This window comes from Pseudomonas frederiksbergensis (genome assembly GCF_000802155.2).
GTDB lineage: Bacteria > Pseudomonadota > Gammaproteobacteria > Pseudomonadales > Pseudomonadaceae > Aquipseudomonas > Aquipseudomonas frederiksbergensis_A.
On record NZ_JQGJ02000015.1, the window covers coordinates 56290 to 110249 of the forward strand.

Here is a 53960-nt window from a genome sequence, read left to right on the forward strand (position 1 = left end):
CAGCCTGCACGACCGCCTCGCGCTGATCGGCCCGCCAGCGGTGATCCAGGCCATTGCCGGCCTCGCGGCTGGCACCCTGCAAGGCGAATCGCAGGACGACAGCCTCGCCACCTACGCACACAAACTGAACAAGGACGAAGCCCGCATCGACTGGAGCCGCCCAGCCGTCGAGCTGGAGCGCCTGGTGCGGGCCTTCAACCCTTGGCCGATCTGCCACAGCACCTTGAACGGCGAAGCCCTGAAAGTGCTGGCGGCCAGCTGCGCCGAAGGGAAGGGCGCACCGGGTGAAATCCTCAGCGCCAGCAAGGACGGCCTGGTCGTCGCCTGTGGCGATCAGGCGCTGTGCCTGACACGTCTGCAACTGCCTGGCGGCAAGGCGCTGAACTTCAGCGACCTGTTCAACAGCCGCCGTGAGAAGTTCGCCGTCGGCACCGTTCTCGGCCAAGCGGCGGACGCTTCATGAACCCGCGTCTGGCCGCCGCCAAGGCACTTGCCGCCGTCCTCAGCGGTAAAGCCTCGCTGAACAGTTCCCTGCCGACCCAACTGGACAAGGTCGAAGATCGCGATCGCGGTTTCACCCAGGACCTGGCGTTCGGCACCGCCCGTTGGCAACCGCGCCTCTCGGCCCTGGCGGCCAAGCTGTTGCAAAAGCCGTTCAAGGCTGCCGATGCCGACGTCGAAGCGTTGCTGCTGGTGGGGCTCTACCAACTGCTCTACACCCGCGTCCCGGCCCACGCCGCCATCGGCGAAACCGTGGGCTGCGCCGATAAACTGAAAAAACCTTGGGCCAAGGCCCTGCTCAACGCCGTGTTGCGCCGCGCCCAGCGGGAAAGCGAAACCCTGCTGGCCGAACTCGAACATGACCCGGTGGTGCGCACGGCGCATCCGCGCTGGTTGCAGAAATCCCTCAAGGCCTTCTGGCCCGAGCAATGGGAAGCCATCTGCGCGGCCAACAATGCTCATCCGCCGATGATCCTGCGGGTCAATCGTCGCCACCATACCCGCGACGCCTACCTGGCGTTGCTGGGCGAGGCGGGTATCCCGGCCATCCCATGCCAATACAGCCGCGACGGCATCGTCCTGGAAACCCCGGGCGATGTGCGCGCGCTGCCGGGCTTTGCCGAAGGCTGGATCAGCGTCCAGGACGAAGCCGCGCAGTTGGCCGCCGACCTGCTGGAGCTGGCGCCCGGCCAACGGGTGCTGGACGCCTGCTGCGCGCCGGGCGGCAAGACCTGTCACATCCTCGAGGCCGAGCCGAAACTGGCCGGCGTCGTAGCCGTGGACCTGGAAGCCAAGCGCCTGGTGCGAGTGAAAGAAAACCTCGAACGCCTGGGCCTGGACGCCCAGCTGATCGCCGCCGATGGCCGCGACACCGCGACCTGGTGGGACGGCAAGCCGTTCCAGCGCATCCTCCTCGACGCCCCGTGCTCGGCCACTGGCGTGATCCGCCGCCATCCGGACATCAAGCTCACCCGCCAGCCGGACGACATCGCCGCATTGGCCGTGTTGCAAGGCGAGCTGCTCGATGCCATGTGGTCGACCCTGGACGTAGGCGGCATGCTGCTCTACGCCACCTGCTCGACCTTGCCGACAGAAAACACCGAAGTGATCGAAGCGTTCCTCGCCCGCACCCCGGGCGCCCGGGAGCTGGACATCGCCACCCAGGCCGGCCTCAAGCAGCCCCATGGCCGGCAGTTGTTGGCCCAGGAAGGTGGGCACGATGGGTTCTATTACGCCAAGCTGATCAAAATCGCCGCCGCACGCGGTTAAAACCGATTCGATAGGAGTGAATGGATGAAAATCATCATCCTGGGTGCAGGGCAGGTTGGCGGTTCGCTGGCGGAACACTTGGCCAGCGAAGCCAACGACATCACCGTGGTCGACACCGACGGCGAACGCCTGCGCGACCTCGGCGACCGCCTCGACATTCGTACGGTACAAGGGCGCGGTTCCTTGCCGACGGTCTTGCGCCAGGCCGGCGCCGACGACGCCGACATGCTCGTGGCCGTGACCAACAGCGACGAAACCAACATGGTCGCCTGCCAGGTCGCCCACACGTTGTTCCACACCCCGACCAAGATCGCCCGGGTGCGCGAAGCGTCCTACCTGACCCGCGCCGACCTCTTCGACAACGAAGCGATCCCGGTGGACGTGCTGATCAGCCCCGAGCAGGTGGTGACCAACTACATCAAGCGCCTGATCGAGCACCCCGGTGCCCTGCAGGTGATCGACTTTGCCGAGAGCAAGGCGCAACTGGTGGCGGTCAAGGCCTACTACGGCGGCCCGCTGGTGGGCCAGCAATTGCGCCAATTGCGCGAGCACATGCCCAATGTCGAGACCCGCGTGGCGGCGATTTTCCGCCGTGACCGGCCGATCCTGCCCCAAGGCGACACGGTGATCGAAGCCGACGACGAAGTCTTCTTCATCGCCGCCAAGGCGAACATTCGCGCAGTCATGAGCGAAATGCGCCGCCTCGACGAAAACTACAAGCGCATCGTCATCGCTGGCGGCGGCCAGATCGGCGAACGCCTGGCCGAAGCCATCGAAAGCCGCTACCAGGTCAAGATCATCGAGATGAACCCGGCACGCTGCCGCTACCTCTCCGACACCCTCGACAGCACCGTGGTGCTGCAAGGCAGCGCGTCGGACCGCGACCTGCTGCTGGAAGAAAACATCGCCGACGCCGACATCTTCCTGGCCCTGACCAACGACGACGAAGCCAACATCATGTCCTCGCTGCTGGCCAAGCGCCTGGGCGCGAAAAAGGTCATGACCATCATCAACAACCCGGCCTACGTCGACCTGATCCAGGGCGGCGACATCGACATCGCCATCAGCCCGCAACTGGCCACCATCGGCACCTTGCTCGCCCACGTGCGCCGCGGCGACATCGTCAGCGTCCACTCCCTGCGCCGCGGCGCGGCCGAAGCCATCGAAGCCATCGCCCACGGCGACGCCAAATCCAGCAAAGTGATCGGCAAAGCCATCCGCGACATCGGCCTGCCACCCGGCACCACCATCGGCGCGATCATCCGCGACGAAGAAGTCCTCATCGCCCACGACGATACCGTGATCCAGACTGGCGACCATGTGATCTTGTTCCTGGTGGACAAGAAGCATATTCGCGATGTCGAGAAGCTGTTCCATGTGGGGTTGAGCTTTTTCTAAAAAAACCTCGGTGGATGAGCTCTTCCTGACAAAACAATCTCCGTGGCGAGGGAGCTTGCTCCCGCTGGCCTGCGCAGCAGGCCCAATCCTGCAACCGCCGCGCGGCCAAGCAGGAGCAAGGTCCCCGCCACGGATTCATAGGAGTCTTCAAATGCTCGATTCCCTGGAAAAAATGCTCGCCAAGGGTGTGGATAACTCTCTACTGCGCTTCGGCCTGGGCAAGGGCTACCTCGACCTAGGCGAATTCCCCCGCGCCGCCGAACACCTCCAACGCTGCGTCGAATTCGACCCCAAGTACTCGGCCGCCTGGAAACTGCTGGGCAAAGCCCACCAAGGCCAGGGCGATGCTGCTGCGGCTCGCCAAGCCTGGGAACAAGGCCTGGAAGCCGCCCGAGCCCATGGCGACAAACAGGCTGAAAAAGAAATGACCGTGTTTCTCAAAAAGCTGGATCGGTAGGAGCGGCCACCATCACTTTTCGTACATCCTTCGACTGGAGAACATCCCCGATCCTGCCGCTATTGCTGCGATCGCAAAGAGCCCGACATCAATGCTGCCAATGAATGGCGGCAACACAAATATCACCAAAAAACCCAAGCAAACCAGGGCTATCCCCAGTCGCACCCTGAGCACGTAGCGTCTCACGCAAACATGCAGCAGCAGGATTCCCAAGCCGGCCAGTACATACTGACTATTGAGACTCATAGCTTATGTTTCCTCGGGATTGAATGATGATGGACGAAGTTGAGCGCTGTGGCCCGATACCACCGCTGACTTGAGCACCCAGGCTGACGATTACATCGCCAGTGTGATAGGTCGGTAACAGGTCCTTGGCCCACCTTCGGCCTAAGTAGCCTGCTGCTGGTGCGACAACTTTGCCAATGCCTGGCACTTGACCAGCCACCCCGGTAAAAATCCCAGTGGTAGTGGTGAGAAGATCCATGCGTTGCTCATTGAGCAAATCCCCCTGGCTACGAGTCAGCGGATTGGAAATTCCGACGCTCATGACACAAGGCAGATCCCTGGCGAGCATCTTGTCGTAGAGCTCCACCAGCAATCGGGTGACTTCGAAGTTGGCCGCTTTCGCCTCGCGAAAATACAGCGTTCTGAGCCCGCCTCTGTCTGCGGGCATAACGGTGAAACGGCTTACGCAGAAAGTGATTCCGTGATGGGTGGTGAACTGATACTTATCGAACTCCATTCTTCAATCCTTGATGAATTCGCAAGGCCTTGAGTTTTATTCAGAAATGGAGATTTACATAATGGACAATTCCGATTTGGGCGGGTTGTTTGTCACGTAAAGTTTCCGCAAAGCGTTCGATCCGGTTGTCCTACAGATAATTCTCAAGAGCCTCGCCAGTGGCGGCGGCATAGAAATGATTTGAAACCAATACGCTCGGTGCGCGTATGCATGCAATGAAATCCTGCTCACCTACCATGCGGGCGACGTACTGGTCAGCATCGAGGCGCAGGGAGACGTACATGTCCGTTCATGAAGCGGCGGCGGTTTGAGGAGGTTGGCTGAGGGGGAAAAGCGGGCGGATTAGTATCCGGAATCCGCCCCCCTAACTGCGCAAAGGGGCTTGCGAACGAATACTGCTAGCGACTGACTCCTGATGCTTGTACCGCTGCTTTTGAGAGAAGGCCCAGGTTGCTTCTTGGGTGGGCATTTTCCCCTAGCCAATTAGGAATCAGTGCGCCTTGAGAAGCAAAATGCTCAACGTGCACCACTGTGATTTTTCCATCTGTATAGGCAACTGAGTTGATCATTTTCCAAGCACCAGGGCGAGCGCGGCGAAACAAGCCGTAAGCGGATGATACGTAGTTCAAGTCCGTGCCCAGACCAAACATGACAATGAGGCGAGTTTCTATTGGCAGGTCACGGAGAAAGGTAGTAGTGCAGTTAATTGCGACCGATGTGCCAAACGGGGTAGCAATGAACTTATCCAACATGCCGCCACCCGATCCTTTCCAGGACGAAGATTTACGGTCGTAGCGTTCCACAGTGCAACGAATGAGTGATGCGAAATGAAAGCGTCCGGACTTATCCGCAATAAGATGGTCCACGTTTTTCTTCATCCGATCAGGCTGGTCGGGGGGGATGAGTCCGATGTGAGCCAGAATCTTGCTCACATTGAGGCGACTGCCCTTGTACGCAATTTCGTCGTGAGGGGCGCAGGCGAGCGCCCCAGCCTGCGTCGGGCCCTTGGAGAATCCTAGTACTACGACTTCGGGCTTAGTGCTGCCCCAGGACAAAGGGTTAGCCGTTATTCGCCAATCTCCCTCCGTACGCTTGGATACATCGAATTGTGGCGCGGTATCACTATGGCAGCGCGAGCAGGTGACTCTGCCATGATCAGGTAAGCAACTCATCAATCCTCCGGTGCTGCGATAGATGCCCAAAGTCTGAAGTAACCGGGGCCTATTGGACGGACGCCGCAGCGCCTAACTAACGAGGCAGCTGCTAGCAGCGTAGTTGACGTTTCCCATTTACCATCAAAGTATTCACCGTTCGCATCTGCGGATAAAAACCAAAACCCGACGCAGTACGTCGGGTTTTTTCGTTGGGGGAATAAATATTATTGCCCCGGCTCCACGTTATCCAACACCCGATTCGCCAACAACGAACTCAGCTCAATCAACTGCTGAATCCCCTGCGCCACATGACGTCTCGATCCCTCCAAATCAAACGCCAAATCACTCACCATCGCATCAGCCGAAGCCAACGTCTCAGTGAGGTTGGCAAGCAAACATTCGTTATCGAGGCCTTTCACGACGGTGAATAGCTGGCCTGGTTTGGGCTCGTCTTTGGATTTGTCCGGTTTCGGTAGCAAGTAGTGATCGATCACCCGTTTGGTGGTTTCGTCTTGCTGCTTGGCTTTGGATTTTGCGGATTTGGAAGTGGAATCTGCTTCTGGCGGATTCGGGGTTATTTTGTACATAAGCTTCGGTTCCAGATGTGATGCCGACAACCCGAAGCTACTAAACAATGGGGTGGCAGCTGTACGCAGGTTAGTAGACCGGGGAACCGAAGAAGCCGGCGCGCCTAAGCGCCCTGCATACAGCCACCATCAGAAACAGGGTAGGGCCCTGTTTGAGACGCGCTTGTACAACTTCGATTACCTCGGGCTACTAAACCCGACCACTGATGGGCAGTGGCAGGAAGACAATAGAACCCCGGGACAAGGCGCACAAGCGGGCGGATTCTGGCGTAGTTGTAGGCAAAGGCGCAAGGATGCGTGGCTTGATGGACGTTGTAGGCGGGGGCTGTAGGAGATGAGCGTTTTGGCATGCAGGTGGGTTATTTTGCTCAGTTCAGCAGCACGAAATGAATTGAAATCCAGTCCACCCGTTGCGGAAAATTGCCACCTTTACCCCAAAAGGATACGGGCGATGAAGTTCGAAGGGACTTTCCAATACATGGGCAATCACGGGATCGTCTTCAACGTCTCGCAGATCACCCTCACCGACAGCGAACGTGGACGTTTGCGCGAGCTGCATTTGTAGGGTCGGTGTGCGCACATATACCAATCAAATTTTACCCACCTACCATGCGGGCGACGTACTAGTCAGCATAGCGGCGCAGGTCAACGGCGGCATCGGCCCGCAACGCACCCTCTCGACATTGATCATCAAGACCTGACTGGAGACGTATATGTCCGAAATTACTCAATTGGTCATTGCCTTGGTGGTGTCCTTTTTGCTCGATCGATTCCTCAGACCCTATCTGCTACGCAAGTGGTTAGGCGTCGCGTTGGTGGCTGCGGGTGTGGTTGGCTGCTTTGTGGCAGGTCAGACCCGCATGTTGGGGTTTGATCTGGGGTTGCTGTCGGTTTTTGCCGTGCCGATAGGGATGGGGTTGTTCTCGAAGCGACGGCGGTTTGAGGAGGTTGGCTGAGAGGGCGTTTTGCAAACGCCCACGCCACCACCCCTCAGCTCCCTTCATTGTTGCAACTGGCCGCGTGCTTGAGATACGTCAGGGCTTTCCGCTCACCCATCGAATCAACGTAGGTAATCTGCGCATTCACCAACCCGCAGGTCTGGCCACTGTCTTCAGTCAGCGAGATCACTTTGTCGATGTCCAGCTGCGTGCCGTAGGAATAGCTTTCGCTGGCTGCTTTGTCTTGGGCCAAGGCGGGTAATGCGGCTGCGCTCAGGGCAGTGATCAGGCAAGCGGTAGCGATGGTTTTAAGGTTCATGGTCGTTTCCCTTCAATGAGTTGGATGGCGCTCATTAAAGGCCCGCGAGGTATCTCGGCTGTGTCGAAAAATGCCGTGGTTGGATACGTACGTATCAGAGGTGAATTGCGATACAGAGCGATACAATCGCCACTGTTTTTGCTTGGCGCTGGCTTGATTCAGGGCCGGATAAGCTGAACGACGGTGCGCTGCCAACTGGCAACCGAGCATCCTCACACTGCGCAACTGATGCGCGCATTTCGGAGAGCTGGGCATGGAACATGTCGATCACGTTTTGATCGTGGATGATGATCGTGAAATCAGGGAGCTGGTCGGCAATTACCTGGTGAAGAATGGCCTGCGCACCACCGTGGTCGCCGATGGTCGTCAGATGCGGGCCTTTCTCGAAGCCAATCAGGTGGATCTGATCGTGCTCGACATCATGATGCCGGGGGATGACGGGCTGCTGTTGTGCCGCGAGCTGCGCGCCGGCAAGCACAAGGCGACACCGGTGCTGATGCTGACGGCTCGCAGCGACGAGACCGACCGCATCATTGGCCTGGAGATGGGCGCCGATGATTATCTGGCCAAGCCCTTCGCGGCCCGGGAGCTGCTGGCGCGCATCAACGCGGTGCTGCGGCGCACGCGCATGCTGCCGCCGAACTTTGTCGTCAGTGAAAGCGGCCGCATGCTCAAGTTCGGCCGCTGGCGCCTCGACACCACCGCCCGCCATCTGCTCGATGAAGACGACACGCTGGTCTCGCTGAGCGGCGCCGAGTACCGGCTGCTGCGGGTGTTTCTCGATCATCCTCAGCGGGTGCTGAGCCGCGACCAGTTGCTCAACCTGACGCAGGGCCGTGATGCCGACATCTTCGACCGTTCCATTGATCTGCTGGTCAGCCGCGTGCGCCAGCGTTTGCTGGATGACGCCCGCGAACCGCTTTACTTGAAGACGGTGCGCAATGAAGGCTACGTCTTTACCTTTGCGGTGGAAATGCTTGAGGAGCAGGCATGAAGCTCGCGTTGCAATGGCCCCGTACGCTGGCGTCGAGGCTGTGGTTGGTGTTCCTCGTCGGTCTGATACTCGCCCAGGCCCTGACGTTCGCCGCCCAGTACTACGAGCGCTACCAAAGCACCAAGACGGCGATGTTGGGCAACTTCGAGCACGACACGGCGACGTCCATCGCCATTCTCGACCGTCTGCCTGCCGACGAGCGCCTGGCATGGACCAAGCGCCTGCAGCGTCGCAACTATGATTATTTGCTGCGCGAACATGATCCCGGCATTCCACTCACGTCGAACGATCTCGCTGCGACGGCGGCGCAATCCCTGCAAGTCGCGCTGGGCCGCAACTATGACCTGACCATTGTCGAAATCCCAGGCCCACGCCAGCATTTCCAAGCCCAGGTGCGCCTGGCTGACGGCAGCCCGGTGACCATCGATGTGCGTCCCTCGGTCAAGCCGTTGTCGCCCTGGCTGCCCTTTGTCCTGTTCGGTCAGTTGCTGCTGATGATCGGCTGCACCTGGCTGGCCGTGCGCATCGCCATACGCCCCCTCAGTCGCCTGGCCGAGGCGGTGGAAAACCTCGACCCGAACGCCCATCCCGTGCCGTTGGATGAAACCGGTCCACGGGAAGTGGCCTATGCCGCCCGCGCCTTCAACAGCATGCAGGCGCGCATTGCCGCTTACCTGAAAGAGCGTATGCAGTTGTTGGCGGCGATTTCCCATGACTTGCAGACGCCCATCACCCGCATGAAGCTGCGCGCCGAGTTCATGGACGACTCGATAGAGAAAGACAAGCTGGGCAACGACCTGAATGAAATCGAGCACCTGGTGCGCGAGGGCGTCGCTTATGCGCGCAGTGTCCATGGCGCGACGGAGACCAGTTGCCGCATCAGCCTGGATTCTTTTCTCGACAGCCTGGTGTGCGATTACCAGGACACCGGTCGCGAGGTGAGTTTGCGCGGCCAGAACGGCGCGATCATCGAAACAAGGCCCCATGCGCTGCGGCGGATTCTGGTGAATCTGGTGGATAACGCGCTGAAGTACGCCGGCACCGCCGAGGTGGAAATCGGCGGCAATGCGAGCACCGGCGTATCCATCAGCGTGCTTGACCGAGGGCCAGGCATTCCTGAGGAGATCCTGGCCGAGGTGGTCAAGCCGTTCTATCGGGTGGAAAGCTCACGCAACCGCAGCTCTGGCGGCACCGGCCTGGGCCTTGCCATCGCTCAGCAGTTGACCGTCGCGATTGGTGGAACGCTGAGCCTGCGCAACCGCGACGGCGGCGGGCTTTGCGTGACCCTCGACTTCGGCGTCGATCAGTAGGCCGCGCTGTCTGCAGGTCAGGAACAGTGGCATGCATTTGTAAGCCACTGTATCCAGCGCATCTACGTACTCAAAAGAACGTATAACGGCCGGGTGTCGAACATTTCCGGTACACATGCCCTTGCAAGAATGCTCCCCATCAACTCGCCATCGGATCCCCCGAATGGCGAGCCATGACCTAAGGAGATCTTGCCATGAATACCCAGTCCTCCCGCGCTCAAGCCGCCAACCCAGCCCAGGCCGGCAGCTACATCACCACCCCGGACGGCGTACAGCTCTATTACAAGGACTGGGGTCCGAAAGATGGGCCAGTTGTCACCTTCAGTCATGGCTGGCCGCTGAATTCGGATAGCTGGGAATCACAGATGCTGTTCCTGGCTGAGCAAGGCTATCGGGTGATCGCCCACGACCGCCGCGGCCATGGCCGTTCCAGCCAGCCGTGGGAAGGCAACGACATGGATCACTATGCCGATGACTTGGCCACTGTGATCAACATCCTGGATCTTAACGACGTCACCCTGGTGGGTTTCTCGACCGGTGGCGGCGAAATCACCCGCTACATCGGCCGCCACGGCACCGATCGGGTGAAGAAGGCTGCACTGATCAGCGCCGTTCCGCCGATGATGCTCCAGACCGAAGACTACCCACGCGGCCTGCCGATCGAGGTGTTCGACGGCCTGCGCAAGGCCTCGCTGGACAACCGCTCGCAGCTGTATCGCGACATCGCGTCCGGCCCGTTCTTCGGCTTCAACCGCGACGGGGCGAACGTCTCCCAAGGGCTGATCGATTCGTTCTGGGTGCAGGGCATGCAGGCGGGTCATAAAAACACCTATGACTGCATCGCCGCGTTCTCGGCGACGGACTTCCGTGCCGACTTGGCCAAGTTCGACGTACCGACACTGATCGTGCATGGCGACGACGACCAGATCGTCCCGATTGACGCCTCCGCCCATGCCGCCGCCGAGCTGGTGCAGGACGCCGAGTTGATCGTTTATCCGGGCGCGCCGCACGGCCTGACCGACACCCACAAGGACCGCCTCAACCAGGATTTGTTGGATTTCCTGGCTAAGTAGGCCCATCGCACCCTCCAATAAATCAAAAGGAATGATCATGCTCAATCTCAAATCGCTCTTGGCCGTCACCATCACCGCTGCGCTGGCACTGACTTCCGTTAATAGCGCAACCGCCGCGCAACCCGACGCCACCAAGCCGACCATCGTGCTGGTGCATGGCGCATTCGCCGAGTCGTCCAGTTGGAATGGCGTTGCCGCCCAGTTGCTGAGCCAGGGTTACCCGGTCGTTGCCGCGGCCAACCCGCTGCGCGGCGTGAAGCAGGACGCCGATTACGTCTCGGACATTGTCGAGCAAACCGCCGGCCCGGTGATCCTGGTGGGGCACTCCTACGGCGGCGCCGTGATCACTAACGCCGTGCACGACAACCCCAAGGTCAAGGGACTTGTCTACGTCGCAGCCTTCGCGCCGGACAAAGGCGAAACCGCCATCGAACTGTCCGGTCGCTACCCTGGCGGGACCCTTGGGCCGACCTTGGCGGCCCCGGTGCAGTTGGACGATGGCAATAAGGACCTCTACATCCAGCAGGACAAGTTCGGCCAACAGTTTGCCGCCGACGTGCCTGCGGCGGACTCCGCCCTGATGGCCGCCACACAACGCCCCATCAGCGAGGCGGCATTGAAGGAAGCGTCTGGCGAACCGGCCTGGAAAAAACTGCCGTCCTGGTTCATCTACGGCTCGGCGGACAAGAACATCCCCGAGGCGGCCCTGAAGTTCATGGCCGAACGCGCGGGCTCGAAAAAAACTGTCACCGTCCCAGGGGCCTCCCATGTGGTGATGACGTCCAACCCGCAGAAAGTTGCAGAGCTGATCATTGAAGCGGCGCAGGCCAGCTCCAAGGGCTGATCAGGTGAAGCGGGGCGACTAAAAGCCTCATCCGCTTTTCTTCAAGAAGAACAAAAACCCGGCGCAGGAGGCCGGGTTTTTCGTTGCGCAAAACTAAACCGCTTGCCAAATCTTGTATGGCAACGAGCCATTAGTATGGATAATCCATCTGCGAATCATTAGCATTCACCTAATTGGCTTCCCGTTTCCCCGCAGGTACTCATTCCATGCTTCTTCCATCTCGCCTTACATTGCTTGCTGCATGCTGCTCAGTCAGCTTTCTTACCCAGGCGGCAGAGCCTATTGAATTGGGCGTGACCGACGTTACTGCCGGCGCGGTCAAACCCAACTCCAACACGCTACCAACGCCCTATGCGGGTGGTCAGGTGGCGAGGGGAGGCCAGATGGGGGTGCTGGGCAATCAGGACAACATGGATGTCCCGTTCGTGATGACCAGTTACACCTCGCAGCTGATTGAGGATCAACAAGCGGAAGACGTGGGCGATGTGTTGCTCAACGATCCGTCGGTGCGTCAATCCTATGGGTTTGGTAACCAGTCCCAAGTGTTCGTGATTCGCGGCCTGCCGCTTAACAGCGACGATATTTCCTACAACGGGCTGTATGGCGTCTTACCGCGTCAAATCCTGTCGACGGATGCGATCGAGCGTGTCGAGGTGTTCAAGGGGCCCAACGCGTTTATCAACGGTGTCAGCCCGACGGGCTCGGGCCTTGGCGGCGGCGTCAACTTGCAGCCCAAACGCGCGGAGGACGTCCCGACGCGTCGCTATACCCAGGACATCAGCACCGATGGCCGCATTGGCGAGCATTTGGATATCGGGCAGCGATTCGGCGAGGACAATCGGTTTGGTGCCAGGCTGAACCTGAGCCAGCGCGAAGGTGAAACAGCGATCGACAACCAGGATCAGCGCACCAAGTTGTTCGTGGCGGGCTTGGACTATCGAGGTGACGACTTCCGCATTTCCACCGATTTCGGCTACCAGAAACAGCGTGTCAATGGACTGCGTAACTCGGTGAATATCGGCAGCGCCACCCGCATCCCCACGGCTCCGCACGCGAGCCACAATTATGGACAGGACTGGACTTACTCCGAAACCGAAGACACCTTCGGCATGGTCCGTGGCGATTGGGAGCTGAATGAAAACTGGACCGCCTACCTGGCTGGCGGTGTAAAACACACCCGGGAAACCGGGGTGTACGCCACACCGACACTGGTCGGCAATAACGGCGTAGCGACGATCGGCGGCTCGGAAATTCCTCACAATGAAGACAACACATCGTTCAGTGGCGGGTTGAACGGGCGCTTCAACACGGGCCCTGTTTCCCACCAGGTTGCGATCGGCGGCTCAACGATCTGGACCGAGCAGGAAAACGCCTACACGTTCTATCGTTCCGTGACCGGCAACAGCAATATTTACGACACCCCGAAGCTTCCCAAGCCGACCGTGGTGTCCAGCACTGGCGGTGAAATGGGTGATCCCGGGGTAACCGGCAAAACCCGCAACCGCAGTCTGGCGATCTCCGACACGTTGGGCTTGTTCGATGACAAGTTGCTGGTTACTTATGGTGTCCGTCGTCAGCAGTTGCGTGTTGAAAACTACCGGTACGACGGCACCACTTCCAACGGTTTCCCCAACCCAGCAAACGATGGCAGCCGCAGCACGCTCTACGATGAAGCCGTTACCACGCCGGTCTATGGCATCGTCTACAAGCCCGTGGAGAGCGTGTCGCTCTACGCCAACCGAATCGAAGGCCTTGCAAAAGGGCCGGTGGCGTCTGGCACAGGCATCACCAACCTGGGCGAAGCCTTTCCCCCTGGCCGCACAAAACAGTTGGAAGCGGGCATCAAGCTGGACATGCAGACCTTCGGTGCCAACGTGGGTGTGTTCCGCATCGAGAAACCGTCCGATGGTTACGTCGACAACGTGCAGCGGCTTTATGTGCGTGACGGTGAGCAGGTCAACAAGGGCTTGGAGATCAGCGTCTTCGGCGAGCCCATCGAAGGCCTCCGGTTGATGGCCGGCGGCACCCGCATGACGTCCGAACTCAAAAAAACCGCTGGCGGCCTCAACGATGGCAATCACGCCATTGGCGTGCCGACGTTCCAGCTCAATGCCAGCGTGGATTGGGATGTCCCGGGCATCGAAGGCGCCGCGCTCAGCGCCAGGATGTTGCGCACGGGCGGGCAGTACGCGGATCAGGCTAACAACTTGAGCTTGCCGACGTGGAACCGTTTCGACGCGGGCGCACGTTATAAGATGAAATTCGTGGAGAAAGACCTGACGTTGCGCGTCAACGTGGAAAACATTACCGACAAAAACTACTGGGCCTCGGCAAACGGCGGCTACCTGTCGCAGGGGGATCCGCGCTTGGTGAAGTTTTCGGGGACTGTTGATTTCTGAGTGTTCGTGTGGACCTGAAACCAACCCTGCGTTGGGAAATATCCCCGCAGGGCTGGAATTAGAACTGCATTTTGAACGAAACGGGGCAATGGTCGGAGCCTTTCAGAGGCACAGGAAACTCTGATAACGAGTCTTCTACATAGTGCTTTCTTAATTCACTGGTCATTAATGCGTGGTCAATCAGCCATTTGGAGCCTCCGCCCCGGCATTCGGGTAGCGCCTGGAAATCTTCGGTTGGGCGAAACAAATTGGCAGCCGACGGCTCGCCATCCGAAAGCTCCGCATAGAGACTCACCTTGGGATCCGTTTCACGTTCAATCGGGGCGTCAAATCTACGATTGAAATCGCCAATGACGATTGCAGAAGAGCCCGATCGGATTGCGTTATCGAGCCATGCTTCAAGTGCAGGTGTTTGTTTGCTAAGCACCTCGCACGTTATGACACCGTTAGCTTTGTCGCGCTTGGTGGCGTATCCGCTGTTCAACGCATGATCAAAGCAACCGCTCTTGAGGTGTATCGATAGCAGCTTGATGGTCGTGCCGTTGATCGTCACGGGCAATTCGGCTCCATGTCGAGCATGATTCTTGAAGGCATCTCCAAGTGAATGGACATCACCGAGCGTTCCGACGTTAAGCCCGCTGGATTTTCGGACAACAAACCCAGTGCGCTGTATCCAAGGGCTCTGCATGTTCACGTAGAAATCGTATTCATCCTTCGGCCAGATTTGCTGAAGGGCTTCTGGACTTTCGACTTCCTGAACAGCAATCACGTCAGCGTTCAGCTTTTGCGCTACTGCCTGCAGGTCGCTTATCTGTTCAGGAGACTTGCATTCCCATCGGTAGGGGTGCGTTTCTTCAAGTTTCTCTCGTTCCGCGGCCTTGATTTTCCTGCACTCATCGAATTGGTTTTGGCTAAGAGGCTCTGACCGCTGCCACGCCAAATTCCATGTTGCGAAAGTGACAGTCTCAGCCAAAGCACCACCGGAAAGGCAGCACAGCAGGAGCGGTAAATATAATGTTTTCATGGGATAGGATTCCGAGCACGGCCACAGTAGAGGTCCAAAAGACGGCACTGCTATAGCCGTTTCCCAAGCTTAGCAGCCCAAGAAGAGGGGGGAGGGGAAAGAGCTACCGACGGAAAAAATACTGGAATGGCAGCTATGCGCGAGCTGACGCACAGAAGCTTGTGTGGCGAGGGGCAGGGCAGGCTGCAGTTTCAGTGGGAAGCGTTGTTCAGTTGCTGAAGCTCAAGTTGCCTGGCAGCGCTGGCTTCGAGGTTTGCGCGCTCTTCATCGAGATATCGATAGATGCTTTTCAAATTGGCGATCTTCTCTTTGATTTCCGCCATTTTCTTTTCAATCAACTTGGCGCCGTCAGCACAGTCGATCAGCTCGTTGCGCTGCGCATCCAGAATCTGACCTATTTCCCCCAGGGAAAACCCCATGCTTTGCGCGCGCTGGATAAAGTCCAAGTCCTGCAGCGTTTGCGCTGTGTAGACGCGGTAGTTATTCGTCCGCCGCAGCGGTGAGATCAGGCCGATCTGCTCGTAATAACGCAGCGTATGACGGCTGGCGCCGCTGCGGGCCTCGAGTTCGCCGATTCTCATGAAAAACACCGCTTGACTGTAGAGTTGGGTCGATAGATTACGCTCGATTTCTCACCTTAACCAGGAGCAGGGAAATGGGCGTGGAGTGCTTTGTCACAGGGGGGACCGGCTTCATCGGCCAGCATTTGGTGGCGCACCTGAGTGCGAAAGGTCACACCGTTCGGGTGTTGATGCGTCGCCCGGAGCGACTGGCAGCACTGCGCGAGCAAGTCGACAGTTTGGGAGGGAACGCAACCCAGGTATTTGCCGTGGCGGGCGACCTGGAACGGGACAACCTCGGGCTGAGTCTTGCTGACCGAGAAGTGCTGCGGCACGCCAGCGTCATATTCCACTTGGGCGCTCACTTCGCTTGGGGGCTTTCGGTGGAGCACTCTCGTGCGGTGAATGTTGAAGGGGCAAAGCGCGTGGCGCTGTTGGCGGCCGGGCAAAAAAGCCGCTTGGTGATGATCGGCGGCTACATGCTGAAAAACCATGAACATCTGCAACGCATCGGGATCGATCCTTGTTATCCGCAGCTGACCGATTGGCCTGCCGTCTACCGGCGTGTCGGGGGTTACGAGGGAAGCAAGCTGGAGGCGCATTTTGCGACCCTGGAGGTCATGTCCACCTTGGGCGGGGAGATCACCGTTGTCCATCCCGCGACGGTTTGTGGCCACAGCCGCACGGGGCATATCCTTGACGGCCAGCCTCTGGTGGCGCTGATACGCAATCTGGTACAGGGAAAGCTGACAGCTGTGCCCGGTACCGCCGAGCACTGGCTACCTCTCGTTACCGTGGATTACCTGGTTGAACTGGTGGCGGTTTGTGCGTTTGATCCAGCCATGGTGGGTCAGGAACTGCTGGCGCTTGATGACCAAAGTCCCAACTTGCGAGAACTCCTCGCAGAGGTCGCCGAACCGCTTGGCATAAAGTCGCCCAAGCATCACATTTCGCTGCGATTGTTGAAGTGGCTACTGAGCATTCCTCCCGTCGCGCGCTTCTTGAATACAAAAGCCGAAGCCTTGGACTTTATTCAGACCACCCGTTTTGATACAGCGGCGGTCGAGCAATTCGCCCACAGGCAGGGAATCGCCAAACCGGATATACGCCTGGCTTTGCAGCACACTGCAACGTTCGTCAATTCATATTGCATAGCGCAGGGCACGGCCCGCTGAGGATTCATCAACTCGGACATGCCGAACCATCATGCTTGAAATCGGCCTGTGCTTTTCCAAAGAGCTCATCCGCTCGGGTAGCAAAGCATCCATCGCTTCGGCCGAGTAAGCTGTTTCGGATCCTGATGAGTGACTGACGTGTCGGCGCTTTTGTGGCGAGGGAGTGCATTATTAGAGAGCAAGCTCCCTCGCCTTGGCCTCATTTACGCTTGAGCATCTCCGGCAACTGCGCCACCAGTTTCTGGTTATTCAACGGCGCACGAATAAACCCGCGTTGCTTGCCGTCCGGGCCAATGACGGCGAGGTTGCCGCTGTGATCAACCGTGTAGTTGGGTTTGCTGGTGTCCGCCGGGATGAACGGGATGCTCACTGCGTTGGCGAGTTTCTGCAGGTCTTCCACCGATGAAGCGGTGAGGCCTTTGAATTGCGGATCGAAGTAGCCCAAGTACTGCTTGAGTTGCTTGGGCGTGTCGCGGTTCGGGTCGACGCTCACCAGCACGATCTGCAACTTATCCACAGCCTCGGGCGGCAGTTCGCTCTTGATCTGGCGCAGTTGGGCCAGGGTGGTCGGGCAAATGTCGGGGCAGAAGGTGTAGCCGAAGAACAGCAGGCTCCATTTGTCTTTCAATCCGTCCATCGCAACGGGCTGGCCGTCCTGGTCGGTCATTTTCACGTCCGGCAGGTTGCGGCTCTGGGGCAGCAGGATGATGCCGGCATCGATCAATGCAGTCGGGTCGCCCTGGCCTTTGCTGGACAGCACCTTGTTGATGGTCAGGCCGAGGATCACTGCGATCACGGCCGCGAGGATGAAGACGGTTTTCTGGGTTCGAGTCATAGGCTCAACAGTAAGTAGTGGTCTACGAGCAGGGCGATGAACAGCAGGAACAAGTACCAGATAGAGTACTTGAATGTATTGATCGCCGCGTGCGTCCGGCTGCCACGGTACAACACCACGGCCCATTGCAGGAACCGGGCACCCAGCACCAGTGCGCAAACCAGATAGATCAAGCCACTCATCTGGATCACGAATGGCATCAGGCTCACCGCCAGCAGCACCAAGGTGTACAGCAAGATGTGGATCTTGGTGTAGTGCTCGCCGTGGGTCACCGGCAGCATCGGGATGTCGGCCTTGGCGTATTCCTCTTTGCGGTGGATCGCCAGGGCCCAGAAGTGTGGCGGCGTCCAGGCGAAGATGATCAGCACCAGCAGCAACGGTTCGGCGCTGACATGCCCGGTGGCCGCGACCCAGCCCAGCAGTGGCGGTGCGGCGCCGGCGAGGCCGCCGATGACGATGTTCTGGGGTGTGGCGCGCTTGAGGAAGCCGGTGTAGATGACGGCGTAACCGAGCAGTGAGGCCAGGGTCAGCCATGCGGTCAACGGATTGGTAAAGACCAGCAGCATCGCTTGGCCGGCCACCGCCAGCGCCAGGGCGAAGGTCAGTGCGGCGGCCGGCGAGACCCGGCCCTCCGCCAGAGGCCGTTTGTGGGTGCGGGCCATGACCGCGTCGATGCGTCGGTCCACCACATGGTTGACCGCCGCCGCGCCGCCAGCGCACAAAGCGATCCCCAGGTTGCCGAACACCAGGACCGTCCATGGCACGCCAGCACGGGTGGCGAGAAACATGCCGACCAGCGAGGTGATCAGCATCAGCACCACCACTTTCGGCTTGGTCAGCTCCAGGTAATCGCGCCAGATCGCCTGGCTGTGGCGTTCACCGGTCAAGGTTGCCATGGCATCTCTCCTTTAATCGTGATGGGGGCGACGCCGTGTTTAGGCGAATTGAAGCGCCAGCGCAGCGGGACGTGGTGCCGTACCCGGACCAGGCTGGTCCGGGCGTGATAATTGACCAGCACCAGGGTCAGCAGCAGCGCGGCGCCCCCGGCGTTATGGGCCACGGCCACCGGCAGCGGCAGATGAAACACGACGTTGCTGATACCTAAGGTAATTTGCGCGGCCAGGGCGGCGAGGACCAGCCCCGCCAGTCGGGTCATGCCCACCCGCTTCAATTGCCAGGCCAACCCCAACAGCACCACGGTCACCAGCAACGCGCCGATGCGGTGGGTGACATGGATGGCGGTACGAGCATCGCTGTCCAGTTGTCCACCCAGGTAGTTCGGGCCGATGTGCTGGGTCAGGTGAAAGCCATTGGCGAAATCGGCGGGCGGCATCCATTCGCCGTGGCAGGTAGGGAAATCGATGCAGGCCACTGCGGCATAGTTGGAACTGACCCAGCCGCCCAACGCGATCTGGCCGATCACCAGCAGCAGCCCAGCCGTGGCCCAGTGTTGCAGGCGCTTGGGCACGGTCAGCGCGGGTAAGACGCCAGACAATCTCAGCGTCAGCAGGAACAGCAGGCTCAACGTCGCGAACCCACCGAGCAAATGGCCGGTGACCACCTGCGGCCACAGCTTGAGCGTCACGGTCCACATGCCGAACGCTGCCTGGGCGAAGACCACGGCGAGCAGGAACAGCGGCAGTTTCAACGGCAGGCCGGGGTGGCGACGGTTCGTCCAGGCCCGGGCGGCCAGCGCGGCAATCATCAGCGCCAAGGCACCGGCGAAATAGCGATGGACCATTTCGTTCCAGCCTTTATGAGCCTCCACCGGGGCGTCGGGGAAATGCAACTCGGCATGGGCCAGTTGGGCTTCGCCCTTGGGCACGCTGATGAAACCGTAGCAACCGGGCCAGTCCGGGCAACCGAGGCCGGCGTGAGTCAGGCGGGTGTAGGCGCCCAACAGTACGACAATCAATGCCAGCAGCGTGGCAAACAGCGCGAGGCGAAATCCAGGCTTGGCCATGTCGATGCCCTCATCCGATGTTCGACAGTTTCAGCAGGTGGCGCAGGTCGTTGAGCAAGTCCTTACCCTTGACCCTGGCGTCGTAGCGCAGCACCAGGTTGCTGTGGGGGTCGATGATCCACAGCTGGGCGCCGCCGGAGCCCTGGGCGCCTTTTTGATAGGCCGGCAGGTCCAGCGGGTAGCGTTGCAACTGCGGGTATTCGCGCTGCAATTGGGCGTCGTACTCGCCGTCCAGCGGCTGCGCGATGGCCAGGGCATGGCTGGCGCGGCCGGCATCGCGACCCAGGCCGATCTGCACCTGCCGGGCCAGATAGACCAACTGGCGGCAGTCCACCGAGCATTCTTGAGGCGCGGTGACCAGGATCTGCCAGCGCTGCTCGTCGGCCTGCACGCCGATGTCGGCGCGGGACTGGCCGTTGCCGATCAACTCGCCGTGGTAGCTGCGGCTGTCCGGGACCCAGAACTGGAATTTGTACATGCCGGTGGCGAGGATCATCGGGCCGATCACGCCCAGCACGATCAACAGCAATTGCACGCGCCCCTTGCGACGGCTGCGGGCATCGGGCGCGTCAGACGTGTTGGTTGGATTCATGGTGCTTCCCATGGTGTCTCCCTGCGTTGTGCCATCCGAGATAGAGAAAAAGGCCGAACAGCGCCGCCGCCATGGCGAACCACTGCACGGCATAGCCGATGTGTTTTTCCGGCCCCATGGCCACCACCGGCCAATCGGTCCGGTATGCGCCGGGGCCGCTTTGTTGGCGTAATTCGTAGGCGAAGCCACCACGGTCCAGTTCGGCCCAGAGTTTCTGCGGCTCGATGGCGGTGACCAGCCGTGGCCACGGCGCGCTTGCCGGGTCGGCGTGAAGTTGGAACGTGGCGCCGGGTGCGACGTAGACCCAGGCTTGCAGGTCGACCGGCTGTTCCGGCGTGCTGAAAACTGGCGGGGTGCGGCGATCAGGCCACGGCAGCCAGCCGCGATTGACCAGCAGCCACAGTCCGCTGGCGTGGTCGAGAAACGGTTGCAGCAGCTCGACGCCCACCTTGCCATCGTGCTGGCGGTTGTCCAGGAGAAGGCTGTGCTCGGCGTCGAATTGCCCACGCAGGCTGACCGGTCGAAAGGCTGGATCCGCCGTTTGCGAAAGCTCCACGCTGTCCATCGGCTTGGCCACGCGGCGCTCGGCGTAAGTGTCCATGAGCACACGCTTCTGTTCGCCCCGGCTCAATTGCCAGAACCCCAGGCACACCATCACCGGCACCAGCACGGCTACCACCAATGACGGCACGAGGCCCGGCCGGAAGCCTTTCATGGCGTCGCCCGAAAGCTGTCGAACGGGATAGCTATACTCACGTGCATCGCGTCCCCCCGGAGTGTCCCTAATGCTCAAAGCAGCCATCGCCCTGATGCTGATCGCCACGATTGCCAGCCTGTTCAGCGGCCTGTTTTTTCTGGTCAAGGACGACAGCAGTTCCAATCGCCTGGTCATCGCCCTGGCGATTCGCGTGGCCTTGGCCGCTGTCACCGTCGGCTTGATCGCCTGGGGCTTTTTCAGCGGCCAGTTGGTGTCGCATGCTCCTTGGTAAAGAGCCGCCCTGGTAGCGGCTGCCTCAGAGGATGTAGACGAAGAAGAACAAGCCGATCCACACCACATCGACGAAGTGCCAATACCAGCTCGCTGCCTCGAAGCCGAACTGGTGCTCGTTGTCGAAATGCCCGCGCATGACGCGCATCAGCATCACGAACAAGATGATCGTGCCGATGGTGACGTGGGCGCCGTGAAAACCGGTGAGCATGAAGAACGTCGCGCCGTAGATCCCCGAGCCCAACGTCAGGCCCAGCTCTTTATAGGCGTGGATGTATTCCTCGGCCTGGAAGCCCAGGAAGGCGCAACCCAGCAGCACGGTGATCGCCAGCCATACCTTCAGTGCGCCGCGATGGCCTTTTTTCAGGGCATGGTGGGCGATGGTCACGGTGACGCTGGAGCTGACCAGCAGGATGGTGTTGAGCAGCGGCAAGCCCCACGGGCTGATCACGTCCTTGGGCGGTGGGAATAGCTTGGGATCGGGGTTGTTCAACAACGGCCAGACGTATTCGAAGTTCGGCCACAGCATCTCCGATAAGCCCTTGCTGCCTTCACCGGCCAGCCCTGGCGCCGACACCACCCGCACATAAAACAACGCGCCGAAGAACGCCACGAAGAACATCACTTCGGAAAAGATGAACCAGCTCATGCCCCAGCGGAACGAGCGGTCGAGCTGGGCGCTGTACAGCCCGGCGCGGCTTTCCTTGATGACCGCGCCGAACCAGCCGAACAGCATGTAGGCCACCAGCAGGCCGCCAATGAAAAAGATCAGCGGGCCATGGGATTCCGGGCGCGCCGCCTTCAGGTCGTTGAACCAGGTCGCCAGGCCGTACACCGTGACGAACATCCCGACCGTGGCGATGATCGGCCATTTGCTCTGGGCCGGAACGTAGTAGTGCTCATGAGTTGCCATTTATTGTTCTCCTTATCGGGCACGCTATCGGTCAGTGTTTACAGCCACCGGTGGATGACGAGCGGTGATATCGAACAGCGTGTAGGACAGCGTCAGGTGCTTCACTTCCTTGGGCATGTCCCGGTCGACGATGAAGCGCATGGGCATTTCGATGCGTTCGCCGGGTTGCAGCACTTGCTGGGTAAAACAAAAACATTCGGTCTTGTGGAAATACGCCGCCGCGTTGCTCGGCGAAATGCTCGGCACCGCCTGGGCGCTCATCGGCCGGTCGGTGGGGTTGTGGGCGACGAACACCATCTCGTTGACTGCCCCGGGCTTGACCACCAGCTCATCGCCCTTGGGAAAGAAGTCCCAGACCATGTCCACCGAATTGGTCGACAGGAACTGCACGCGCACCTGCCGGGATTCATCGACGACCTGCTCGCCTTCGTACTGCCCGCCGGTCTTGCCGTTGATGCCGAACGCCTTGCACATCACGTCGTAGATCGGCACCAGGGCAAACCCGAAGATGAACATGGCCACCACCACCAGCAGCAGGCGGGTGACCAGTTTCTTCAGCGAAATCGAATCAGCCATGGTTTTGAGCCCCTACCGCTCCGACATGGGTTCCGTGTGTCATCTATTTCACTTCCGGCGGCGTAGTAAACGTGTGATACGGCGCTGGCGACGGCACGCTCCACTCCAGCCCTTCGGCGCCATCCCACGGCTTGGCCGGTGCCGGCTCGCCGCCGCGGATGGTCTTGATCACGATGAACAGGAAGAAGATCTGCGTGGTGCCGAACATGAACGCGCCGATGGACGAGACCATGTTGAAGTCGGCGAACTGCAGGTTGTAGTCGGGAATCCGCCGGGGCATGCCCGCCAGGCCCACGAAGTGCATCGGGAAGAACGCCAGGTTCATGCCGATGAACGAGAGCCAGAAGTGCAGCTTGCCGAGGGTTTCGTCGTACATGTGGCCGGTCCATTTCGGCAGCCAGTAGTAGGCCGAGGCGAAAATCCCGAAGATCGCGCCAGGCACCAGCACGTAGTGGAAGTGCGCGACCACGAAGTAGGTGTCCTGGTACTGGAAGTCCGCCGGGGCGATGGCCAGCATCAGCCCGGAGAAACCGCCGATGGAAAACAGGATCACGAACGCCACGGCGAACAGCATCGGCGTCTCGAAGGTCAGCGAGCCCTGCCACATGGTGCTGGCCCAGTTGAACACCTTCACCCCGGTGGGCACGGCGATCAGCAGGGTCGCGTACATGAAGAACAGCTCGCCCACCAGCGGGATGCCGACCACGAACATGTGGTGCGCCCAGACGATGAACGACAGGAACGCAATCGCCGCCGTGGCGTAGACCATCGAGGTGTAGCCGAACAGCGGCTTGCGCGAGAACGCCGGGATGATCGAGCTGACGGCACCGAAGGCCGGCAGGATCATGATGTACACCTCGGGATGGCCGAAGAACCAGAACACATGCTGGAACAGCACCGGGTCACCACCGCCCGCGGCACTGAAGAAGCTGGTGCCGAAGTGGATGTCCATCAGCATCATCGTCACGCAGCCTGCCAGTACCGGCATCACCGCGATCAGCAGGAACGCGGTGATCAGCCAGGTCCAGACGAACAGCGGCATTTTCATCAGGGTCATGCCGGGGGCGCGCAGGTTGAGGATGGTGGCGACCACGTTGATCGCGCCCATGATCGAGCTGATGCCCATCAGGTGGATGGCAAAGATGAAGAACGTCACGCTTTCCGGCGCATAGGTGGTGGACAGCGGCGCGTAGAAGGTCCATCCGAAGTTCGGCCCGCCCCCCGGAGTGAACAGCGTCGAGACCAACATCAGGAACGCCGCCGGCAACAGCCAGAAGCTGAAGTTGTTCATGCGCGGCAGGGCCATGTCCGGCGCGCCGATCATCAGCGGGACCATCCAGTTGGCAAGGCCGACGAACGCCGGCATCACCGCGCCGAAGACCATCACCAGGCCATGCATGGTGGTCATCTGGTTGAAGAATTCCGGCTGGACGATCTGCAGGCCGGGCTGGAACAGCTCGGCGCGGATCACCATGGCGAACGAGCCGCCCAACAGGAACATCGAGAAGGCGAACCACAGGTACAGCGTGCCGATGTCCTTGTGGTTGGTGGTCAGCACCCAGCGCATCAGGCCCTTGGCGGGGCCGTGGGCGTGGTCGGCATGACCGTGGTCATCGATCACAGCACTCATGTCCTTTCTCCTTCGAACCAATGGGCTGGACGGCGCGGGGCAACGCGCCCCGACCGGTTGCGAGAACAAACGTCGGGCCGGCTCATTGGCTTTCCGCCTGTTTGAGTTCCAGCACTTCTTTGGGCGTCACCATGTCGCCCTTGTTGTTGCCCCAGGCGTTGCGTTCATAGGTCACGACCGCGGCGATATCGACTTCCGACAATTGTTTGCCGAACGCGGCCATGGAGGTGCCGGGCTTGCCGTGGAAGACGATGTTCAAGTGGTCCTTGATCGGTCCGGTGGCGATTTTCGAGCCCTTGAGCGCCGGGAACATGGGCGGCAGGCCTTGGCCTTCGGCCTGGTGACAGGCCACGCACGTGGTGTGATAGACCTTGTCGCCACGCTCGACGAGTTCTTCGCGCGTCCATTCCTTGCTGGTCAGCTCCTTGAGCTGCGCGGCTTCGGCCTTGCGTTCGCCCAGCCACTTCTCGTAGTCGGGCTTGCTCTTGACCTCCACCACGATCGGCATGAAGCCATGGTCCTTGCCACACAGCTCGGCGCATTGGCCGCGATAGATGCCGGGCTTGTCGACGCGGGTCCAGGCTTCGTTGACGAACCCCGGGATGGCGTCGCGCTTGACCGCGAAGGCCGGCACCCACCATGAGTGGATCACATCGGCCGAGGTCACCAGGAAACGCACCTTGGCATCGACCGGCAGCACCAGCGGCTTGTCGACCTCCAGCAGGTAATGCTCGCCCTTGGCGCTCTGGTTATTGATCTGTTCGGCGGGGGTCGCCAGGTTGCTGAAGAACTCGACGTCCTGGCCCAGGTACTTGTAGTGCCACTTCCACTGGTAGCCGGTGACCTGGATGTCGATCTCCGACTCGCTGGAGTCGTACATCTTGATCAGGGTGGCGGTGGCAGGAATCGCCATCAGCACCAGGATCAGGAAGGGCACGATGGTCCAGAGGATTTCGACGCGAGTGTTTTCGTGGAAGTGCGCGGCATTCTGGCCGGTTGAGCGGCGGTGCATCATCATCGACCAGAACATGGCGCCGAAGACGATGATGCCGATGACCACACAGATCCAGAAGATGGTCATGTGCAGGTCAAACACTGCGTTGCTGATCTGTGTCGCTCCAGGCGCCATATTCACAGTCCAGGCCGCTTGTGCCTGGCTGAAAATCGACCACAACAGGAGGCCCATCCATACGTGTGGATGTCGCGTCATTGCGGGTTCCCCTTATCGTTCTTGTTATCCCGTAGGCGTAAAGCCTGCGGCAAGGGATCGGCTCTTCAGACTGCTTAATTGACTCGCCGCGCCTTGCTGCACATGCAATCGGGTGTCATCAGCTAACTCCATTCCAACCCGAGTATAGACAGCACCTGCAACCTCGCAACGCGACGGCGTAAATCGTTTGAAACAGCCGGGGCTTGCGCTAGGGCCCAGGAATGGAGAAGGATGCGAACCTGAATGATGGCAAACCGATATAACGGCGACGTATCAAGGAAGGGCCGGTTATGAAAAATAGGTCTTAGGAGTTTTTTTGCGCCAGCTAAGTTATGTCATTCCTATTTCATTGCCTGTTGTTTACTGGAGTTGTCATGAACACCGCCGCATTGCGCGAGCAGATCCAAAAAGCCCAACAACACGAGGCCGAGACCGGCCTGTTGAGCCGTCAGCTGACGGCCCAGTTACCAACGCTGCACCCTGCCATCCAGCTGCCGGATGCGAATGCCAATGACGTCCTGGCGCGGTTTGTCGCTGCCTACATCAACGAAGTGCCGGACTTGCTGGATGCGGCCAATGACGTCGCCAAGGAGGCGGGTATCGAGTCGCAGATCAAACCCGTACTGAAGATTGCCGAGCAATACTTTCTCCAGCCTCCGACGATCATGGCCGGGCATGTCGGGCTCAACAGCCTGCTCGACGAAGCCTACCTGGCGCACCGGTTCGTCGAAGAGGTGAACGACCTCTACATCAAGCATTTCGGCCAGCCACTGATCCCCTTGGACATGACGGTCGCCAACCTGATCGCACACCAGTTGATCGGCGAGGAGTTTGCCAACCAGCTCGATGAGGTGGTGCATCACGCTTTCGATGAGATGCTGAACGACGAAACGTTTGCATTGGAATCGGTAGAAACCTACCGCGAGAAACTCAGCAGCCCAGCGACCGGCGCGGCCTGGAAGCGCTGGCCATGCATGTCCCGACGCCTGGGCGTGGGCTTGGAGCTGGATCAGCCGGCGGCTTGATCCTTCGAAAAAACAAAACCCCTGTGCAAGCGGGCTTGCTCGCGAAAGCGGAGCGTCAGGCTACATCCAACTGACTGATCTATCGCGTTCGCGAGCAAGCCCGCTCCCACGGGGCATACGCAGTTCATCGAGAGCCTCACAGAGGCATGGTTAGCTGGCCGCTGCGCCAACCCCAACTGTGGTCCGCAACCGCCCTTCCAACCGGCGCTTTAGCCCGCGGGATTCAATCAGCAGCTTCGAACCCTTGCTGGCATTCGCCCGGCCCCATTCTTCGAGCAATTCCAGGCACGAATGGTCGATGTAGCTCAGGTTATTGAGCGGCACGTGCACTGTCGCGCCTTCGGGTATGGTGCCCAACACTTTGGTCAGCGCCGGCACCTTGAGGAAGGTGGCCGCCCCCACAAGGCGCAGCTCCATCTCGCCTTCCTGCGGCAAGTCGATCAGGCTGATTTTCAGGCGCGAGGCTTTCCAGGCGAGTTTCACCAAGGTCAAGCCGAAGCCGATCAGCACGCCGGTCAGCAGGTCGGTGAAGATGATCGCCAGCGCTGTGGCGCCGTAGGTGAACATCGGCATCCGGCCATAACGGCCCAGGCTTCGAAACGCCTTGAGGTCCACCAATTTGAAACCGGTGTAGACCAGTACACCCGCCAAGCTCGCCACCGGAATGCTTTGCAGCACGCTGGACAGCAACAGCACGAACAGCAACAACCACAAGCCGTGGAAAATCGTCGACATCCGCGTGGTTGCGCCGGCCTGGACGTTGGCCGAGCTGCGCACGATCACGCCGGTCATCGGCAGCGCACCGAGCAGGCCGCAGAGCATGTTGCCGATACCTTGCGCCGACAGTTCCCGGTCGAAGTCCGCCCGTTCACCGCTGTGCATGCGGTCCACGGCGGCCGCCGACAGCAGGGTTTCGGCGCTGGCGATGAAGGCCACGGCGAAGGCGGCGATCAGCACGGTCGGATCCGCCAGGTTCAGCAGGTCCGCCGGGCGCAGCCAATCGATGGCTTCGGCGAGGTTTTCCGGGACTTCCACGCGCTTGACCTGCAAGGCCAGCAGCAGGCTGGCGACGGTCGCCAGGCCGACACCCAGCAGCGCGCCAGGAACGAAGCGCAGGCTGTGGGGGCGAAACTTTTCCCATAGCCACATCACCGCGATCGTCGACAGGCCCAACAGGCCGGCCTGCCAGCCGAAGGTCGGCAGGGCCTGGGCGACTGCCGCAGGGAAGGCCGCGAGGTTATCCAACCCCGAGGGTTTGGGCGCTGCGTCGAGCATCACATGGACCTGGGACAACACGATCAGCACGCCGATACCGGCCAGCATCCCGTAGACCACCGCAGGCGCGGTGACCCGGAACCAGCAACCGAGGCGAAAGCGCCCGGCCAGCAATTGCAGCAGGCCGGCCAGCAACAGGATCGGCCCGAGCATCGCCACGCCATGCTGGCGAACCAGTTCGAAGACCAACACCGCCAACCCGGCCGCCGGACCGCTGACTTGCAGCTTCGAGCCGGCCAGGAAACCCACCACCAGACCGCCGATGATCCCGGTAATCAGGCCTTTGGCCGGTGGCAGGCCAGATGCAATGGCAATCCCCATGCACAAGGGCAGCGCCACCAGAAACACAACCACCGAAGCCAATAGCTCCCGTGGCAGAACAGCTTTTAATTGAGCAGCACGCATGGCGACTCTCCCGAAGTTTTCTTCAGGCATGGCGAGGCCCGCCCGCGTGAAACGCGGGAAGGCTTGGAACCATGCAAGGATGATTAGGAGTGGTTAGAAGCGCGCTTTGGGCGTCGCCACCGGTATCGGATGGCTGCCATCGAGCGGCAGGAAACAGCCCCGGTCCGCGTCAAAGGCTTTGATCTCGCTGGTCTCGATGTTGTACACCCAGCCATGGATGAACAACTGGCCGCTGGCCATGCGAGAAGCCACCGAGGGGTGCGTTCGCAAATGCTGCAACTGCGCGATCACGTTCTCTTCGGTGAGGATAGGCATGGTCTGCTTTTCGTCACCGCACGGGCAGTTGTCATGGACCATGGTCTTGGCGACTTCGGCGTGGCGCAGCCAGGCCTTGACCGTCGGCATCTTTTCCAGGGTATCGGGGTTGAGCACGGCACGCATGGCGCCGCAATCGGAATGGCCGCAGACGATGATGTGCTGCACGCCGAGGGCCAGCACGGCGTATTCGATGGCGGTGGAAACGCCGCCATTCATCTGGCCGTAAGGCGGAACGACGTTGCCGACGTTACGGGTCACGAACAGGTCGCCAGGGGAACTATGGGTGATCAACTCGGGCACGATGCGCGAATCGGCGCAGGTGATGAACATTGCCCGGGGCTTCTGGGCGGTGGCGAGTTTTTTGAAGAGTTCTTCCTGCTGGGGAAAGATCTCGTGATGGAAATGCAAAAAGCCGTCAACAATGTGCTGCAGCGCTGCATCGGCGGTTTCCGCCTCGGGTTGGGCTGAAGCCGACGCAGCCAACGGCTGTTTATCCTTGTCACTCATGATTCATCCTCTTTGAGACGCCAGTGGCTGGTTAAAAAACATCCAGGCCGAAACGCTCGACCCGTCAGTCACTCGATGAACAAGGTAGCGGCCGAAACTTAACTCAAACTGAAATCGAAGGCTCTAGGACAACGATTACAGGGGTGGCGAAACGCTGGCGCGGATCATGCCCAGCGGCCCTTCCAAGCTCAACTTTAATCAAATCAACGACATCTGCCGGCCTGGCGGACAGAAGGCATTGCAGTCGAGATTGTAACCATCACGCCGTTCCAACCCTAAACGTTTCAACGCCTTGGCGAATCGCTGGGCCAGCAACTGCGCGAAAGGACCTTCACCGCGCATCCGCACGCCAAACCGGCTGTCATACAGCTCACCTCCACGGCTCTGGCGCACCAGGCTCAGCACATGGGCGGCGCGCTGCGGGTAGTGCACCTGTAGCCATTCTTCGAACAGCGGCGCCACTTCCAAGGGCAGGCGCAGCAAGACGTAGGCGGCATTCTGCGCACCGGCGGCGTGGGCTTCGGCCAGCAGGCTCTCGATTTCGCTGTCGTTGATCATCGGGATCATCGGCGCACAAAGCACGCCCACGTTGATGCCCGCCTCGCGCATCACTTTTATCGCCCGCAACCGCGCCTTGGGCGCCGCCGCGCGGGGTTCGAGAATGCGCTTGAGCTCATCGTCCAGGGTGGTGAGGCTGATCATCACGTGCACCAGGCGCTGTTGCGCCAGCTCGGTCAGCAGGTCCAGGTCCCGCAGGATCAACGACCCCTTGGTGACGATGGTCACGGGATGTCGATAGCGCAGCAACACCTCCAGGATCCGCCGGGTAATGCGCTGCTCGCGTTCGATCGGCTGGTAGGGGTCGGTGTTGGAGCCCAGGGCGATCGGCGCGCATTGATAGCCGCGCCGGGACAGTTGTTCCTCCAGCACATCGGCGGCGTTGGTCTTGGCGATCAGCTTGGTTTCGAAATCCAGCCCCGGCGACATGTCCCAGTAGGCATGGCTGGGCCGCGCATAGCAGTAGATGCAGCCGTGCTCACAGCCCCGGTAGGGGTTGATGGAGCGATCGAACGGGATGTCGGTGGAAGTGTTGCGGGTGATGATGGTCTTGGCCGTTTCGATGCGTACTTCGGTGCCCTGGGTCGGCGGGACCTCCTGGTACCAGCCGTCATCCTCGGCCACCGAGCGACTCGGGGCGAAGCGGTTGTGCGGGTTGGTCGCGGTGCCGCGGCCGCGGGGTGGAAGAGAGGCGGACATGGAGATACTCCGTTTGCTGTATGTGCATACAGTATTCGCTGCGTTCGATTAAGGCCAGTGCCATTCGGCAGCGCAAACGCTCGATTGCCCTTCACGACGCTTTGACGTCCCGGTCACAGGCTTTTAACCGGAGCGAGCCGACACTGCGCCTCTCCAATCCCCATTATTGGTCGCGCGTGCATGCTCAAGCTCTGTTCCCGTTCGCTGCTTTGCCTGGCCCTGCTCACCGCCCTGGCCGAGGCACCCGCCCAAGCGGCCGATTCCGTTGAAGCAAGGCCCGCTGAATGGGCGCAGCCAGTGGGTAAGCATTACAACCTCTACCAGATGTCACCGACGCTCTTTCGCAGCTCCCTGCCGGACGGCGCTGCGCTGCCCTTGCTGAGCGAACTCAGGATCGGCACGGTCATCAACTTCTTGCCGGAGTCGGACCAGCGCTGGCTGTCCACGCCCGGCATCGAGCAGGTTCAGTTGCCCTATCGCACCAATCACGTCGACGACAGCGACATCCTCAGTGCCTTGCGCGCCGTCCAGGCGGGCGAGGCCAAGGGGCCGGTGCTGATGCACTGCAAACACGGCTCGGACCGCACCGGGCTGGTGGCGGCCATGTACCGGGTGATTGTGCAGGGTTGGAGCAAAGAGGACGCGCTGAGCGAAATGACCGAAGGTGGCTTCGGTGACAGTCATCACTTCAAGGATGGGGTGCGCTACATGATGCAGGCCGATGTCGACAAACTCCGCGAGGCATTGGCGAACGGCGATTGCAGCACCAGCGTCTTTGCCCTTTGCTCCCTCGGGAGTTGGGTCAACTCGACCACCACGGCCCATCACATGGACGCTCAGGTACTTACGCCCGCACGGTGATCGGTCGCCTGCATGAAGGCGGCGATGGATTCGGACAACGGTCGTGAATCGCCCGCCTCGTATATTGCTTGGCGCAACGCCCTCCCAGTGCTCCTATCGAACAATCCGTTGCGCTTGAAACGCTTGAACACGCCATCGGCCAAGTCCTGCGACCAGAGGTAGGCATAGAGTCCGGCGCCATAACCGGTGACCATGTAATCCAACCCGTTTGGCCAGCGTTCGTTGGCGGACGTTGGCAGATGCCCGACCTGTGCGCTGATCTGGTCGAACACTTGCTGGGCTGTGCGCCCGTCGCCGTGGCTGCGGTGCAATTCCATGTCAAACAGCGTGTCGCGTAACGACTTGGCCCTCCCCCAGCTGGTTTGAGTGGTGAGGTACGTCAACAGCTGATCGACAATATGCTCCGGCAGGGAAGCCCCGGTCTGGTGGTGCCTGGCGATACGGAGCAGGCACTGCTTGGAGAAACTCCAGCGCTCCAGCAGGTTTCCGGCAAACTCGGCGGTGTCCCGGGACAGCTCGGATATGCCCGAGATGTCGCGGTAGTCCGCCTTGCTCAGGACATGGTGCAAGCAATGACCGAACTCATGAAACAGGACGCTCAGGTGTTGGTAGTCCAGCAACACCGGCTCGGTGCCGGAGCCGCGTGGCAACCAGGCATGCAACGTCGCGACGGGGTAGCGCGGTCGACCCTCGGCGGTGATGCGGCGGTTTCGCAGGGGGGAAGTGTGGGGGTAACCGTTCAGCCTTCCATTTTCAAAGGGATCGAAATAGATAAAACCGAGGGTATCGCCCCGCTCGTGGACCTCAAACACACGCACCTGCGCATGCCAGGTGGACAGATCCTGGCGCTCGGTGAACTCGATACCGAACAGATCGTGTGCGATCAGCTGCAATTGGTAAAAGGTTGATCTGAGCTCAAACCAGGCGCTGGCCGTCTGTTCTGAAACCCCTGTCGTCTGCCGGCGAATTTTTTCCGCCAAGTACTGGTAATCCCAAGGCTGGAGTTCGCCGAAGCCTTGCTGCGCAGCGAAGGCCGCCAACTGTTTAGCGTCCTGCTTGAACAGCTCTTGTTGTCGCCCGAGTTTTTCCATCAGGAACGCCATGACCTGCTCTGGCGACTGCGCTTGCTCCGGCTCGATCGCCAGTTGGGCATAATTCGAATAGCCCAGCAGCAGGGCGGTTTGATGACGGTCCCTGAGCAATTGCTGCAGTACCTCGCCATTATCGAAGAGGCCTGCATTCGGCCCTTGATCCGACGCCCGAATGCTATAGGCCGTGTAGATTTGCTCGCGCAGAACGCGGTCGTCAGCATAACGAGTGACAATGCGAAACGATTCGTCCGTCAGCCTCAACAACCACCCCGTGCGACCTTTTTCACGGGCGTGCTCGGCCATTTGCAGTTTGAAATACGCAGGTAAGCCCTGCAAACGAGCCTCATCGTCGAACGTTTGGCTCCAGGCATTGTTGGCCTCTTCCAAATGCTCCATGAACAATATTTCGGCGCCACGGATACGCAGTTTCAGGTCTAGCAAGGCCGCTTGTACGTCGGGTGCGAGTGAATGCTGGCGAAGCCGCCGCAGGATCTTCGCCAGCGTTCTTTTTCTCGCGGGTGAGAAATGCAGGGCTATCTGACTGTCAGCCAGGCGTTGGTAGAGCTGGAACAGCTCGGGGTTTTGCTCCAGGGAACGGCGAAAGTCACTCAGTCGTTCGCGGCACTCATGCGCAATCTGCTCCCAGGCGTCTCCCGTCCAGGTTGAGGCCAGGCATTGCAGCACATAGCCAAAGCTTTTCAGCCGTGCATGGATTTCATCCATGGCCAGCACCAGGTCATCCCAGGTCGGATAGGGCGCCTGAGTCTCGATGGTCTCGGCAACTTTGGCTTGGCATTCGACAATGATCTGGTCGAGGGCGGGGGAAAAGTGTTCGGCTTGAATCTCTGAGAACGGCGGCAGGACATAGGGCTGCAGCAGTGGGTTATCAGCGTGGCGCATGGAGACTTCCTGTCAGTCTGGACGTGTCACGACAGTCTGGAGAGGAAGGCGGTTGGCGCTGCGGTACATATTTATCGCTTCCGGGCCGGGCGGCCCGGAAGGTGATGCCGAAGATGTCAGTCGGTTTTTTCTTCAACTTGGGGTTGGGGAAAAACTGCACCGCCTGGACCTTCGCGTCTGGCGTCTTGAGTGCCGAAGTATTGACCCGGGTGCCCAATTCCTTGGGCACCGACAGGCCTTGCTCGTTGAGCGTGTCGGAATAACCGCAGGCCACGCACTCGCGATGGGGCACGCCGTCTTCGTTCCACATCATCAACTTGTCCGGCTCACTGCACGCCGGGCAGACCGCCCCGGCGATGAAGCGTCGTTTGGTAATCACTGGCCCCTCACTCATGCTGCCGCGTCCTCGCTCAGGCCGCTATGGCGCAAGAGTGCGTCAATCGACGGCTCGCGGCCACGGAAGTCGACGAACAGCACCATCGGCTCCTGGGAACCGCCACGGGCCAGGATCGCCTCACGGAAGGCGCGACCGGTGTCGGCGTTGAGCACACCGTCCTCTTCAAACTTGGAGAACGCATCGGCCGACAGCACTTCCGCCCACTTGTAGCTGTAGTAACCCGCTGCGTAGCCGCCGGCAAAGATGTGGGCAAAGCTGTTCGGGAAGCGGTTGTAGGCCGGCGGACGCATCACCGACACCTCGTCGCGCACGCCTTCGAGCACTTGCAAAACGCTGCGACCGTCGCCGTGGGTGGCGTGCAGCTCGAAGTCGAACAGCGAGAACTCCAACTGGCGGACCATCATCAGGCCGGACTGGAAATTCTTCGCCGCGAGCATTTTTTCCAGCAGGTCCTGGGGCAGCGGCTCGCCGGTTTCGTAGTGACCGGAAATCAGCGCCAGGCCTTCAGGCTCCCAGCACCAGTTCTCCATGAACTGGCTCGGCAGCTCGACGGCATCCCAAGCCACGCCGTTGATGCCCGACACGCCGGCATGCTCGACACGGGTCAACAGGTGATGCAGGCCATGGCCGAACTCATGGAACAGCGTGGTGACTTCATCGTGCGTCAGCAGCGCGGGTTTGCCGCTGTCGGCCGGAGTGAAGTTGCACACCAGGTTGGCGACCGGGCTTTGCAGTGCGCCTTCGAGGGTGCGACGACGATCCCGGGCGCCGTCCATCCACGCGCCGCCACGCTTGTTGGCGCGGGCGTAGAGGTCGAAGAAGAAGCGGCCGACGTGCTGGCCGTTTTCCTTGATCTCGAACAGGCGCACGTCCGGGTGCCAGCTGTCGAAGCCTTTCAGCTCTGCAATCTCGATACCGTACAGGCGCTGCACAATAGTGAAGAGGCCGCTCAGCACCTTGTCGATCGGGAAGTACGCACGCAGCGCTTCCTGGGCGACGCTGTAACGCTGCTGGCGGAGTTTTTCGCCGTAGAAGCCGCTGTCCCAGCTTTGCAGGTCGGGGCAGCCCTGTTCGGCGGCGTAGGCCTTGAGTTGTTCCAGGTCCTGGGCGGCGAACGGTTTGCTGCGCTTGGCCAGGTCACGCAGGAAGCTGAGCACCTGGTCGCTGGATTCGGCCATCTTGGTCGCCAGGCTCAACTCGGCGAAATTGGCGAAGCCCAGCAGGTGGGCCAGCTCCTGGCGCAGGTCGAGGATCTGCTCCATTACCGGGCCATTGTCGTTCTGGCCGGCGTTCGGGCCCTGGTCCGAGGCGCGGGTGCAATAGGCCGCGTAGACCTCTTCGCGCAGGGCGCGGTCTTCGGCGTAGGTCATCACCGCGTAGTAGCTGGGGAATTCCAGATTGATCAGCCAGCCGTCCAATTCCTTGGCCTGGGCCGCAGCGGCCATTTGCGCCTTGGCCGAATCGGTCAGCCCGGCGAGGGCGGCTTCATCGGTGACGTGCTTGGTCCAGGCCTGGGTCGCGTCGAGCAATTGGTTGGAAAAGCGGCTGCCTAATTCGGACAACTTGCTTTGCACTTCGGCGTAGCGCTTCTGCTGCTCGGGCGGCAGGTCGATGCCCGACAGGCGGAAATCGCGCAGGGAATGTTCCAGGATGGTTTTTTGCGCCACGTCGAAACCGGCCGCCTCGGGGCTGTTCGCCAGGGCTTCGAACGCCTGGAACAACTCACGGTTCTGGCCCAGTTCGGTGGAGTAGGCACTCAGCGCCGGCAGGCACGCCTCATAGGCTTCGCGCAGTTCCGGGCTGTTGCGCACGGCGTTCAAGTGGCTGACCGGGCTCCAGGCCGCACCGAGGCGATCGTTGAGCTCGTCCATCGCCAGCACCAGGCCGGCCCAGGTAGGCTGCTTGACTTGAGTCTTGAGGATTTCGGCGATGGCGGCACGGTTGTCAGCCAGGATCTGCTCGATGGCCGGTTGCACGTGCTCGGCACGGATCGCCGAGAATGGCGGCAGGTCGTAGGGCTGCAAAAGAGGGTTGTTCACGCTCACGGTTGACACCTTCGCTGGAAGAAACATGGGCCCATCTTAATTACAATCGACCTTCACCGCAGCTAGCAGCGCCTATCAGCCGATAAGAGAGAACCTATCGTGACCCTTCGCACGTACCAGAACCACAGCCCGAAGCTTGCCCGTGGGGCTTTTGTCGACAGCACCGCGGTGGTGATCGGCGACGTCGAAATCGGCGAAGACAGCTCCGTCTGGCCGCTGACGGTCATTCGCGGCGACATGCACCGCATCCGCATCGGCGCGCGCACCAGCATCCAGGACGGCTGCGTGCTGCACATCAACCACGCCGGCCCGTTCAACCCCGACGGCTTCGCGCTGCTGATTGGCGATGACGTGACCGTCGCCCACAAAGTCATGCTCCATGGCTGCTCGGTGGGCAGCCGGATCCTGATCGGCATGGGCAGCATCGTCATGGACGGCGCGGTGGTCGAAGACGACGTCATCATCGGCGCCGGCAGCCTCGTACCGCCGGGCAAGCGCCTGGAGAGCGGCTTTTTGTACGTGGGCAGCCCGGTGAAACAGGTCCGCCCGCTGACCGACAAGGAACGGGCGTTTTTCACCTACAGCGCGGCGAACTACGTGAAACTCAAGGATTTGCACTTGGCCGAAGGCTACGACCAACTCTGAATCCCCTCGCCACAGTTTCATTCATGCCTGTTGAGTGAACTGCACGATCACCTAGGACCCACCATGCACTACCAAACCGTACTCTTCGACCTCGACGGCACCCTCACCGACCCACGGGAAGGCATCACCCGTTCGATCCAGTTCGCCCTGGGCAAACTGGGCATCGACGAACCCGACCTCACCCGCCTCGAACACTTCATCGGCCCGCCGCTGTTGCAGGCCTTCATGCAGTTCTATGACTTCGACGAAGCGAAAGCCTGGGAAGCGGTGAACTTCTATCGCGAACGCTTCAAAGTCACCGGCCTCTACGAAAACCGCGTATTTGACGGCGTCATGCCCCTGCTGGAAACCCTCGGCAGCCAAGGCCGGCAGCTCTACATCGCCACCTCCAAACCCTGGGTTTTCGCCCGGGAAATCGCCCGCCACTTCGACTTCGCCCGGCACTTCAAAGTGATCTACGGCAGCGAACTGGACGGCACCCGCACCAACAAAGTCGAACTCATCGCCCACCTCCTGGCCGAAGAAAGCCTCGACCCGGCCAACACCCTGATGATCGGCGACCGCAAACACGACCTGATCGGCGCCCGCGACAACGGCCTCGACGCCGCAGCGGTGGGGTATGGGTTTGGCAGTTTCGAAGAACTGAACGCAGAAAACCCGGTGCACCACTTCCAGACACTGGATGAGTTGCACCGGGCTTTCCTGTGAAGCTCAAAAACTAAAGACAAGCGAAACGTGGCGAGGGGATTTATCCCCGTTGGGCTGCGCGACGTTTCGCTAAATGCCCTCGCCACAGAAGCTTGCGGTGCGGCGGCTAGCGGGGATCGACGTTATCCAACACGCGATTCGCCAACAACGAACTCAGCTCGATCAGTTGCTGAATGCCCAGTAGGACTTGGCGGTTGGAGCCTTCCATATCAAAAGCCAATTCATTGACCATCGCATCGGCCGAAGCCAGGGTTTCGCTGAGGTTTGCCAGCAGGCATTCATTGTCGAGGCCTTTTACGACGGTGAATAACTGCCCGGGTTGGATGGTTTCTTCAGGTCTTGTGGATTTGGGCTTTAGATAAAAGTCCAATGCGCGGGTGGCGGCTTCTTCGAGTTGCTTGGCATTTAAGCCGTCCAGATAAGGAGAGTTGGGATCTGCTTCTGGAGGGTTTGGCGTTATTTTGAACATGGGTACGTCCTAAAGTTAGGCTGCAACCATCTCGCTACTAAACGAAAGGGTGGCGGCTGTGCGCAGGTTAGTAGACCGGTGACATACCCAAACCGGCGCGCCCGGAGGCGCCAAGCGCACAGCCACCATCAAATGCAGGCGATGCCTGACTGATGAAGCTTGTGCAACCTGTATGTCATCTGGGCTACTAAACCCGACCACTGATGGGCAGTGGTAGGGAAACGATAGAGCCCAGAGGCAAGGCGCACAAGCCGGCGGATTCTGGCGTAGTTGTAGGCAAAGGCGCAAGGAAACGTAGCCCGGTACAGACGTGGCGGACAGAAATTAAACAAAGCCGAAAAGCCAGGCTCAATGAGCGGGTGAGCTTGGCTTTTCTTATGAACATGATGCCTTAGCGCAGAGCTGTGCCTAGGGCGTTTGCGCTTAAGTTTTTAGCAGGGTTGTGCAGTGCCGCTATGCCGTTCATGGCGCTGTGCATGGCTCCAATTGTCGTCAGGTCTGCTTTCGGCCATTAGCCGACGTTCAGTGCGGCCTACTTCCGATAGATTCGAGCATCAGCGCATATCCTCTGCTCTGTTTCGAATGGAATTTGTCACATGGAGGCGTGCTATACAGCAAGCATCACCAAGAACGGAGAATCAACGAAATGAAACCGCCAGCATTCACAGTCAATGCTTTGGGCGTAATGGTGGCCATTTCCGAACTTGGGGTGTCGGTTATCGCTCAGCAGAAAATTGGAACATTCGCAGTCGCATTCGGACTTTTCGAGGCCCACCTAGAGCCAGCGGTTTGGACACTAAAACGTGAAAGCGTGAAGGGGGTTAGGCCTTCCACTGATGGGCCAACTGCTTCTCAGTTAGTCACGATTGTAGGAAATGGCAGGGAGGATTTGAGCCCCGGTGCGAACGAAGTTCTGGCACGCGCTGCCGAAGCAGCTCACAAGTTGATGCACTATCGCCACTCTCTGCTCCACGGCTACTTAGTGCCTCTCGGGGAAACAGCATTTTTTATGCGGAATCCTCGGTGGAACGGTGAGGAGAGGAAGCGACCGTTCGGTGATGCTTCAATCGAGGATTACATTCTTGATATGGCAGCAGACGTCGCATGGGTACTGGTACGGATCATCGCCGTACTGCGAAAGATAAACGACGATGCAGAGACAGAGACGAAGCTCGAGTCCTTTGCTTCAGAACTCACTAGGATCAAACCATACCTAGGAGAGGTTGCACGGACTTATCGCACTACCTGAGCGCTATAGTTCTACGGTGTCGTATGAAAAAGCGACACTTTCGTAGACTCCTTCGATTGACCGATTTTGGCCGGTTGCAGCCCTTCACGAGAGACAGCAATCGGCCAGAAGCAGATATTTGCGATTTCTTTCATGGGCCCCAGCATCGTCATCGTGGCCAGCGACCATGCCGAACTGCATCGTCTCTGGTTCTTTCAACACAAAATTCAATTCCACCACGTTGGCGAGGCTTCCGCTGTATTTAACGGATAAAGGCACGCGGCCAGCTTAAGTTTTGTCAGTTCCATATCCGGCACTTCCGCATATCGCCTCGCTGGTATAGGTGTCGCAATGGGCGCGACGGCTCGGAGTAGGTGGTGTACTGAAAACTTCTAAACCACTGATTTTATTTGACAATATCCTTGCAGAAAATAAGGTGTTGCAGTCCATGCTGGCAAATGGCAATTTCTCATTCGGATCCGGCCATCTTCGAATGGAAACGACATGTCAAACACTTATAATATTTATAAAATTAAGCATCATAAGATTAAAGAACTAAAAGAAAAGCTTAAGTCCGTAGGGCTAGTTGAGCAAAAGACTCTTCAGGCTTTCAATTACTCTAATACTTTTTATTTCTCAGAAAACATTAAAGGGAACGATGTTTGGTGGTGGGAAACCTACAAAGAGTTTTTTAACGATAATATAAAGGAGCCAAAAAATATTTTTAATTTTGGCGTTCTGCTGTGCCAAAATCTAGAGAACGAAGAGAAAATTTATGCTGTGAGCTTAGGAAAGTCCCACTTTTATCTCTCCAAATTTATTCACCTCGATTTTGGGATCGATCTTGCGATTCATGTTGCAGATGAGAGCTCAATATTGCTGAAAAAAAGCCGCTACTTCACGGGCACAAAAAGACAAGACGTGTCCTCCTATCAACATTTTCAGAAAGATAGCTATGAGGCAGGCGAATCGGTCGACCACTTAAAGCTCAAGGCAGCTAACAAGGAAATATGGGGTGAGCGCAATATAATTTTTGCCGATTCCATTCAGATGGATATGGATAAACAACCTTTGGAGTTGTCCGCAATTTTCCAGCTGATTGATGAGAGTTTCTGCGGTGAAAAGATTATACATTTACCTAAGCTTGAATCAGTCGGAGCCGAGGCAACAAGTGAGCTTGACGAGCTATTGCTCGAACACCTCAACAATGCAAGCGGTGAAGTTCTAATTGAAGAATTTCAGGTGCATGGCATAGCCATTTGCTTTAGCTTTCATGATTACGATTATGAAATCAAGGCGAAGGGAGAAAATAGTAACTATCGCAAGGCTTTGGGTAATAGCATTGATGTTCAGTCTATCTCGGACTTCTTGGGAGAACATCCCGATATTACTGACATTAACAACGTTACTGTTCAATTCAAAAACGAAGATTCAAGACGTTTTACGCGATCCCTGAAGGAAATTCTTGACTGCCCAATCGAATACGAAGAGCAACAATATTTCCTAAAAAATGGAGAATGGTTTCTCTTTAATCAAACGTTCATGGAGTACCTGAGGCGATCTTTAGGCAGTATTGATATCAAGCTGGAAGAGCCATTGGTTGAATCCGCATTCATTGCTTGGCAAAAAGAGAAAAGGGAAAATGCGAAACCGGACGATGACAAAGTTGACTATCGAGAGGCGTATTTTAATCAGAAAATATGCGTCGAACGAGGTTGTCTGCTTTTAGATCGGGTTCTGACAGATATTAAATCACTCGAACAAAAAAGACGTAGCTATCAAGTGGAAGTTGCCGATATCTATAAAGATGGAGAAATTATATCGGTAAAAATCTCAAAGAAGAAACCAGAGCTGATTTACAATATCGAGCAGTCCAGAGATGCCATCACGCTTATAAAAAACAAAACAATAAAATTTGAAGAAAAACTACATAGCGCCGGGCTATGGTTTGTATTTGAAGATGATATTAAAAAAATCACCGACGTTAACTCCATTCAATTCCTTTTGGCTGTGGAGTCTTGGCACAAATTAGTCACGAATCATGGGCTCATCCCCAGAATCTATATATCCAAACACGAAAGAGATGTTGATAAAGAAGGAAAGAAGAAAACGTAGACCTCAACAATTAATTTGAATGTATTGCAGTTGAATCAAATTCTTAGACTCTAACCGTGAAGGCGTTTTTGTTTTGCACGGCACTTTGCTCGAGTCGTTCCACTGGCTTGGATGAGAGAAACATCGAGGAAAGAAAGCATGGAAACCGATGAGGTCTATGAGATCCTAAGAGACGCGAAGGTTCTAGCTAAGCGCTATTACCATCTTACTAAAAAGCCTCTAGGTGTTACTGGAGAGGTCGCAGAGTATGAGGCTGCTCGGATCCTCGATCTCAAATTGGAGTTTGCCAGGCAAGCCGGCTATGACGCTACGGAGGTTAAGGACGGATCGACTATCAAAATTCAAATCAAAGGTCGGTATTTTTCCAATTCTCGGATGCGAGGGGGGCGGGTTGGATCGATCGATTTGAAGCAGTCCTTTGATACCGTTCTCCTAGTGCTACTTGATGCTGATTACGACGCGTTCCAAATTTTTGAGGCGGCTAGGCCTGCGGTTGTGGCGTTACTGACTAGGCCTGGATCAAAAGCTAGGAACGAGCGTGGATCGGTAGGTATTAGCCAATTCAAAGCAATCAGCACACTACGCTGGGAGCGGACAGGAAAATAGGAAAACTTCTTATGGCACGAAACATATCATTGGCGCTACTCGGATCTATCGCTCTTGCTTTCACTGAGCCGTCATTGGCTGAGTCAGGCGTCGTAGTTTTCTATAAATCCGGTTGCGATTACTACATCGTCTCGACTAATCAAGGTTTTTCTCTTTTGGAATGGTACGGAGGGGATGACCCTATGGAGGGCGATACGCTTACCGGGAACATGATGGCGTACGGCATGCAGTCGCTTGTGAACCAAAGAACAGAAAATGAAACTCAGGCATGGGTAGACGATTTCTTGCTTAATCAATACACCGTGCTGCAGTCGTACCAAGAGCAATGTCGCTAGGTCCAGTCATGAGGGAAAAGATTGAAAGAGTGGGGATGGTTTTTTGAAATGAATCTGTCCCATTTTTTACTTTTTCAGCCAAGTGGATGCCAAGAAGCTATGCTTTTAGGCATCCGCGCTCAGGCGCTGTTTAATTAACTTTAGTGCATTAGGGAAGCTCATGGACATCATTACGACGATAAGCACATCGATAACGTTAGCCAAACGGCTACGGGAGATCTCCAAGAATATCGACGACGCCGAGTTCAAAAACTTGCTTGCAGACCTATCTAGTGAACTCGCCGACCTCAAACTAGAGGCCGCTGCTCTTAAGGAACGTATTGCAGCGCTACAGGAAGAGAACGCTCTGTTAAAGCAGACGTCTCCGCCTGCTGATGAAAAGCCTGTAGGAAGAAAATGGGGATGCTATCAATTCGAGGGGGATAGTGTCCTCTACTGTCCGGCATGTTGGGACTCCAAGCGTAAGAAGTCGTCAACCACTCGAGTGAGCACTCGGTTTCGCCACTGTCCTGTTTGCAACGCGCCTATTGGTGCAGGCTAAATACTCATCCACGGGTTAGGCTCTATGCAAGTCACCTGCACTAAATTCGAAGCAGCTTGTCGGCAGTTAAATGAAGCAATTAGCTTATTTTTTGCCGACCATGATCCATTGGCAGTGCGAACACTGGCAGCTGCCTCTCATGGCTTCAGCATTCCCTGGCATGGATAAGCTGGCACGAGAGGAACGTCTCAATGCCGGCCTGAATTTCTTGGCGTCAGCCATCACTAAAGACGGTGACAGTTCTATCAGAAAGAAAAAGCCTCTGGCCTAGAAACTTATCCTCCTGGCAAGAATGCCAAGCCTAATCGGTAGGGCAATCTAAGGCCCCAGCTTCGCTGTGGGGTATTTCGCCACCCTGCACCGGGTGTTTGTGTGGTCACTCACTGATTTTCGATGCTCACTTTGATGCCTGCTTGGCCGGAAGGTGCCGCTCTCAAGCGTCCGCTAATGGCCGATTGCAGCCGTCGCGGAAGATCAAATTAACAGACTCATAGGTATCTAATAGCAAGCGCCCAGCCTATTTCGTTCTCGCCCAGGGCGCCGCCGCATCAGTGCCCCGCAGTTGCGGGACGCATGGGCGGGTGGAGCTTTTTGGTGGTGAGGGACTGTTGGGCTTGTCGTTCAGTTGGATATGCGTCGCTCGATGGGCCGCTATCGCGAGCAAGCTCGCACACAGGGGGAGCTGCGGTGCTTGGAAGGTGGTGCGGGGGCTTGCTCGCGATGAGATCTGTTCAATCGTCAGCAATTTTGGGAGCCGCCAATGCCTCCAGAGCAGCCTTGCGCTCATCAGCCGCCAACCGGCCGAGCTTCTCAACCGCAGTAAAAAACGCAACCCAATCCCCGCCCTCACGCTTGAACAACGCCGCAAACGCCGGTACCCATTGGTCATACAGGCCGAACGGCAGTAATCGGGCATTGTTCATTGGCGCATAGACCCACGCGTCATATCGCTTGTCACCAGCCCATTGCGTGTCGCGCATTCGTTGGTAGTCGGCGCGCAGGCGTTCGAATTCCTCGGCCTTGCGCTGGCGCATCTGCTCGGCGGGCAGAGGTTGGGTGTAGAGGGTTTCCAGGCGTTGGCGGGTATCGAGGATCAGTTGGATGAACTGGTCGCGCTGGCGCAACCGGTTGCCGTTGTCTGGCGCCAGCCCGCGATGGGCGCGCCATTGGCGGGTGCCTTCCTGTTCTACGAAGGTGGCGAAGGATTCGTTGAATGCCGTGTCGTCCTTTACGTAGACGCGCTGGTGCGCCAGTTCATGAAAGATCAGCGTCGCCAGGCGCTCGTCACCCCAGTGCAGCATCGAGCTCAGGATCGGGTCGTTGAACCAGCCCAGCGTCGAGTAGGCCTCTACGCCGCCGATCGACACATCCATGCCCTGCAATTGCTGCAACGCGGCCTCGCCTCGGGCGGCACCCTGGCTGTAATAGCCGCGATAGGCCACGCAACCGGCGATGGGAAAGCAATGGGTTTGCGGGGCCAGGGAGAATTCCGGGGTGGCGAAGACGTTCCAGACGACGAAGGGGCGGCCGATGTCCGCATACAGGCGATAACTTTTGTTATCGGGCAGGTGCAGTTGTTCGCTGGCGAACGCGCGGGCCTTGCGGGCCTGGGCCAGATGAGCGCGCAGTTTCGGATCGCGGGTGGGGTCGGCAATGACGCGGTCGATTGGCTCGCGGGCTTGCAGCAGTCGCACTTGTCCACTGGCGAGTTGGCCGTAATAAGCAACGCTGGTGCAACCGTTGAGTAACAAAAGCAGGAGGGCTGGAAACAAAATCCGCAAAACACGGTCGAGTAACCGATGGCGTGAACGCTGCCTGATCAATTTGGAATCACCCTGGGAAGTCTGCCCACAGACTATCTCGCTTGCCCGGAGCTTCGCTATGCGCGTGTTGATGCTGACAAGTGGCCTGTTGCTGCTGACTGGCTGTGCCGGTTTGCCTGATCCTGATCCCTCCCAAGCGTGGATTGACCTGGGAAACCAACAGGACACCGCGTTGCAAGCGCTGGAAGTCGATGACAAACAGTCCATCGACCGACGTTATTTCGAGGTTCAACCAGGTAGCCATGAGCTGACGGTGCGTTATCAGTTTGCCGTGGAGCCGGGCAACATCGGCCCGGATGCCGAGCCGCTGTGGCGTGATTGTCGGTTGAACGTGAAATTCAAGGATTTCAACGCGGGCCAGCGCTACCAATTGCAGGCTGGCAGCATCGGGTTCCGCCCATGGGCCAAGCTTTACGACCAGCAGCGCAAGGTCGTGGGTCAAGGCACGCCAGCCGGCTGCCAGCAAAGCTGATAAACGCTATGCTCAAGACCTGACTCCAGGATATTCACCATGCGCAAATACATGTTGTTGCTGGGCCTTGTCGCCATGAGCGGTTGTGCTTCGAGCCCGCTACCGCAAGTCGATCCGAACATGGCGTGGATCGACTTGGCCACGCCGATGCCGGGCGGCAAGCTGCTGATGGCCGAAAGCCTGGATGGTCAAAAATCCTCTGACGGACGATTTTTCCAGGTTTCACCGGGCAGCCATGAACTGAAGGTGCGCTTCGACTTCGAGGTTTTTGCCGGCGGTGGGCTGGGCATGCAGGGCGCTCCTCAGGAACGACTGTGCTACATGCTCATGCGTTACGACCATTTCGAGGCCGGCCAGCGTTATCGTTTGGAAGGGCGCAATCTAGCGTTTTCCGCCAGCGCCCGGCTCTATAACGCCAAGCGTGAAATCGTCGCAGAAGATCGACAAGTCAATTGCGTTCCGTAGCGCTGCCTAGCGGTCGTTCTTCTGATAGATGATTTTCTTGGTGCCGTAGTCGCAACTGCCCACCACCATGTTCTGGTCATGGACTTCGTCATTGGTGACGATTTCCAAGGTATAGGACGCCACGTTATTAGCCTGGATCTTCGCTTCGATTTCGGCTTTCAGTTCTTCGCAGGGCTTGGGTGCTGCGAGGGCCGTTGTGGTCAATGCGCAACCGATGACTGCCAGGGCCAAACGTTTCATGCTCGAATTCCTCAATACAGCGCGCACGCCTGTGCGCTGAAACTGCAGACCTGCATTCGATCATATTTGCTTTCGGGTAAATAGCTCGCGGATCAAGAAGATCGCAGCCTATGCGGGGCTGCGATCTTCTCGGTTGGTCAACTCACCAGGGTCGCGTCCAGGGTTATCTTGGCGTTGAGCACCTTGGAAACCGGGCAACCTTCCTTGGCCTTGTTGCTCAGTTCTTCGAATTGCGCCTGGGTGGCGCCGGGAATCCTGGCCTTCAGGATCAGCTTGATTGCGGTGATTGCGAAGCCGCCATCGACCTGGTCCAGGGTCACTTCGGCGTTGGTGTCGATGCTGTCGGCCTTGAGCCCGGCGTCGCCGAGGATCATCGAAAACGCCATGGAGAAGCAGCCCGCATGGGCCGCGCCGATCAATTCTTCAGGGTTGGTGCCCTTGCCGCCTTCAAAACGTGCCTTGAAACCATAGGGCGCTTCGCGCAACACGCCGGTTTCCGTGGAGATGGAGCCGATGCCGGTCTTCAGGTCACCTTCCCAGTGAGCCGATGCTTTCTTGACGATAGCCATATGTGCCTCCTCATGATCCGGCGCGAGGGTTCGCGCCTGGGTATTTTTCAGTGCCAGGATTGTGAGGATAGACCGGTGGATAAAGTTCACCCGGTCGATTAGTCGACCAATTTAGTAGGAAAATTCTTCGCTGCTATTGAAACTCGGGTATATGCCCACATTCATAGGATACACCTAGAGAAACGGCAGGCTTTCGCCCACAGCAAAGCGCCTACGCCGTTGGAGATGCCGGCCCATGAAACAGCTGTCCGAAGTTAAATTTTCAACCCTCGACCTTGTCCCTGTCCGCGCTGACGGCAACGCCGCCCAATCCTTGCGCAACTCGTTGGATTTGGCGCAGCACGTGGAAAAGTACGGCTACACCCGTTTCTGGGTGGCGGAACACCACAACATGGACGGCATCGCCAGTTCGGCGACAGCGGTGTTGCTGGGCTACCTAGCGGGGGGCACGTCGAGCATCCGCGTCGGCTCCGGCGGGGTGATGCTGCCGAACCATGCGCCGTTGGTGATCGCCGAACAGTTCGGCACGCTGGAAAGTCTGTTTCCGGGTCGGATTGACCTGGGGTTGGGGCGAGCGCCTGGTTCCGACCAGATGACGGCCCGTGCATTGCGCCGTGAGCGCTCCGGCAGCGCCGATGATTTCCCCGATGACGTGGCCGAACTGATGCGCTATCTCGGGCCGCGTACGCCGGACCAACGCATCATCGCCATGCCAGGCACGGGCACCAACGTACCGGTGTGGCTGTTGGGTTCGAGCCTGTTCAGTGCGCAGTTGGCCGGGGAGCGCGGTTTGCCCTACGCGTTCGCCTCCCATTTCGCACCGCGGTTCATGCACGAGGCGATCCGTGTTTATCGCAACCACTTCCAGCCTTCAGCCGTACTCGACAAGCCCTACGTGATGCTCGGCGTCCCTTTGGTGGCGGCGGACACGGATGAGCAGGCCGATTACCTGGCGACTTCGGTGTACCAGCGTATCCTGGCGTTGATGCGCGGCCAGAGCCTGGTGCAGCGCCCGCCGGTCGACACCATGAATGGTCTATGGCTGCCCCATGAGAAGGAAGCGGTAGGTGATTTCCTTGGCTTGGCAATGATCGGTGGCCCGCAGAAAATCCGCGCCAAGCTCGAAGTGTTGATCGAGCAGACTCAGGCCGATGAGTTGATTTTCACCAGCGATTTGTACGAACACGCCGACCGCTTGCACTCTTATGAACTGCTGGCGCAGGTGATGAAAGGCTGAATCGCGGCCAATAAAAAAGCCGACGCAATGCGTCGGCTTTGATCTGAACGCGTTATCAGCCGCGGTTGTAGACGATTTCTTTCGAACCGCCCTCGCAGGTGCCGACAACTTCTCCGCCAGCCGCTGCGCCTTTATCGACAATCTCCAGCGAATAACCCGAAGCACCTTTTGCGTCGATCTTCGCTGCGATTTCGCTTTTCAGCTCCTCGCACGGCTTGCCGGCCGCAAACGCCGTACCCGCAAGGCTCAGCAAACCCAGGGCCACCATCAATTTCTTCATCGCTCGCACTCCTTGGTCGGATCAAATAGGGAGGTTTCGTATAGACGTGATGCGCCAGCCATAGCGCATCGCCATTCCCTATGGCACTCCGCCAGCGTGCAAGTTCAAAGCACTCAGCTATTGGCGATTCGGAATCCGACCTTGATGGTCACCTGAAAGTGCGCGGCCCGGCCATTTTCGATATGGCCGCGGGTTTCCGTGACTTCGAACCATTCCAGGTGCTTGAGGCTTTTGCTGGCCTCGGCCAGGGCGTTGTTGATGGCGTCTTCAATGCTGGTGGGAGACGAACCGACCAGCTCGACTTTCTTGTATGTGTGGTGATCACTCATGACGTTCTCCTTGGTGTCTTTAACAGCCTAGCAGCGATTTTTCGCCTTACATGTGGCGCCGTCTACGCTTGGAAAGTTCAGATTTACTGCACTTTCCCAAACGGCCGCAGTCCCAATCCACACACGCTACTCAACCACTGCAGGAGAGAGCCACCATGGCCAGCACTTCGTTACGCAAAGCCTCGTTGCAAAGCATGGAAGCGGAGATCGAGAGTCTGCTCAAGTCGTTGGAAAGCCTGAAGGACGACGCTTCGGACGAGTCGCGTAGGACCCTCAAGTCGCTCAAGGCAAATGCCGAAAATGCATTGAAGCATTCCCGGCATCTGCTCAGCGATGCGTATGAAGAGGTCAAGGTGAAAACCCGTGAAACCGGGATCGCCACGCGCGACTACGCTCAGGAACATCCTTGGACCACGGCCGGCGTCGCCGTCGGCGCGCTAGGTCTGCTGGCCGCTTACTTGCTGTGCAAGCGCGGCGACTAGTCCGATGGGTTCAGCTCATGCCTGAGCCATTGCGCCAATTGCCGGGCGCGCCCGTCCGCGGCGCGCTTGGGCAGCCATAACGCCAATCGTGCCGGGGTTTCACTGAAACCCCACGGCGCGACCAGGCGACCAGCACGCAGGTCCTCGGTCACCAAGGGCTCGGGGGCAATCGCCACGCCAAGCCCGGCCACAGCCGCCTCCAGTAAATAATACAAATGCTCGAAGCCTTGCCCGAACTTCAACGCCTGGGGCTCAAGGGCGTTTTGTTGCGCCCAGGTTGGCCAGGCCTGGGGGCGTGAGGTGGTGTGCAACAGCGGTTCGCCCAGCAGCGCGTTGGCGGGGGCATCGCGCAAACGGGTGAAGCCCCCAAAACGTGGGCTCATCACCGGCCCAATCCGCTCGCTGGCCAATTCGTACACTTGCATGTCGGCCGGCCACGGCGGCTCGGCGAATACCAGCAAGGCATCCAGCCCTGGACGCCTCGGGTCAAGATCGCCCTCACCGGCGGACAGGTGCAGGCGCAAGTCGGGCAGATCGGCATTGAGCCGGCCCAGGCGCGGAATGAACCAGCGCGCCAACAAGCTTCCCGAGCAGCCCAGCACGAACGGAGCGTCCGCTGTGCTTTGCGTCAGCTCCGCGCAAACGGTGCGCAGGCGCTCGAACGCGTCGGCGCTGGCGTCGCGCAATCGCAGTCCTGCATCTGTGAGTTTCAGGCCACGCCCGTCCTTGATGAACAGGCTGATCCCCAAGTGCTCCTCCAACACCTTGAGCTGGCGGCTGACGGCGCCATGGGTGACGTGCAGCTGTTCCGCCGCCTGGCTTACGCTGTTCAGGCGCGCGGTGGCCTCGAAGGCACGCAGGGCGTTTAGCGGAGGAAGGTCGTGGCGCATGGTATCTGTGAGTTTTCCTGACAGGTTGCGGCGATCTTATCGGTTTTCACGCAGGTATGTCAGGGGTAGAGTGACCTCATTGTCTTTCTACGCATTCGCCTGGAGCGCCCGATGACCCAGCCTACGACCCCCTTCAACCTGCGCAGCGGTCCCGATGCCAACGGCCTGTTTGGCGCGTTCGGCGGCCGTTATGTCGCGGAAACGCTGATGCCGCTGATCCTCGATCTGGCCCGTGAATACGAAGTGGCGAAGGAAGATCCTGCGTTCATCGAGGAATTGGCCTACTTCCAACGGGACTATGTCGGTCGTCCGAGCCCGCTTTATTTCGCCGAGCGCCTGACGGAATACTGCGGTGGCGCGAAGATCTACCTCAAGCGTGAAGAGCTGAATCACACCGGCGCGCACAAGATCAACAACTGCATCGGCCAGATCCTGCTGGCTCGGCGCATGGGCAAAAAACGCATCATCGCCGAGACCGGCGCCGGCATGCACGGCGTGGCCACTGCCACCGTGGCCGCTCGGTTCGGCCTGGACTGCGTGATCTACATGGGCACCACCGACATCGAGCGCCAGCAGGCCAACGTGTTTCGCATGAAACTGCTTGGCGCCGAAGTCATTCCGGTGGTGGCCGGGACCGGCACCCTCAAGGATGCGATGAACGAAGCGCTACGCGATTGGGTGACCAACGTCGATAGCACGTTCTACCTGATCGGCACCGTAGCTGGCCCGCACCCTTATCCAGCGATGGTCCGCGATTTCCAAGCCGTGATCGGCAAGGAAACCCGCGATCAGCTGCAAGCCCAGGAAGGCCGCCTGCCGGACAGCCTGGTGGCGTGCATCGGCGGTGGCTCCAATGCCATGGGCCTGTTCCATCCGTTCCTGGATGACAAGAGTGTCGAAATCATCGGCGTCGAAGCGGCGGGCTACGGCATCGAGACCGGCAAGCATGCGGCGAGCCTGAACGGCGGCGTCCCAGGCGTATTGCACGGTAACCGTACGTTCTTGTTGCAGGATGAAGACGGCCAGATCATTGACGCCCATTCGATCTCTGCCGGCCTCGATTACCCTGGCATCGGCCCGGAACACGCCTGGTTGCATGACATTGGCCGCGTCCAATACACCTCGGTTACCGATGCTGAGGCATTGGAAGCGTTCCATAAGTGCTGCCGCCTGGAAGGGATTATTCCTGCCTTGGAAAGTGCCCATGCCTTGGCCGAAGTGTTCAAGCGCGCGCCAAACCTGCCCAAGGATCACCTGATGGTGGTCAACCTGTCTGGTCGTGGCGATAAAGACATGCAAACCGTGATGCACCACATGGAACAGTCCCAGCAGGAGAAACACTGATGAGCCGCCTGCAAACCCGCTTTGCCGAACTCAAGCAACAGAACCGTGCCGCCTTGGTGACGTTTGTCACTGCCGGTGATCCGGATTACGACACGTCGCTGGCGATTCTCAAGGGCCTGCCTGCCGCCGGCGCCGATGTCATTGAGTTGGGCATGCCGTTTACTGATCCGATGGCCGACGGCCCGGCGATTCAGTTGGCGAACATCCGCGCCTTGGGCGCCCAGCAGAACCTGGCGAAAACCCTGCAGATGGTTCGTGAGTTCCGCAAGGAAAATACCGAGACGCCGCTGGTGCTGATGGGGTATTTCAATCCGATCCATCGTTATGGCGTGCAGCGTTTCATTGGCGAAGCGCTGGATAGCGGTGTTGATGGCCTGATCGTCGTGGACATGCCACCTGAGCACAACAGCGAACTGTGCGAGCCGGCCCAGGCTGCCGGACTGGATTTCATACGCCTGACAACGCCCACCACCGACGATGTGCGTTTGCCGACTGTGCTCAATGGCAGCTCAGGTTTTGTCTACTACGTATCGGTGGCGGGTGTGACCGGTGCCGGTGCCGCGACGCTGGAGCATGTGGAAGAAGCCGTGGCGCGCTTGCGTCGGCATACAGACCTGCCGATCAGCATTGGCTTCGGCATTCGTACGCCGGAGCAGGCTGCCGCCATCGCGCGGTTGGCCGACGGCGTGGTGGTCGGCTCGGCGTTGATCGACCATATCGCCAGCGCCGATACGGCGGAACAGGCGATCGATGGCGTGCTGAGCTTGTGCGCGGCCTTGGCCGATGGCGTACGTAAGGCGCGTCTTGGCTGATCGCTGATTCGACTCGCAGCAATGCAAAAGGGGGTTCGGAACCAGGTTCCGAACCCCTTTTTGTTGTTGCTTCAAAGTAACGGTCAGGGCAATTCCAGCCCGCCTCCGGCCTTGTGCAGTTTGCGCAGATGTTCGCCGATTTGCTTCACATTGGCTTCGCTCGCCGCAATTTCAGCTGCGCGGCTCGGCTCAAGTAATGCCCTGACTTCCTTATCCAAGTCGCCGGTCAGCGTTTGAAGCTGTTTCTGGCGCAGGCTGCTTTGCGACTCCAATCGCTGCCATTCGCTGGGTTGTGGCAATCCGTAGCCGCTGCTGCCCAGTAGTTCGGCCGGACGGCTCAAGAAGCCGCTGTTGACGAGGATCTGTTGTAACGTCGCGTTAGCTCGCTCCATGCCGCCGTTCTGAAGCTCACGGGCACCGAGATAACGCTGCTTCACTTCATCCTGGGCCAGCAGCAATTGCCGGCGGAAACTGGCTTGCTCCAATAACAGCAGTGCCGCACTGGTGCGCAGGTCGGCCTGTTCGAACCAGCCGCGGCGTTCGGCGGCGTCCGTCGCCAGCCAGTCTTCGACGGTTTGTTGTGGGATCGGCAGGCTTTTTCTCAGCACGTCGAACATGGCCTGGTAGCGTTCGCGGAATGAGTCGAAGCGGTACCCCAGGCGCAGGGCCTCCTTGGGGTCGTCCAGCACGCTGGTATCGGCCAGGCCACGGCCCTTTAGCACTTCCAGCAGGCCGTTGGGCATTATGCTGTCCAGGCCCTTGAGCTGTTCGTTGTTACTGCCGCTGCGCAACAGCTTCAAGCTTTCCACCGCGCAATTATTGGACAGGAAGTAATAGTTGCCGTCATAGCTCCAATGCATTTCGGCGGCATGTTCGACGGTTTCTTCGATCTCGGTGCGCGACAGGTTCAGCGGTACGGAGGCCAGGCTGCGCAATTCGGTCTTGGTGTATTCGTCGATGACCTGGGCGAGCGGCAGCACGAACAGGCGGGACGGATATTTGCCCACCAGACCGTCCCAACTCGATAGCTGTACGTCGCCGACGAAGGCGCGGTACGACAGCACCAGGTGCTGGTCCAGGTCCAGCCGACAGTCGGGTCCACGTGGCCGGCCCGGTGCGCAGATCACCAGGCGAAGCATGCTATGGCCCCAACGGCTTACCCAGTTCTGGTTGGCTTCGGCCAAAAGGTAATCGATGGCGTATACGCGTTCCGGATCGACCTTGCCCAGTGGCGTCTTGGCAAAGTCGTTGCCGGCATTGAGAAAGGCGAACGAGGTGGCGCAAGTGTCTTTGGCAGCGGGCGCCCAGCCGAATTGCTCACGGTAATAGCGATACAGCGCGGGCCGGCGACAGGCGTAGCTCGGGTCCAGGAGGAAATACTCCATGTTGACCGCGACGAACTCCTTGGGGCTGCTCGTCTCGTAGAGGTCCGGGCTGCGGGCAACCTGGCGGTTGTGCTGCTCTCGTTCACCGCGACGGCCGACATATTGCGGCCAGCCAGCGAGATCGAGCAGGCGCGGATCATCACTGAGCGTGAAACGACGGTCGTTCTGGCCCCGGCAATCATCTGGCAGGCCGATCAACCCGGCGCTGCTGTTACGTCGAGTACAGCGTTGGATCAGCGCACGTTCAGCATTTGGCCAGAGGCGTGAGCGGTCATAGATGTGGGTCAGTTCGTGTAGGACGGTCGCGAGCATTTCCCGGCGCACCGTACCGTGGGGGCGCAAGGTCTTTTGCTTGGCGGCGCTGCCATCGGTGAGGCTGTCCAGCAGGTTCCGGTTGAGGTCCAGCTGTGAGACCAGTGAGGCCTGGCCGTAGGCGTTGGCAGGCATCTGGTCGGTCCAGCCGACATCGATGCGCCGGTCGAGTCGCTCGATGAAACGTGGTGGCAATGCCTGCATGGCTTCATCGAGCAATGCCTGGCTGGCCTGCTGTTGTGCCGGGCTCAAGCCGTCGCTGTTGAGATGTAGCTGGAGGCCGGCCTGGGCGGTGCTGCTCAGGAGCAGCACGACCCCGGCTGTCAGCCAGGCAGCGAGCCGCCTCACAATGCGAGGATAGCTTCGGCGAGAACCTGGTCACTGGCGTCGCGGGCTTCCGGTACGCGGGTACGCAATGTTTCGAAAGCCGCTTCGAGATGCGCACCACGAATCTCGCCATTGCTGGCGACGAAGCTGGCTGCGTCATCGTGGGCTTCGCGGACAATTTTCGAGTCACGAATGGATGTTGTGGTATCAGACGTGAAATCGATCGAACGCTGGGAGGCGCGAACGATGATGTTACTGGTGGCTACCAGGGTATGTGCCTGGGCCACATCGGCCAATACCAGCAGGCCAAGGGCGGCAGCAATCAGCGGGCTACGCATGGAACGACTCCGGAAAATTAAAGATAGCTATTGGACGAGAATTGCCTGTGCCAGTTCAAGGTCGCTGGCGTGAAGTTTCGGCTGGTTCCGGCGCAGGTAGTCCAGCGCCGACTCCAGTTGTGCCCCTCGCAATTGCCCATCACTGGCAATGAATGCGGCAGCGTCATCACGAGCGGCCGCGACCCGTTTATTGTCAAAGGGCGCGGAGGTCACCAGGCTCGTGGCGTAGCCGCTGGCTACCACCTGCTGGGTGAACACATCGAAGGCATGGGCCGGAACAGACCAGCAAAAAGTTGCGAGGAAAAAGGCGCTGTAGAGTTTTGAGTAAAAACGCATGGGACTCGACGGTGGTTGGCGAGCTTGAAGGCTAGCGCAAACCTGCGGGCCAGAGCCAGTGCTGAAACATCGGTACACGCTTGTGTGCCCGATGTTTCATGTTGCATCAAATTACCAGGATGGCCTGGGCCAGCTGCGCA

General features: G+C 58.9%; 60 protein-coding genes and 1 pseudogene (2 of these 61 only partly in view). 27 read left to right on the plus strand and 34 right to left on the minus strand.

Translation table 11 applies throughout. From position 1 onward, the window contains the following. From fmt to JZ00_RS22530, 4 genes are all read left to right on the plus strand, one after another. Positions 1-463, plus strand: partial view of a methionyl-tRNA formyltransferase gene (gene fmt, locus JZ00_RS22515; protein WP_039593429.1) — the 3' end only. 497 nt of this gene lie to the left of the window's left edge; 463 of the gene's 960 nt are visible here — the last part of the coding sequence; its start codon lies off the left edge, out of view; the stop codon is at positions 461-463. Next, positions 460-1770: a 16S rRNA (cytosine(967)-C(5))-methyltransferase RsmB gene (rsmB, locus tag JZ00_RS22520; protein WP_039593428.1), complete on the plus strand. Its 1311-nt coding sequence runs from the start codon at positions 460-462 to the stop codon at positions 1768-1770. The genes fmt and rsmB overlap by 4 nt, the downstream gene beginning before the upstream one ends. Positions 1771-1794: 24 nt before the next feature. Then, positions 1795-3168, plus strand: coding sequence for a Trk system potassium transporter TrkA (gene trkA, locus JZ00_RS22525; protein ID WP_039593427.1), 1374 nt, complete (start codon positions 1795-1797; stop codon positions 3166-3168). Positions 3169-3319: 151 nt separating this feature from the next. After that, the gene (locus JZ00_RS22530) at positions 3320-3625 is read left to right on the plus strand and encodes a tetratricopeptide repeat protein (RefSeq protein WP_039593426.1); all 306 of its coding nucleotides are present in this window, start codon (positions 3320-3322) and stop codon (positions 3623-3625) included. A 12-nt stretch (positions 3626-3637) separates the two neighbouring features. Here the strand turns inward: JZ00_RS22530 and JZ00_RS22535 are convergent, their stop codons facing one another. The 5 genes from JZ00_RS22535 to JZ00_RS22550 form a co-directional block, all read right to left on the minus strand. Beyond that, positions 3638-3871 (minus strand): hypothetical protein, encoded by a 234-nt coding sequence (locus tag JZ00_RS22535; protein WP_039593425.1) that lies wholly within the window; start codon positions 3869-3871, stop codon positions 3638-3640. Next, positions 3858-4367: a hypothetical protein gene (locus JZ00_RS22540; protein ID WP_039593424.1), complete on the minus strand. Its 510-nt coding sequence runs from the start codon at positions 4365-4367 to the stop codon at positions 3858-3860. The genes JZ00_RS22535 and JZ00_RS22540 overlap by 14 nt, the downstream gene beginning before the upstream one ends. A gap of 130 nt (positions 4368-4497) precedes the next feature. After that, on the minus strand, positions 4498-4650 hold the full coding sequence (locus JZ00_RS31080; RefSeq protein WP_160300876.1) for a hypothetical protein: 153 nt from the start codon (positions 4648-4650) through the stop codon (positions 4498-4500). 115 nt (positions 4651-4765) lie between these two features. Continuing rightward, entirely contained in the window at positions 4766-5299 is a 534-nt protein-coding gene (locus tag JZ00_RS30495; RefSeq protein ID WP_200900497.1) for a hypothetical protein, read from the minus strand. 446 nt (positions 5300-5745) lie between these two features. After that, positions 5746-6108: a DUF6124 family protein gene (locus JZ00_RS22550; RefSeq protein WP_039593422.1), complete on the minus strand. Its 363-nt coding sequence runs from the start codon at positions 6106-6108 to the stop codon at positions 5746-5748. 713 nt (positions 6109-6821) lie between these two features. Here JZ00_RS22550 and JZ00_RS22560 point away from each other — a divergent pair. Next, a complete protein-coding gene (locus JZ00_RS22560) occupies positions 6822-7064 on the plus strand; it encodes a hypothetical protein (protein WP_039593421.1) in 243 nt (80 codons plus the stop codon). Positions 7065-7098: 34 nt separating this feature from the next. Here the strand turns inward: JZ00_RS22560 and JZ00_RS22565 are convergent, their stop codons facing one another. Beyond that, entirely contained in the window at positions 7099-7365 is a 267-nt protein-coding gene (locus tag JZ00_RS22565; RefSeq protein WP_039593420.1) for a DUF2790 domain-containing protein, read from the minus strand. 253 nt (positions 7366-7618) lie between these two features. Between JZ00_RS22565 and JZ00_RS22570 the strand changes: the two genes are divergently transcribed. The 5 genes from JZ00_RS22570 (at position 7619) to JZ00_RS22590 (ending at position 13985) form a co-directional block, all read left to right on the plus strand. Further along, positions 7619-8359 (plus strand): response regulator, encoded by a 741-nt coding sequence (locus JZ00_RS22570; RefSeq protein WP_018600898.1) that lies wholly within the window; start codon positions 7619-7621, stop codon positions 8357-8359. Next, on the plus strand, positions 8356-9669 hold the full coding sequence (locus JZ00_RS22575) for an ATP-binding protein (protein WP_039593419.1): 1314 nt from the start codon (positions 8356-8358) through the stop codon (positions 9667-9669). The genes JZ00_RS22570 and JZ00_RS22575 overlap by 4 nt, the downstream gene beginning before the upstream one ends. Before the next feature lie 194 nt (positions 9670-9863). Continuing rightward, a complete protein-coding gene (locus JZ00_RS22580) occupies positions 9864-10742 on the plus strand; it encodes an alpha/beta fold hydrolase (RefSeq protein ID WP_039593418.1) in 879 nt (292 codons plus the stop codon). A 31-nt stretch (positions 10743-10773) separates the two neighbouring features. Further along, positions 10774-11586 (plus strand): alpha/beta fold hydrolase, encoded by an 813-nt coding sequence (locus tag JZ00_RS22585; protein WP_039593417.1) that lies wholly within the window; start codon positions 10774-10776, stop codon positions 11584-11586. 206 nt (positions 11587-11792) lie between these two features. Next, positions 11793-13985, plus strand: a complete 2193-nt coding sequence (locus JZ00_RS22590; RefSeq protein WP_039593416.1) for a TonB-dependent receptor — start codon at positions 11793-11795, stop codon at positions 13983-13985. A 58-nt stretch (positions 13986-14043) separates the two neighbouring features. On the opposite strand, the gene JZ00_RS22595 is transcribed toward JZ00_RS22590, so the two are convergent. Together JZ00_RS22595 and JZ00_RS22600 are read right to left on the minus strand one after the other, a co-directional pair. Next, complete coding sequence (locus tag JZ00_RS22595) at positions 14044-15009, minus strand: endonuclease/exonuclease/phosphatase family protein (protein ID WP_039593415.1); 966 nt, start codon at positions 15007-15009, stop codon at positions 14044-14046. A 191-nt stretch (positions 15010-15200) separates the two neighbouring features. Further along, entirely contained in the window at positions 15201-15590 is a 390-nt protein-coding gene (locus tag JZ00_RS22600; protein ID WP_039593414.1) for a MerR family transcriptional regulator, read from the minus strand. A 74-nt stretch (positions 15591-15664) separates the two neighbouring features. Between JZ00_RS22600 and JZ00_RS22605 the strand changes: the two genes are divergently transcribed. Continuing rightward, the gene (locus JZ00_RS22605; RefSeq protein ID WP_039593413.1) at positions 15665-16744 is read left to right on the plus strand and encodes an SDR family oxidoreductase; all 1080 of its coding nucleotides are present in this window, start codon (positions 15665-15667) and stop codon (positions 16742-16744) included. 199 nt (positions 16745-16943) lie between these two features. On the opposite strand, the gene JZ00_RS22610 is transcribed toward JZ00_RS22605, so the two are convergent. The 5 genes from JZ00_RS22610 to JZ00_RS22630 are packed head-to-tail and all read right to left on the minus strand — an operon-like array spanning position 16944 to position 20849. Next, positions 16944-17579 (minus strand): SCO family protein, encoded by a 636-nt coding sequence (locus tag JZ00_RS22610; protein WP_039593412.1) that lies wholly within the window; start codon positions 17577-17579, stop codon positions 16944-16946. Further along, entirely contained in the window at positions 17576-18475 is a 900-nt protein-coding gene (gene cyoE, locus JZ00_RS22615; RefSeq protein WP_039593411.1) for a heme o synthase, read from the minus strand. Before cyoE ends, JZ00_RS22610 begins: the two co-directional genes overlap by 4 nt. Then, positions 18463-19542, minus strand: coding sequence for a COX15/CtaA family protein (locus tag JZ00_RS22620; RefSeq protein ID WP_039593410.1), 1080 nt, complete (start codon positions 19540-19542; stop codon positions 18463-18465). Before JZ00_RS22620 ends, cyoE begins: the two co-directional genes overlap by 13 nt. A gap of 10 nt (positions 19543-19552) precedes the next feature. Next, entirely contained in the window at positions 19553-20146 is a 594-nt protein-coding gene (locus JZ00_RS22625) for a hypothetical protein (protein ID WP_039593474.1), read from the minus strand. Next, entirely contained in the window at positions 20112-20849 is a 738-nt protein-coding gene (locus tag JZ00_RS22630) for an SURF1 family protein (protein WP_039593409.1), read from the minus strand. The genes JZ00_RS22625 and JZ00_RS22630 overlap by 35 nt, the downstream gene beginning before the upstream one ends. A 70-nt stretch (positions 20850-20919) precedes the next feature. Between JZ00_RS22630 and JZ00_RS22635 the strand changes: the two genes are divergently transcribed. Continuing rightward, the gene (locus JZ00_RS22635; RefSeq protein ID WP_039593408.1) at positions 20920-21123 is read left to right on the plus strand and encodes a twin transmembrane helix small protein; all 204 of its coding nucleotides are present in this window, start codon (positions 20920-20922) and stop codon (positions 21121-21123) included. 24 nt (positions 21124-21147) lie between these two features. On the opposite strand, the gene JZ00_RS22640 is transcribed toward JZ00_RS22635, so the two are convergent. The 4 genes from JZ00_RS22640 to coxB all read right to left on the minus strand — a co-directional run bounded on the left by JZ00_RS22640 (position 21148) and on the right by coxB (position 25451). Further along, on the minus strand, positions 21148-22035 hold the full coding sequence (locus tag JZ00_RS22640) for a cytochrome c oxidase subunit 3 (RefSeq protein WP_039593407.1): 888 nt from the start codon (positions 22033-22035) through the stop codon (positions 21148-21150). Positions 22036-22059: 24 nt separating this feature from the next. Then, entirely contained in the window at positions 22060-22611 is a 552-nt protein-coding gene (locus JZ00_RS22645; protein WP_039593406.1) for a cytochrome c oxidase assembly protein, read from the minus strand. A gap of 43 nt (positions 22612-22654) precedes the next feature. Then, the gene (gene ctaD / locus JZ00_RS22650; RefSeq protein ID WP_039593405.1) at positions 22655-24241 is read right to left on the minus strand and encodes a cytochrome c oxidase subunit I; all 1587 of its coding nucleotides are present in this window, start codon (positions 24239-24241) and stop codon (positions 22655-22657) included. Positions 24242-24323: 82 nt separating this feature from the next. Beyond that, complete coding sequence (gene coxB, locus JZ00_RS22655) at positions 24324-25451, minus strand: cytochrome c oxidase subunit II (protein WP_039593404.1); 1128 nt, start codon at positions 25449-25451, stop codon at positions 24324-24326. A 374-nt stretch (positions 25452-25825) separates the two neighbouring features. On the opposite strand from coxB, the gene JZ00_RS22660 reads away from it, so the two are divergent. Then, positions 25826-26476 carry a hypothetical protein gene (locus JZ00_RS22660; protein WP_039593403.1) on the plus strand — a complete coding sequence of 217 codons (651 nt, stop codon included), beginning with the start codon at positions 25826-25828 and terminating at the stop codon, positions 26474-26476. Between the two features lie 150 nt (positions 26477-26626). Here the strand turns inward: JZ00_RS22660 and JZ00_RS22665 are convergent, their stop codons facing one another. The 3 genes from JZ00_RS22665 to JZ00_RS22675 form a co-directional block, all read right to left on the minus strand. Further along, positions 26627-28156 (minus strand): SulP family inorganic anion transporter, encoded by a 1530-nt coding sequence (locus tag JZ00_RS22665; protein ID WP_039593402.1) that lies wholly within the window; start codon positions 28154-28156, stop codon positions 26627-26629. A 93-nt stretch (positions 28157-28249) separates the two neighbouring features. Beyond that, positions 28250-28981: a carbonic anhydrase gene (locus JZ00_RS22670; RefSeq protein WP_039593401.1), complete on the minus strand. Its 732-nt coding sequence runs from the start codon at positions 28979-28981 to the stop codon at positions 28250-28252. Positions 28982-29179: 198 nt separating this feature from the next. Further along, positions 29180-30238, minus strand: a complete 1059-nt coding sequence (locus JZ00_RS22675; protein ID WP_039593400.1) for a PA0069 family radical SAM protein — start codon at positions 30236-30238, stop codon at positions 29180-29182. 180 nt (positions 30239-30418) lie between these two features. On the opposite strand from JZ00_RS22675, the gene JZ00_RS22680 reads away from it, so the two are divergent. Further along, a complete protein-coding gene (locus tag JZ00_RS22680; protein WP_039593399.1) occupies positions 30419-31099 on the plus strand; it encodes a phosphatase domain-containing protein in 681 nt (226 codons plus the stop codon). Here JZ00_RS22680 and JZ00_RS22685 read toward each other — a convergent pair. The 3 genes and pseudogenes from JZ00_RS22685 to prlC form a co-directional block, all read right to left on the minus strand. Next, positions 31075-33090, minus strand: coding sequence for a M3 family metallopeptidase (locus JZ00_RS22685; RefSeq protein ID WP_039593398.1), 2016 nt, complete (start codon positions 33088-33090; stop codon positions 31075-31077). The genes JZ00_RS22680 and JZ00_RS22685 overlap by 25 nt on opposite strands. Positions 33091-33211: 121 nt before the next feature. Further along, a pseudogene (locus tag JZ00_RS22690) lies at positions 33212-33484 on the minus strand (YheV family putative zinc ribbon protein); the annotation flags it as partial. Then, positions 33481-35532, minus strand: a complete 2052-nt coding sequence (prlC, locus tag JZ00_RS22695; RefSeq protein WP_039593396.1) for an oligopeptidase A — start codon at positions 35530-35532, stop codon at positions 33481-33483. The pseudogene JZ00_RS22690 and the gene prlC, both read right to left, overlap by 4 nt. Before the next feature lie 99 nt (positions 35533-35631). Between prlC and JZ00_RS22700 the strand changes: the two genes are divergently transcribed. Together JZ00_RS22700 and JZ00_RS22705 are read left to right on the plus strand one after the other, a co-directional pair. Further along, positions 35632-36177, plus strand: coding sequence for a gamma carbonic anhydrase family protein (locus tag JZ00_RS22700; RefSeq protein ID WP_039593395.1), 546 nt, complete (start codon positions 35632-35634; stop codon positions 36175-36177). 63 nt (positions 36178-36240) lie between these two features. After that, positions 36241-36885, plus strand: coding sequence for an HAD family hydrolase (locus tag JZ00_RS22705; protein ID WP_039593394.1), 645 nt, complete (start codon positions 36241-36243; stop codon positions 36883-36885). A 106-nt stretch (positions 36886-36991) separates the two neighbouring features. Here the strand turns inward: JZ00_RS22705 and JZ00_RS22710 are convergent, their stop codons facing one another. After that, on the minus strand, positions 36992-37354 hold the full coding sequence (locus JZ00_RS22710; RefSeq protein ID WP_039593393.1) for a DUF6124 family protein: 363 nt from the start codon (positions 37352-37354) through the stop codon (positions 36992-36994). Between the two features lie 646 nt (positions 37355-38000). On the opposite strand from JZ00_RS22710, the gene JZ00_RS22715 reads away from it, so the two are divergent. The 5 genes from JZ00_RS22715 to JZ00_RS30965 all read left to right on the plus strand — a co-directional run bounded on the left by JZ00_RS22715 (position 38001) and on the right by JZ00_RS30965 (position 42450). Further along, positions 38001-38603, plus strand: a complete 603-nt coding sequence (locus JZ00_RS22715) for a hypothetical protein (protein WP_039593392.1) — start codon at positions 38001-38003, stop codon at positions 38601-38603. Positions 38604-39086: 483 nt separating this feature from the next. Next, positions 39087-40697, plus strand: coding sequence for a DUF6119 family protein (locus JZ00_RS22720; RefSeq protein ID WP_039593391.1), 1611 nt, complete (start codon positions 39087-39089; stop codon positions 40695-40697). Positions 40698-40835: 138 nt separating this feature from the next. Next, positions 40836-41303 (plus strand): hypothetical protein, encoded by a 468-nt coding sequence (locus JZ00_RS22725; protein ID WP_039593390.1) that lies wholly within the window; start codon positions 40836-40838, stop codon positions 41301-41303. Between the two features lie 11 nt (positions 41304-41314). Next, complete coding sequence (locus JZ00_RS22730) at positions 41315-41638, plus strand: hypothetical protein (RefSeq protein ID WP_039593389.1); 324 nt, start codon at positions 41315-41317, stop codon at positions 41636-41638. 611 nt (positions 41639-42249) lie between these two features. Beyond that, the gene (locus tag JZ00_RS30965; RefSeq protein ID WP_152668463.1) at positions 42250-42450 is read left to right on the plus strand and encodes a hypothetical protein; all 201 of its coding nucleotides are present in this window, start codon (positions 42250-42252) and stop codon (positions 42448-42450) included. A gap of 460 nt (positions 42451-42910) precedes the next feature. Here the strand turns inward: JZ00_RS30965 and JZ00_RS22740 are convergent, their stop codons facing one another. After that, positions 42911-44002 carry an aminopeptidase gene (locus JZ00_RS22740; RefSeq protein WP_039593387.1) on the minus strand — a complete coding sequence of 364 codons (1092 nt, stop codon included), beginning with the start codon at positions 44000-44002 and terminating at the stop codon, positions 42911-42913. 58 nt (positions 44003-44060) lie between these two features. On the opposite strand from JZ00_RS22740, the gene JZ00_RS22745 reads away from it, so the two are divergent. Beyond that, positions 44061-44474: a PA0061/PA0062 family lipoprotein gene (locus JZ00_RS22745; protein ID WP_039593386.1), complete on the plus strand. Its 414-nt coding sequence runs from the start codon at positions 44061-44063 to the stop codon at positions 44472-44474. 39 nt (positions 44475-44513) lie between these two features. Beyond that, entirely contained in the window at positions 44514-44939 is a 426-nt protein-coding gene (locus JZ00_RS22750) for a PA0061/PA0062 family lipoprotein (protein WP_039593385.1), read from the plus strand. 6 nt (positions 44940-44945) lie between these two features. Here JZ00_RS22750 and JZ00_RS22755 read toward each other — a convergent pair whose 3' ends face one another. Both JZ00_RS22755 and JZ00_RS22760 read right to left on the minus strand, forming a co-directional pair. Further along, entirely contained in the window at positions 44946-45179 is a 234-nt protein-coding gene (locus JZ00_RS22755) for a DUF1161 domain-containing protein (protein WP_039593384.1), read from the minus strand. Between the two features lie 137 nt (positions 45180-45316). Further along, a complete protein-coding gene (locus JZ00_RS22760) occupies positions 45317-45748 on the minus strand; it encodes an OsmC family protein (protein WP_039593383.1) in 432 nt (143 codons plus the stop codon). Between the two features lie 235 nt (positions 45749-45983). Here JZ00_RS22760 and JZ00_RS22765 point away from each other — a divergent pair, with 235 nt between their 5' ends. Continuing rightward, positions 45984-46985 carry an LLM class flavin-dependent oxidoreductase gene (locus tag JZ00_RS22765; protein ID WP_039593382.1) on the plus strand — a complete coding sequence of 334 codons (1002 nt, stop codon included), beginning with the start codon at positions 45984-45986 and terminating at the stop codon, positions 46983-46985. 55 nt (positions 46986-47040) lie between these two features. Here the strand turns inward: JZ00_RS22765 and JZ00_RS22770 are convergent, their stop codons facing one another. After that, positions 47041-47265, minus strand: a complete 225-nt coding sequence (locus tag JZ00_RS22770; protein ID WP_039593381.1) for a DUF1161 domain-containing protein — start codon at positions 47263-47265, stop codon at positions 47041-47043. 113 nt (positions 47266-47378) lie between these two features. Next, complete coding sequence (locus JZ00_RS22775; protein ID WP_003177209.1) at positions 47379-47594, minus strand: dodecin; 216 nt, start codon at positions 47592-47594, stop codon at positions 47379-47381. A gap of 155 nt (positions 47595-47749) precedes the next feature. Between JZ00_RS22775 and JZ00_RS22780 the strand changes: the two genes are divergently transcribed. Further along, a complete protein-coding gene (locus JZ00_RS22780; protein WP_030139182.1) occupies positions 47750-48076 on the plus strand; it encodes an ElaB/YgaM/YqjD family protein in 327 nt (108 codons plus the stop codon). On the opposite strand, the gene JZ00_RS22785 is transcribed toward JZ00_RS22780, so the two are convergent. Then, positions 48073-48966, minus strand: a complete 894-nt coding sequence (locus JZ00_RS22785) for a LysR family transcriptional regulator (RefSeq protein WP_039593380.1) — start codon at positions 48964-48966, stop codon at positions 48073-48075. The two genes, JZ00_RS22780 and JZ00_RS22785, sit on opposite strands and share 4 nt — an antisense overlap. A gap of 111 nt (positions 48967-49077) precedes the next feature. Here JZ00_RS22785 and trpB point away from each other — a divergent pair, with 111 nt between their 5' ends. Continuing rightward, positions 49078-50310, plus strand: coding sequence for a tryptophan synthase subunit beta (trpB, locus tag JZ00_RS22790; RefSeq protein ID WP_039593379.1), 1233 nt, complete (start codon positions 49078-49080; stop codon positions 50308-50310). Next, entirely contained in the window at positions 50310-51122 is an 813-nt protein-coding gene (gene trpA / locus JZ00_RS22795; protein ID WP_039593378.1) for a tryptophan synthase subunit alpha, read from the plus strand. Before trpB ends, trpA begins: the two co-directional genes overlap by 1 nt. A gap of 83 nt (positions 51123-51205) precedes the next feature. Here the strand turns inward: trpA and JZ00_RS22800 are convergent, their stop codons facing one another. The 4 genes from JZ00_RS22800 to JZ00_RS22815 all read right to left on the minus strand — a co-directional run. Further along, on the minus strand, positions 51206-53167 hold the full coding sequence (locus tag JZ00_RS22800; protein ID WP_039593377.1) for a DUF7844 domain-containing protein: 1962 nt from the start codon (positions 53165-53167) through the stop codon (positions 51206-51208). Continuing rightward, positions 53164-53484 carry a DUF2388 domain-containing protein gene (locus JZ00_RS22805; protein WP_039593376.1) on the minus strand — a complete coding sequence of 107 codons (321 nt, stop codon included), beginning with the start codon at positions 53482-53484 and terminating at the stop codon, positions 53164-53166. The genes JZ00_RS22800 and JZ00_RS22805 overlap by 4 nt, the downstream gene beginning before the upstream one ends. A 27-nt stretch (positions 53485-53511) precedes the next feature. Then, a complete protein-coding gene (locus JZ00_RS22810; RefSeq protein ID WP_039593375.1) occupies positions 53512-53820 on the minus strand; it encodes a DUF2388 domain-containing protein in 309 nt (102 codons plus the stop codon). A gap of 106 nt (positions 53821-53926) precedes the next feature. Continuing rightward, positions 53927-53960, minus strand: the 3' portion of a protein-coding gene (locus JZ00_RS22815) for a DUF2388 domain-containing protein (protein WP_039593374.1). Its footprint extends 284 nt past the window's final position; 34 of the gene's 318 nt are visible here — the last part of the coding sequence; the start codon falls outside the window, past its right edge — the gene reads right to left on this strand; its stop codon occupies positions 53927-53929.

What these genes read in the sequence shown, in the direction of transcription:
- trpA (WP_039593378.1), top strand. Translation starts at nt 50,310, where the DNA reads ATGAGCCGCCTGCAAACCCGCTTTGCCGAACTCAAGCAACAGAACCGT.
- JZ00_RS22720 (WP_039593391.1), top strand. Translation starts at nt 39,087, where the DNA reads ATGTCAAACACTTATAATATTTATAAAATTAAGCATCATAAGATTAAA.
- JZ00_RS22760 (WP_039593383.1), bottom strand. Translation starts at nt 45,748, where the DNA reads ATGGCTATCGTCAAGAAAGCATCGGCTCACTGGGAAGGTGACCTGAAG.
- JZ00_RS22725 (WP_039593390.1), top strand. Translation starts at nt 40,836, where the DNA reads ATGGAAACCGATGAGGTCTATGAGATCCTAAGAGACGCGAAGGTTCTA.
- JZ00_RS22535 (WP_039593425.1), bottom strand. Translation starts at nt 3,871, where the DNA reads ATGAGTCTCAATAGTCAGTATGTACTGGCCGGCTTGGGAATCCTGCTG.
- JZ00_RS22530 (WP_039593426.1), top strand. Translation starts at nt 3,320, where the DNA reads ATGCTCGATTCCCTGGAAAAAATGCTCGCCAAGGGTGTGGATAACTCT.
- JZ00_RS22745 (WP_039593386.1), top strand. Translation starts at nt 44,061, where the DNA reads ATGCGCGTGTTGATGCTGACAAGTGGCCTGTTGCTGCTGACTGGCTGT.
- JZ00_RS22580 (WP_039593418.1), top strand. Translation starts at nt 9,864, where the DNA reads ATGAATACCCAGTCCTCCCGCGCTCAAGCCGCCAACCCAGCCCAGGCC.
- JZ00_RS22610 (WP_039593412.1), bottom strand. Translation starts at nt 17,579, where the DNA reads ATGACTCGAACCCAGAAAACCGTCTTCATCCTCGCGGCCGTGATCGCA.
- JZ00_RS22620 (WP_039593410.1), bottom strand. Translation starts at nt 19,542, where the DNA reads ATGGCCAAGCCTGGATTTCGCCTCGCGCTGTTTGCCACGCTGCTGGCA.
- JZ00_RS22680 (WP_039593399.1), top strand. Translation starts at nt 30,419, where the DNA reads ATGCTCAAGCTCTGTTCCCGTTCGCTGCTTTGCCTGGCCCTGCTCACC.
- JZ00_RS22785 (WP_039593380.1), bottom strand. Translation starts at nt 48,966, where the DNA reads ATGCGCCACGACCTTCCTCCGCTAAACGCCCTGCGTGCCTTCGAGGCC.
- JZ00_RS22685 (WP_039593398.1), bottom strand. Translation starts at nt 33,090, where the DNA reads ATGCGCCACGCTGATAACCCACTGCTGCAGCCCTATGTCCTGCCGCCG.
- cyoE (WP_039593411.1), bottom strand. Translation starts at nt 18,475, where the DNA reads ATGGCAACCTTGACCGGTGAACGCCACAGCCAGGCGATCTGGCGCGAT.
- JZ00_RS22730 (WP_039593389.1), top strand. Translation starts at nt 41,315, where the DNA reads ATGGCACGAAACATATCATTGGCGCTACTCGGATCTATCGCTCTTGCT.
- JZ00_RS22625 (WP_039593474.1), bottom strand. Translation starts at nt 20,146, where the DNA reads ATGGGAAGCACCATGAATCCAACCAACACGTCTGACGCGCCCGATGCC.
- JZ00_RS22605 (WP_039593413.1), top strand. Translation starts at nt 15,665, where the DNA reads ATGGGCGTGGAGTGCTTTGTCACAGGGGGGACCGGCTTCATCGGCCAG.
- JZ00_RS22660 (WP_039593403.1), top strand. Translation starts at nt 25,826, where the DNA reads ATGAACACCGCCGCATTGCGCGAGCAGATCCAAAAAGCCCAACAACAC.
- JZ00_RS22750 (WP_039593385.1), top strand. Translation starts at nt 44,514, where the DNA reads ATGCGCAAATACATGTTGTTGCTGGGCCTTGTCGCCATGAGCGGTTGT.
- JZ00_RS22770 (WP_039593381.1), bottom strand. Translation starts at nt 47,265, where the DNA reads ATGAAGAAATTGATGGTGGCCCTGGGTTTGCTGAGCCTTGCGGGTACG.
- JZ00_RS22810 (WP_039593375.1), bottom strand. Translation starts at nt 53,820, where the DNA reads ATGCGTTTTTACTCAAAACTCTACAGCGCCTTTTTCCTCGCAACTTTT.
- coxB (WP_039593404.1), bottom strand. Translation starts at nt 25,451, where the DNA reads ATGACGCGACATCCACACGTATGGATGGGCCTCCTGTTGTGGTCGATT.
- JZ00_RS22755 (WP_039593384.1), bottom strand. Translation starts at nt 45,179, where the DNA reads ATGAAACGTTTGGCCCTGGCAGTCATCGGTTGCGCATTGACCACAACG.
- JZ00_RS22640 (WP_039593407.1), bottom strand. Translation starts at nt 22,035, where the DNA reads ATGGCAACTCATGAGCACTACTACGTTCCGGCCCAGAGCAAATGGCCG.
- JZ00_RS22570 (WP_018600898.1), top strand. Translation starts at nt 7,619, where the DNA reads ATGGAACATGTCGATCACGTTTTGATCGTGGATGATGATCGTGAAATC.
- JZ00_RS31080 (WP_160300876.1), bottom strand. Translation starts at nt 4,650, where the DNA reads ATGTACGTCTCCCTGCGCCTCGATGCTGACCAGTACGTCGCCCGCATG.
- JZ00_RS22715 (WP_039593392.1), top strand. Translation starts at nt 38,001, where the DNA reads ATGAAACCGCCAGCATTCACAGTCAATGCTTTGGGCGTAATGGTGGCC.
- JZ00_RS22645 (WP_039593406.1), bottom strand. Translation starts at nt 22,611, where the DNA reads ATGGCTGATTCGATTTCGCTGAAGAAACTGGTCACCCGCCTGCTGCTG.
- JZ00_RS22675 (WP_039593400.1), bottom strand. Translation starts at nt 30,238, where the DNA reads ATGTCCGCCTCTCTTCCACCCCGCGGCCGCGGCACCGCGACCAACCCG.
- trkA (WP_039593427.1), top strand. Translation starts at nt 1,795, where the DNA reads ATGAAAATCATCATCCTGGGTGCAGGGCAGGTTGGCGGTTCGCTGGCG.
- ctaD (WP_039593405.1), bottom strand. Translation starts at nt 24,241, where the DNA reads ATGAGTGCTGTGATCGATGACCACGGTCATGCCGACCACGCCCACGGC.
- JZ00_RS22665 (WP_039593402.1), bottom strand. Translation starts at nt 28,156, where the DNA reads ATGCGTGCTGCTCAATTAAAAGCTGTTCTGCCACGGGAGCTATTGGCT.
- JZ00_RS22560 (WP_039593421.1), top strand. Translation starts at nt 6,822, where the DNA reads ATGTCCGAAATTACTCAATTGGTCATTGCCTTGGTGGTGTCCTTTTTG.
- JZ00_RS22780 (WP_030139182.1), top strand. Translation starts at nt 47,750, where the DNA reads ATGGCCAGCACTTCGTTACGCAAAGCCTCGTTGCAAAGCATGGAAGCG.
- JZ00_RS22595 (WP_039593415.1), bottom strand. Translation starts at nt 15,009, where the DNA reads ATGAAAACATTATATTTACCGCTCCTGCTGTGCTGCCTTTCCGGTGGT.
- JZ00_RS22590 (WP_039593416.1), top strand. Translation starts at nt 11,793, where the DNA reads ATGCTTCTTCCATCTCGCCTTACATTGCTTGCTGCATGCTGCTCAGTC.
- JZ00_RS22710 (WP_039593393.1), bottom strand. Translation starts at nt 37,354, where the DNA reads ATGTTCAAAATAACGCCAAACCCTCCAGAAGCAGATCCCAACTCTCCT.
- JZ00_RS22705 (WP_039593394.1), top strand. Translation starts at nt 36,241, where the DNA reads ATGCACTACCAAACCGTACTCTTCGACCTCGACGGCACCCTCACCGAC.
- rsmB (WP_039593428.1), top strand. Translation starts at nt 460, where the DNA reads ATGAACCCGCGTCTGGCCGCCGCCAAGGCACTTGCCGCCGTCCTCAGC.
- JZ00_RS22765 (WP_039593382.1), top strand. Translation starts at nt 45,984, where the DNA reads ATGAAACAGCTGTCCGAAGTTAAATTTTCAACCCTCGACCTTGTCCCT.
- JZ00_RS22775 (WP_003177209.1), bottom strand. Translation starts at nt 47,594, where the DNA reads ATGAGTGATCACCACACATACAAGAAAGTCGAGCTGGTCGGTTCGTCT.
- JZ00_RS30965 (WP_152668463.1), top strand. Translation starts at nt 42,250, where the DNA reads ATGAAGCAATTAGCTTATTTTTTGCCGACCATGATCCATTGGCAGTGC.
- JZ00_RS22565 (WP_039593420.1), bottom strand. Translation starts at nt 7,365, where the DNA reads ATGAACCTTAAAACCATCGCTACCGCTTGCCTGATCACTGCCCTGAGC.
- JZ00_RS22630 (WP_039593409.1), bottom strand. Translation starts at nt 20,849, where the DNA reads ATGAAAGGCTTCCGGCCGGGCCTCGTGCCGTCATTGGTGGTAGCCGTG.
- JZ00_RS22600 (WP_039593414.1), bottom strand. Translation starts at nt 15,590, where the DNA reads ATGAGAATCGGCGAACTCGAGGCCCGCAGCGGCGCCAGCCGTCATACG.
- JZ00_RS22575 (WP_039593419.1), top strand. Translation starts at nt 8,356, where the DNA reads ATGAAGCTCGCGTTGCAATGGCCCCGTACGCTGGCGTCGAGGCTGTGG.
- JZ00_RS22635 (WP_039593408.1), top strand. Translation starts at nt 20,920, where the DNA reads ATGCTCAAAGCAGCCATCGCCCTGATGCTGATCGCCACGATTGCCAGC.
- JZ00_RS22805 (WP_039593376.1), bottom strand. Translation starts at nt 53,484, where the DNA reads ATGCGTAGCCCGCTGATTGCTGCCGCCCTTGGCCTGCTGGTATTGGCC.
- JZ00_RS22550 (WP_039593422.1), bottom strand. Translation starts at nt 6,108, where the DNA reads ATGTACAAAATAACCCCGAATCCGCCAGAAGCAGATTCCACTTCCAAA.
- JZ00_RS22540 (WP_039593424.1), bottom strand. Translation starts at nt 4,367, where the DNA reads ATGGAGTTCGATAAGTATCAGTTCACCACCCATCACGGAATCACTTTC.
- JZ00_RS22670 (WP_039593401.1), bottom strand. Translation starts at nt 28,981, where the DNA reads ATGAGTGACAAGGATAAACAGCCGTTGGCTGCGTCGGCTTCAGCCCAA.
- trpB (WP_039593379.1), top strand. Translation starts at nt 49,078, where the DNA reads ATGACCCAGCCTACGACCCCCTTCAACCTGCGCAGCGGTCCCGATGCC.
- JZ00_RS22585 (WP_039593417.1), top strand. Translation starts at nt 10,774, where the DNA reads ATGATCATGCTCAATCTCAAATCGCTCTTGGCCGTCACCATCACCGCT.